This is a genomic window from Lutibacter sp. B1 (assembly GCF_012524075.1).
In the GTDB taxonomy this organism is placed as follows: Bacteria; Bacteroidota; Bacteroidia; order Flavobacteriales; family Flavobacteriaceae; genus Lutibacter.
Window position 1 is genome coordinate 230,687 of sequence record NZ_JAAZUI010000001.1, and the last position, 57,671, is coordinate 288,357.

Sequence of the window (57,671 nt, forward strand, 5' to 3'; positions counted from 1 at the left end):
ATTCCTAAAAGAAAGAAAATGGTAAGATTTAAAAAGTCTTCTTTCCCAAAAGATACATAAATAAGTGCGAATGCTATAATTAAAGTTACTGCAATAGAAATTTTAATTGCCTTTAACATTTGTTTAGGTGAAATTGCTCCGCTTTGAATAGTTCTTTTAGGACCAATTCTATCTTCATTATCGGTACCTTTTACACCATCACCATAATCATTGGCGAAATTAGAAATTACTTGGAAACAAACAGTAGTTAGTAAAGCCAGAATACAAATTTTCCAATTAAAAAGATTTTGAGAAGCCGCAATAAAACTCCCAACAATAATACCCGAAACTGAAAGTGGTAATGTTCTTAAGCGAGCAGCTTCTATGTAGTTTTTTATCATAATTTAAAAAGAATCAGATAAGTATTGCCTAAAAGTTATTACAAATCTTCAGCATTTGCAATAAGTTCGGCAATATCCAACACTTCTATTTCATTTTCTTTATCTTTTGCTTTCACACCATCAGTCATCATTGTATTACAGAATGGACATCCGGTAGCAATTATATTTGGACTTACTTCTAAAGCATCTTCTGTTCTTTCTACATTGATATCCTTTGTGCCTTTTTCCGGTTCTTTAAACATTTGAGCACCTCCGGCTCCACAACATAATCCGTTGGTTTTACAACGCTTCATCTCAACTAATTCAACATCTAATTTTTGAATTAATTCACGAGGAGCTTCATAAACATCATTTGCTCTTCCTAAATAACAAGGGTCATGAAATGTTATCCGTTTTCCTTTAAATTTTCCTCCTTCAATGGTTAATCTTCCTTCATCAAGTAATGATTTTAATAACTCGGTATGGTGCACAACTTCATAAGTTCCACCTAATTCAGGATATTCGTTTTTTAACGTATTGAAACAGTGAGGACAAGCAGTTACAATTTTTTTTACTTCGTAAGCATTCAATATTTCAATATTGGTCATTGCCTGCATTTGGAATAAAAATTCGTTTCCGGCTCTTTTTGCCGGATCTCCTGTACAGCTTTCTTCAGTACCTAAAACAGCAAAATCTACCTTTGCTTTATTTAAAATTTTTACAAATGCTTTGGTAATTTTTTTTGCTCTGTCATCAAAACTTCCGGCACAACCTACCCAAAATAAAACTTCAGGTTGTTTTCCTTGCGCCATCATTTCAGCCATTGTTGGTACATTCATTATAAAAAAGGATTTAAATTTTTATTCGTGTTGACCGTCGTCAAAAACTTCAATTGTAACTTCTTTTTCTACTAAATCAGTAAATTTACCTCTATATCTGGTGGCTTTAACCAAATGATTATCAATCCAATGATAATTACCTCCTCTAGGTTTTCCCATTAGCAAACTATGATATTTAAAGCCATGTTTTTTTAACCAAATTTCGGTATATTCTCTGTGTGCTTCGGTACGCGATGTAAAGAAGCAAATTATATGACCTTCATCATACCATTTGTTTAATGTTCTTAGCGCATCAGGATATACTTTAGCTGTAAGCATACGTTCCGGTTCTTCATTTGGTATATCATCACATACAGTACCATCAATATCTATCAAGTAGTTTTTTATCCCTTCAGGTAAAATAGGACTTATATGCAAGCCATCTTCTACTTTATCGTGCAATAATTTATCTACATCTTCTTTTTTCATCTTTGTGTTTTTGATTGTTAGTTTGTCTATATTATTTTATCTATTCGTCTTTCCAATTTAATCTATCCATTTGGTTGTATTGCCAAGGAGCTCCATTATTTTCAATATTTGTCATCATCATATTCAATTCAGGTGATGCAGCAGATTGTTCCATAACCAAATATCTACGCATATCCAGAATAATTGAAAGTGGGTCAATATTTACCGGACACTCTTCTACACAAGCATTACAACTTGTACAAGCCCAAATTTCTTCCGGTGTTATATAATCGTTTAATAATTGTTTATTATCATCAACAAATTTACCATTTTTATTAATGTTTTCTCCAATTTCTTCTAATCTATCACGAGTTTTCATCATAATAGCTCTTGGAGATAATTCTTTACCTGTTAAATTTGCCGGACATGAGGAAGTACAACGTCCGCACTCTGTGCAAGTATAGGCATTCATTAATTGTACCCAATTCAAATCTGTTACATCGCTTGCACCAAATTTTTCGGGAGTTTCATTATCATCTTCAACAGGTGCAGCAAAAGGATCGGCACTTGGATCCATCATTAATTTTACTTCGTTAGTAACTGATTCTAAATTATTAAACTTTCCTTTTGCATTTAAATTAGCATAATAGGTATTTGGAAATGCCAAAAGTATATGTAAATGTTTAGAATAGTATAAATAGTTTAAAAACACTAAAATACCTGCAATATGCAACCACCAAGCAACTCGCTCAATAACATGTAAACTCTCTGCGCTAAAACCATCAAAAATTGGTACTAAAAACTGACTTATCGGGTTTCCGAAATTCATGCTTTGAAAATGTACGTCTGTTGCATTCATAATTAAAAACAACGACATTAAAACCATTTCAAAATATAAGATATTTAGTGCGTCATTTTTTGGGAATCCTTTCATTTCTTTATTCCAAAAACGTGGAATTCTAACAACCATTCTACGCAACCAAAATACTATTACAGCTACTAAAACCAGTAATGCCAATATTTCAAATAAACCTATTAAAAAATTGTAAATTCCGCCTAAAAAAGACAAAACTCTATGTGTTCCAAAAAGGCCATCAATAATTATTTCAACAACTTCAATATTAATAATTATAAAACCTACATAAACTAAAATATGCAAAATACCTGCTACCGGACGTTTAACCATTTTAGATTGCCCTAAAGCAACCATTGCCATATTTTTCCAACGCTCATTAGAGTTATCGGTTCTATCTATATGTTTACCAAGTTTTATATTTCTGGTAAGTTTTTTTATGTTTTTAACAAAAAAACCTATCCCTAAAAATATCAGTACAGCAAATACTATATTGTCAATATAATTCATACTTTCGGTTTAATATGATTCTAAAATATTCAAAATTAATATTTATAAACTTCTTACTATTTTTATAGGAAATTTAATAATATCCTTAAATATTTATCAAATATTTTACAAAATAAATTAGTTAACAAATTTAATTTAATAATATTATTTCTAATATTGTTTTTATATTAATTATTTAGAAATAAAATTTATATTATTTTCCGTGTTCTTCGGCATTATAACCTTTGTCTTTTTTTCCAAATAGTGAAAAATGGACGAAACGTTTTGGATGTAATTTCATTTCTCGTAACAATTCTTCTAACTCTTTTGATGCATTAGTTAAGTTGTTATACATTTCTTCATCTGTTACCAATTTCCCTAAAGTTCCGTCTCCAGACTCTACATTCTTTAAAATTTTATTCAAACTATTTACAGTTATCTCTAAATTTTTTACGGTTGTTCCAATATTTGCATTAGCTAACGAATCGGAAAGTATTGCTAAATTTGTAGCCATTATATTAGCTTTATCTAACGTGTTTCCTAACTTTTCTTCATTATTTTTTATAAGTTCATCTACATTTCCTGAAACTGATTTAAAATTAGAAATAGTTGTGTGCAACTCTGCAATACTAGATTTTAAATTTTCTCGCGTTTTAACATCAATCACATCATTTAAACCAACCAATAAAGAATCGGCGCTAACAATTACGTTTTCTACTTTTGCCTGTAACGGATTTAATTTTTCGGTTACTGATGAAAAGATGTCAGATTCTATTTCTCCCTTTAAAAAATCTCCCGGTTTAGCTATTTCTCCTTCATAAGAAGGTATTATTGCCAAAGATTTTCCACCCATTAAACTTGCACTATATATTTTTGCAATGCTGTTTTTTGAAAATTCAAAATCATTTTCTACGCTAAATTCAACTAATAATCTACCTCTTTTTTCAGGATCTTTATTAAAATTAATATTAATAACTTTTCCTACTTCAACTCCATTTATAGTAACAACACTTGCTGTGTTTAATCCTTGAACATTTCCATATTCAGTAAAATATGTTTTTAAAGATCCTTCGAATAAATTAAGTCCTTTAAGGTAGTTATATCCCCAAATGGTTAAGGCAATTACAGTTACTGCAACAATACCGGTTTTTAATTCTCTTGTTAGTTTCAAAATACTGTTATTAGTTGTAGCAATATTACTAATTATTTTTGGGAGTAATAAATTATAGACTTATGATTTTTTTAAAACCTGATTTACAGGAATTTTTTTACCGTTTTTAAACGCCACAATAAATGCAGAAGTATATCCTTTTGACTTTGCTAATTGATGAAGGTCTTTTATTTGAGAATAGTTAGATGTTTTACCTAAATAATACTTATAACTATTCCCTACCTTTATGCGTTCAACATTTTTAAGTCCTTTAAAGTTATATGGTTTTGTGTCTAATTTACGTGAACCTGAAGCTATTTGCACTTTAAATTCTATATCTCCGTAATCTTCTGCAGAAGTAGCAACTGACGTAGCTTGTGTTTTATTTTCATTTACCGAAATTGAAGTGCTCTCTACGCTATTCAACGTAAGTTGTTCTTTATATTTTACAATCCCTTTATAAATTGATTCAGCAAATTTTTGCTGACCTTGTGAGGATCCTAAGAAAAGCCCTTCATATTTATTGGTTATAAATCCGGTTTCAATTAAAACACTTGGCATATATGTTTGATGTAAAACCACAAAACCTGCTTGTTTTACACCTCTGTCTTTTCTTTTTAAATTTGAAGTAAATCCATTTTGAATAATACTGGCTAACTGAATACTTTGATCTAAATATTCTTCTTGCATTAATGTTAACCCGATTACAGATTCAGGAGAATTTGGATCAAAACCCTTATAATTGGTTTTATAATCATCTTCTAATAAAATTACCGCATTTTCAGCTTTCGCTACTTCAAAATTTTGCCGGTTTGCATGTGTTCCCAACACCCAAGTTTCAGCACCATAAGCTTGAGTATGATGGGCATTACAATGAACAGAAACAAATAAATCGGCATCCGCTTTATTTGCAATTCTACCTCTCTCCCATAAATCTATAAAAACATCTGTTTTTCTGGTGTAAACAACTTTTATATTTTTATTCTTTTCTAATAACTTACCTACTTGTAATACTATTTTTAAAGCTATATCTTTTTCTTTTACTTTTTTATAGCCTACTTTACCCGGATCTTTACCTCCATGACCGGCATCTAGCACAACAACAAAATCTTTTTCCTGCGCATATAATACATGATATGAGCTAAAAAGAAACATTATAAAAAATACGAAACCAAAACTGATTTTCGTTGTAATTGTAATTTTAGAAAAGAGTTGTGAGTTCATCAATTATTTTAATTATTTTTGGCATCTGTTATTGTATGTTACAATTATTAAGCCATACATACAAAAACAATCAATTATAATGGTTGATTAATTAATAAGCTAAAGTAAAAAAACTTACGCTATCAAACCAATTTATAAGTTATTTTTATAAAAAAATACATTATTAAAACAATTAATAAAAAAATACATTATATCCTTTTTTTGGTAGTAGCTTTTAGCTGTATCAATTCAACTATTTATTCCCAAGAAATTAAAGAAAAATCTTCTGAAAATTTTCCTGGTAAATTTAAAGACACTATTAAAATTCCTGTAAAAGATTCAGTAACTACTTCTATTACAGACTCTTTATTAGTTAAACCTGTTGACTCTATTAAAAAACCCAAAGAAATTCTTGAAAGTATTATTGAACATACTGCCGACAGTTTAATTAGACAAGACATTAAGAACAATAAAATTATTTTATATAAAAACGCTCATATCCATTATAAAGATATTGATCTAAAAGCGGGTTATATTGAAATTGACAACAATACAAATACTGTAATAGCAAAAGGAATAAAAGATAGTATTGAAGGCTACACTGAACTTCCGGTTTTTAAACAAGGTTCTCAAGAATCTACCCAAGACTCTATTGCTTTTAATTTTAAATCTGAAAAAGCAAAAATTTGGAATTTAAATACTGAACAACAAGGGTTAATTATTAAAGGTGAAGTAAGTAAAAAATATAGTGATTCAGTAATTTTTTTAAAAAATATTAAAATTACAAGTTCACAAAAAAAGAATCCGGATTATTATATTGGAATTAAAAAAGCTAAATTTATTAAAGATAAAAAATTAGTTGCAGGAACAAGTCAGTTAGTTATTGCCGATGTACCAACACCACTTGCATTACCTTTTGCCTATATTCCTTTAACCAAAGGTAGAACTTCCGGATTTTTAATGCCAACATGGGGTGATACAAATGAACAAGGCTATTTTTTACAAAATGGAGGTTATTATTTTGTTTTAAACGATAATTTTGATTTAGCATTATTGGGAGATATTTATACCAATGGAAGTTGGGGGCTCAGGGCCGAATCCGGTTATAAAAAAAGGTATAGATATAGCGGTAGGTTTAACTTTAGGTACGAGAACTTAATAAACAGTATAAAAGGTTTATCAGATTATTCAAAAATCAAAAACTATAACATAAGATGGAGTCATAGCCAGGACGGTAAAGCAAGTCCTAACTCCAGGTTTTCAGCTTCTGTAAATTTAGGAAGTAGTAAATACTACAAAGAATCTTATAATGAATATAACACAAATTCATTTTTAAACAATACTTTAAGTTCATCTATATCATATTCAAAAAGATTTGTTGGCACTCCGTTTAACATGTCGTTATCGGTTACTCATTCACAAAATACAAATACTGAAAAAATAACGATGACACTTCCATCTTTACAATTAAATATGGATAGAATTTACCCCTTTACAGGTAAAAGTGGAGCTAAAAATAATGCGCTTCAAAAAACCGGCTTAACCTACTCTATGAGAGGTGAAAATAGGATAAATACTGATGATGATAATTTTTTCAAAAAAGAAATGTTTGATAATGCCAAAGCCGGTATACAACATAATATGTCATTAAATACCAACATGAAGGCTTTAAAATATTTTACAATTTCTCCAAGTTTAAATTATAAAGAAGTTTGGTATTTTGACCGATTAAGCAAAGAGTTTGATGATATCCAAAATGCTGTTGTTACTGATACTATAAACAGTTTCAGTTCTTTCAGAGAATACAATACATCTGTGTCATTATCAACCACTCTTTATGGTATGTTCAGATTTAAAAAAGGAAAACTTCAAGCTATTCGTCATACAATAAGGCCATCTATTTCACATAGTTACAAGCCCGATTTTAGTAATTACAATAAAGAATATCAACAAAGTGAAGATCCAAATGATATTGTAGAATATTCTCCTTTTGCAAATGGAATTTTTGGGCAACCAAGCACTTCATTATCAAATAGCTTAAACTTTTCCATAAACAATAATATTGAAGCTAAAGTTAGGCCTAAAGATTCTTTAGATACCGAAACAGAACCCAAGAAAATAGTTTTACTTAACAATTTAAACTTTTCTACCAGTTATAATATGGCTGCAGACTCTTTAAAATGGAGTCCGGTTAGTGTAACGGCCGGTACTAAAATTTTTGATAATAAATTAGGAATTAACGCAAGAGCTTCGTTAGACCCTTACGCCTTAGATGTTAATGGCAGAAGAATTAATACTTTCAATATTAATAACGGCGGAAGTTTATTTAGGTTAACCAACGCCGGAGTAACTATGAATTATTCTTTTTCAAGTAAAAACAAAAAAGGACAATCTACACAGCAAAAAAACGATCAGGATAACAATTCTGATGGTATTTTTGGAGAAAATCTATCTGCATCAAATCAAGTTGACGGAACTCCCAATGAGTCTGAAGAGAAAGTAAAAAACACCAAACTGTACCACGCTACATTTCCATGGACACTTAAAGTAGCCTATTCCTTAAATTACACAAATTCAAATAGGCAAAATGAGATTAGTTCCAACTCTTTAATGTTTTCAGGAGATATTGAATTAACTCCTAAGTGGGCCGTTGGTTTTTCTTCTGGTTACGATATAAAAAATGAAGGATTTACCTACACACAATTAAGATTTTCTCGTGATTTAGACAGTTGGAAATTAAATTTTAATTGGGTACCTTTTGGAACTAGACAAACCTACTACTTTTTTATTGGTGTAAAAGCATCAATGCTTAGTGATATAAAATACGATAAACGACAAGTACCTGATAAAAGAATATTTTAAATTTTTAAAATGAAAAAAATTATAAATACAATTAATGCTCCGGCACCAATAGGACCATATAATCAAGCTGTTTTAGCAGGAAACACACTATACACATCTGGTCAAATAGCTATACATCCAACTACGGGAAAACTTATAAATTCTTCTATTGAAGAAGAAACTAAACAAGTGATGGAAAATTTAAAAGCTGTTTTAGCTAAAGCTGAAATGACTTTTGAAAATGTTGTAAAAACGTCTATTTTTATTGCAAACATGAACGATTTTGCTAAAATAAACGAAGTTTATGGTAGTTTTTTTAATGTTGATACTGCTCCTGCAAGAGAAACCGTTGAAGTTTCAAATTTACCGAAATTTGTAAATGTAGAAATTTCAATGATTGCTGTAAAATAAACGGTTTATATTGATCTTATCAAAAGTTCAGCAGTTGCCGGATTGGTTGCTAAAGGCACATCATGTACATCACATAAACGCATTAACATTGCAATATCCGGTTCGTGAGGATGTTGCCCCAGCGGGTCTCTGAAAAATAATATCATATTGGTTTTACCTTCTGCAACCCGAGCTGCAATTTGAGCATCTCCACCATACGGGCCTGAAAGATATTTAGTAACTTTAAAACCTGCCTTTTCAGCATGTTTCCCTGTGGTTCCGGTGGCAATTAATTCTATATTTTTAGACAAAATTAATGCTTTGAAATCCATTAAAAACTGAATCATTTCAGCCTTTTTACCATCATGTGCTATAATTGCTATTTCCATAATTTAAATATATAAAAAATTAGTACATAAATGGGCGCAAAATTATTTAAGAGTTGAAGCATATTCTATTAAATCGATTACTTTATTAGCATACCCAAATTCATTATCATACCACAAAATAAGTTTGTAAAAATTTTCATTCAACGCCAATCCGGCATTTGCATCAAAAACTGAAGTTCTGGTTTCTGAAACAAAATCTTGAGAAACAACTTCATCTTCGGTATATCCTAAAATACCTTTCAATTCATTTTCTGAAGCTTTTTTTACAAGTTGTTTTATGTCACCATATGAAGTTGATCTTTTTAAACGAACGGTTAAATCTACCAAAGAAACATCAGCAGTTGGAACTCTAACAGCCATTGCCATTATTTTTCCATCCAAATCAGGTACTATTTTTGTAACTGCTTTACCGGCTTCGGTTGTTGTAGGTATCATATTATTTAAAGCCGATCTTCCTCTTCTCCATTTAGCTAACGGTCCGTCAACAGTATTTTGATTTGGTGTAGCTGCATGAACCGTATTTACCATAGCCTCAACAACTTCATAATTTTTATGAAGAATGTTTAGAATTGGAGCTAAACAATTTGTTGTACAAGAAGCATTTGAAAAAACAGTATCATTTTTAGATAAATCTGTATGATTTACACCCATTACAAACATAGGAGCATCATTTGACGGAGCCGAGATAACCACTTTTTTAGCACCTCCTTTTATGTGTAAAGCTGCCTTATATTTATCAGTAAACAAACCTGTTGATTCTATAACATAATCTACATTCACATCATTCCATTTAATGTTTTCAGGACTTGTTTCGGATGTAACTCTAATTTTTTTATTGTTTACAATAAGGTTTCCTTCTTTTACTTCTACACTTCCATTAAAACGTCCATGAACCGAGTCGTATTTTAACAAATATGCTAAATTCTCTACATCAAGAATATCATTTATAGCAACAATCTCAATAGTATTTCTATTAATTGCAACTCTAAAAGCTAAACGTCCGATTCTACCGAATCCGTTTATACCTATTTTTATCATCTATTTTTATTGGTATTCTTAAAAATTATAGTATTTATAACTTTATAAAGTTGAAGAAAAAATTAATTAAAACTATCAATTAAATTGACATAATATCACTAACTCTTAACAATTCTTTATTGATTTCGTGATGCCCTTTTACTGCATGTTCCAAATCTGTAGTTACAATATTATTATTAACCAAACCAACCATTAAATTGGTTTTACCATCTAAAAGTAACTCAACAGATCTAACGCCTAATCTACTTGCTAAAACTCTATCAAAACAACTAGGCGAACCTCCACGTTGCATGTGACCCAATACTGAAACTCTTACTTCGTACTGTGGTAAATTTGCTTCAACGTAATTGGCTAATTCAAATACATTTTTTCCAATTTTATCACCTTCGGCAACAACAACAATACTTGACGATTTTCCGGATCTTTTACTGCGTTTTAACGACTCTAACAATCTGTCTAATCCAAGATCTTCTTCAGGTATTAAAATTTCTTCAGCACCTGCACCAACACCTGCATTTAAAGCTATAAAACCTGCATCGCGCCCCATAACTTCAACAAAAAATAATCGGTTATGCGAACTTGCAGTATCTCTTATTTTATCAATAACTTCAACAACCGTATTTAAAGCTGTATCATATCCAATGGTATAATTAGTGCCAAAAATATCATTATCAATAGTTCCGGGAACACCTATACAAGGAAAATTATACTCTTCATTAAAAACCATTCCTCCTGTAAAAGTTCCGTCTCCACCAATTAATACCAGCGCATCAATTTGTGCATTTATAAGATTTTCATGTGCTTTTTTACGACCTTCTTTTGTCATAAATTCTTTAGAGCGAGCAGATTTTAATATAGTACCTCCAAGGTTAATTATATTACTCACACTTCGGGCTTTCAATTCAACAAAATCTCCCTCAATAAGTCCTTGATAGCCTCTATAAACACCTACACATTCAACATTATAATAACTACATGCCCTTACAACTGCTCTAATTGCAGCATTCATTCCAGGCGCATCACCACCTGAAGTCATAACTCCTATTTTCTTTATTTTTTTCCCCATAAATTGCTGCGTAAAAATAGATTTTATTTTTAAACTAAAAAATACTATTAATTTAAATTAATGTATTCATTCAAAGAACCTAAAACAGTCTTTAAAATTCTTCGAATGAATCTATTTATATACTACACCCATAAATTTTTTGGGTAAATTCCTTTATCTTTTAATTTTTGAATTTCAGAAGTTACATACTCTTTATCTTCTTTATAAGTAACACCAAACCAACTTGCATCAGATTTTAAAACTTCCATAGTAGCTATATTGTTTACTATAACATGATTAACAGCTAACGGAATAAAAAATTCTGCTTTTGGTTCTTTATAATTTTCTTCTAAAAATTGCTCAAATAAAGATTCGGAAATTTCAAAGTATTTAGGTGTAAAACCAAAGAAATTCATTGAAACGATTGTTTCTTCTGAAATTGGTACCATTTCACCGTTATCATCTTTAAATTTTAAAGCTCCATCAAATTTTTCAACATGTGTTCTTTCAGTAATTCCAGTTAAAAATCCTTTTTCATCAACTTTACATTCACCTCTTGAAACAGAACCGTAAGATGAAACTGTATTTTTTAATACATATCCCATCATATTAAAATTATTAGAATTTTTATCGATTTTAGTTAATGCTTCAGCAATAACTTCGAAAGCTTCTCTTCCGTAAAAATCATCGGCATTTATAACTGCAAAATTTTCTTTAACAACATTTTTAGCCATTAACAGCGCATGCCCTGTTCCCCAAGGTTTTTGTCGGTCATTATCTTTAAATCGCTCAGGTATATCATCTAATTCTTGAAAAACATATTCGATCTCAATTTTTCCTTCCAATTTTTTATTGAAAAAAGCTTTAAAATCATCTTCAATACTTTTTCTAATAATAAATACTACTTTTCCAAATCCGGCTCTTATTGCATCGTAAATTGAAAAATCTAAAATTGTATCTCCTTGTTCTGAAAATGTGTCTAATTGTTTAAGTCCTCCATAACGGCTACCTATTCCTGCAGCTAAGACTACTAATGTTGGCTTACTCATTTGTATTACTTTTTTTGTTTTTAAATTTATATAATTTATCTATTTTCTCAATTGTATCAATTGGCATAGTATTCTTAAGCGAATCTAATGGTTTTTTCTTTTTCAACCCTAATTTTTCTAATAATTCTCCTCCGGTATTAAAGTCGATTTGGTATGATAAACCCACACCTTGCGTGTATCCTTCTTCTTCTTCGGTATATTGAATTTCATTTTGACGATTAAAAATTGATGACCGTAGTGTGCCTTCTTCATTCAATAAAAACTCTACATTTACTTCACCAATTACATTAGACTGCTCTTTTGATCCAATTGGCATACCAAATTTACCGTTTATTAAAATCCGATCATTAACTTCATAATCTACATCAATAGCTAATTGATCGTCAACACTTCTAGTATCAACTCTATTTTTTTCACCCACAGTATATACAGGTCTTAATTTAAAGCGACTATCTCCTTGATTAAAAATATTATCAAACGCATTTGAAAGTAATTCAGTCCAAGTTCCTGAAACCAATCCATTACTATTCACACTAAAATCACTTTCATTGTAAAAACTTCCAGTAGCCAGTAGTGCCATAAAATGGATAGTTTTACTATTTGTATCATTATTATTTAATTTAAATTCTAACTCTGAAGCTACTGTTGAGCTGGAATTTGGTATTTCAATATCAAACTCACGTTTGGAGTTAAATAATTCGCCTGAAAAACGGGTTATTAAATCTATCGGAATTTTACGGCTTGTTGTAATATTTTCTAATAAAGACTTTGGATTTGCATTTACTCTATAAATTGCTTCAATATTAATATCAGCAGTTAATGGGTTTCCACTCCAAGATATACTTCCGCCTCTTTTTACTGTAAATGGTTTACTAATAATTCCTCCATACTTAAAATTATAAATACCATTATCTACAATAAAATCTCCATACATATCAAACTTATCTTTTGTATCTAATTCAATTAACAAGTTTCCTGTTCCACTTCCTCTTAAATAACTTCCGGTAGCTTTATCTAAAACCATTTCTACAACAGCATCTTTTGTTACTTCAATATTGAAGTTTAAAGACAATCCTTTTAACTTATCTGATAAAAATGCTCTTCTGATTTCTTCATTTTCTTCTTCTTTATTTTTATTTATAAAACGTATTAATTGCGACGATTCTACTGTTTTAACATCGCTAATTGGAATTACAAAATAAGTTCCTTTTTTAGTACTTCCAACAACATCAATAACCAGCTTATCTGTTGGTCCTTTTATAAAGGCATTACCTTCTAAAAATGCAGTACCATAATATGCCGAATTTTCTTCTTCTTCAGTATTTAAAACCAATAAATTTTTAGTACTTATATCTAAATCGAGTTCCCAATCTTTAAAAAAAGTATGTTGTATATTACCTGTTAGTTTTCCTTTTGTATTTTTCTCTTTATCTTTTAAAGTAACATCTTCAATAGTGAATTTTTGATCTTTTAAACTAATAACACTAGTACCGTCAAAATCATAATCAACATTTAAATAAGGAATATATAAACCTGCCTGATCTAAGAACAAATCTCCTTCCATAGTCGGATTGTTTAACAAACCTGTTACATGAACATTTCCATAGGCAAACCCTCTTATTTTACTCAAAACTTCACCTCCTAAAGGACTAAAAGCATCGAGTTTAAATTCTTCAAAATCAACCATAACATCTAAAGTTGGTTCTTTTGGTGTAAAATCCAAATCTCCAACCGCCGAAAAATTCACATAATTATCTCTTTCTAATGAAATATTTATACCATAATTTTTTAATGAATTTTTACCTTCCATGTCAATTTTTAAATTGCCTTGGTATGAATTATTTACATTAAAACTTGTTATTGTTAAATTTGCTGTTGGTTTTAATTGATTTTGAATTTGATTGTAATTTAACGTTCCGTTTAATAAACCTTTTAATTTTAAACTATCAATTTCCGGAGTAATACTCGATAGTTTTACATCTTTAAAATTAAACTTTAAGTCTTTAGAAACGGTATCGTTTATTTTTCCAAAGAACTCAATTTTTTGATTTTTTGATTCTATTTTAAAAGGACTGAATTCATAAGAATTCGTTTTACTGTCAACAACTAATTTATTTTCTAAGTTATTGGTTGGATTGATAGTCCATGTATTGTTTTTAAATGTAAAATTTGATTTTTGAACTCCAAAAACCGATTTATTTTCTTTATTAAATGTATGGTAAAAGGATAAATTATAATCTTCAGTTTCATTTATACCGCCTTTAAACTCGGTTCTAAAAAATAACGTATCATTTAATGTAATATTTACTAACTGTAATTTAGATACATCATAATACTCTGTATTTATTTTATTTACAGTAAGTTGTGTATTAAATAATGGGTTTTTATTGTCAATTTGAACATTTAAATCATCAATAATATTTTTATATGCAATTACTTGAGGTGATTTAATATTCAGTCTAAACAAACCATCGTTAGAACTAATATTTCCTCTAATAGTTGTATTTGCAGATAAGGTTACTTCAGGATAAAAAATCTCTACAATTTTATTATAAATTTTAAATCGAAAATCTAATGTTTGACCAGATGTTACCGGAAATGGTTTATAATTGGAATACAAACTTCCTATTGAGTTTTGAGTTAATTTACCCAACTCGTTAAATTTAAATTTTCCTTTTACACGTCCTTCAATTATTTCTGAGGAATTGATAGTTATGGTTCTTATACTATCTTGAAAAGAAGAGGTTATATTAAAATCTTTAAAGAAATAATTACCTTTTTGATTTGTGTATAACGAGTTTTTAAAATCGGCTGTTCCAATTAAATCATCAAAAGAGTTTCCTTTAACATTGATATAAATATCTCCTTTTAAATTAGAAATACTATCTCTTTTAAATATGTTAATTGCATTTAAGTCGCAATAATCAATTCTGGTTTTAAAATCAAACTTATAAATATCAGAAGACAAATCGGCCAAACCATTAAAATTCAGCTTAATATTATCATCATTAACTTCCATTTCACCATTAAAATTCTTGTTTTTTACAACTCCGTTAACGGTAATATTGTTATATAAATAGTCTTTATATTCAACCTTAGATATTTTTCCTTTTATTGAAGTGTTTATTTCTTCTAAAGTAAAACCTTTTCCATTTACATCGGCTTCAATAGAAAATTGACCAACTAACGGATTATTTAAAACTTCACCTAATTCAAAATCTATTACTTCAATATAGCCTTTATACGAAGCTGCATCAATATTGTCAATGTTGGTTAATTCCAAATCAGATATAGCCGAACCAATATCAGTATGCATTGTTAAATTAGCATTTATCCGGTTTTGGTCTATATAAGTTTGCCCCATTAAGGTAAATCTTCCAAATTTTTCAAATATGGTAGGTAACGTATTTCCTAAAATATTTGGAAGCAACGATTGTAATTGGTAATAATCGGAAGTAAGATTTGTTAAATCGCCATCAAGTGAGAATCCGTCTTCTTTATTAAAAATATTTTTAAAATTGAAATCTCCTATAATTACTGAATGTTTATCGCTGGTTAATTCTAAACTTTGAGCTTCAAAATTATTTAAATTACCGGTAATATTTGTTGTAAAATGAAGCACATCATTTGTACCTAATTCATTATAAAATTTAGTTAAATCTGTTAATGAAACATCTGCTTTGTGTATATCAGCTTCAATAGCCACTTTATTATTAAAATCTGACAAATCTTCTTTATTATATGAAAATTTAATATCGGCTAAAATTAACGAAGTATCTGTTTTTAACTCGGTATTTAAAAAATTCATATTGGTATTTGAATATAAAAACTGAGTAGACAAACTTTTTACCTCCACATTGTGATTTTCAATAAAACCAAGTTTATCAATATTTGCCGATACATTAGGTCCTTCAATTTTAAATTCGTTTGCATTACCTGTAATATTCTTAAAAAATAAAGGAGTATCGTTTTCGCGATTTTCATCAATAATTTCAACATAACCATTTTTTAATTTTAATTTAGTTGATGTTAACAAAAAACCTGAAGGTTCTGTAGATTTGGTACCATCATCAAACTTATCTATAAAAACTGATAAGGCATCATTGGTTTCTCCCTTATACGTTTTCATATTTAACACAAAATTGTCTAACAAAATTTGTCCAAACTCCAATTTGTTATTCACTAAATTTTTATAACTGAAAACCGATGTTTTTAAGTTATTGACATAAATCAAAGTATCTGCATGGTGATTATTAATTAAAATATCTTTAAGTTGAACGTTTCCTAAAATTGATAAATCTACTTTTTTTACATTTATATCTACATCAAATTCTTTTCTTAAATAGTTGGTAGCTGATCTTCCAAGGCTGGTTTGTACCGCCGGAATTGACAATAAAATACTTACCACTGCTAATAAAATCAGTAGTACAAGTAAAATTCTGACAACTATTTTTTTAATTCGTTCGATAAGCGCTAAATTTGCATTTTTTATGGCAATTTTCGTGCCTTTATTTATTAATTAATGATTAAAAATAAACCCATATATATACTAGGTATTGAATCATCTTGTGACGATACAAGTGCTGCTGTTATTTGCAACGGAAAAATACTTTCAAATGTTGTTGCTAATCAAGAAATTCATGCCAAATATGGTGGCGTTGTTCCCGAATTAGCTTCACGTGCTCATCAACAAAATATTGTTCCTGTAATTCATCAGGCAATTCATCAGGCAAATATCGACAAAAAAGACTTAAATGCCATAGCTTTTACACGTGGACCCGGATTAATGGGATCATTATTAGTTGGAACCTCATTTGCCAAGTCACTTTCATTGGCTTTAGACATACCTTTAATAGCTGTAAACCATATGCAGGGACACGTTTTAGCTCATTTTATTGATGATGAAACCCAACAAAAACCTCCTTTCCCTTTTTTATGTTTAACAATTAGTGGCGGTCATACTCAAATTGTAAAAATTACTGATTATTTTACTATGGAAGTAATTGGTGAAACCTTAGATGATGCTGTTGGTGAAGCATTCGATAAATCGGCAAAAATTTTAGGGTTACCTTATCCCGGAGGTCCTTTAATAGACAAACATGCCAAATTAGGAAACCCTAAAGCTTTTAAATTCTCAAAACCAAAAGTTGATGGTTTTAACTATAGCTTTAGCGGTTTAAAAACAGCTATTTTATATTTTATTCAGAAAAAAGTAAAAGAAGATCCTAATTTTATTAATGAAAATCTGAATGATATTTGTGCTTCAATTCAACATACTATAGTTGAAATATTATTTAACAAATTAAAAAAAGCCGCTAAAGAAACAGGTATCAAACATATTGCTATTGCCGGAGGAGTTAGTGCCAATTCTGAAATTAGAAAAGAATTGAAGTCTTTTGAAAAAAAATTTGGCTGGACTACCTATATACCAAAATTTGAATTTACTACTGATAATGCTGCAATGATCGCTATTGTAGGCTATTTAAAATATTTAGAAAACGATTTTACTACAAAGAACAATACTGCTACTGCTAGACTAAAAGTTAATGAAAACTAACTCTTTTTTTAATACCAAAAATGAAAGAAAACACTTTTAAAAATGTTCTACTACTACTAATCATTACAACAACAACAATTACACAATCACAAAACAATAATGTAAATGAGGAAATAAATCTGTTTGAAAACGTAACTATGTCTGGCGATTGGTTTTTGGCTAATAGCAATACTAAAAATGGAGATGAAGATTGGGGAAATAAATTTATTGTAAAACGAAGTTATTTTACTTTGAAAAAAGATATTAATGATATTTTTTCGGTTCGTTATACACAAGATATTGCAATTGATAAAGAAGGTGAAGATTCCGGAAATGTTGAAACCCGAATGAAATATTTGTACTTAAAAATTGAACCTAAATGGAAGGGTAAAATTACGGGTGCTTATTTTGAAGTAGGTATGGTTCACAGGCCATGGATTTCGTATGAACAAGAGGTAAATCCATACCGCGTACAAGGCAATATGGCAGTTGAAAGAAATAACCTATATAATTCTGCCGGGTTTGGTATTTTATTTGGCGGTAATATTGGACCTGAAATGGACAAAGATTATTTAGAAAATGTAAATGGAACCATGAAAGGTAAATATGCAAGTTTTGCCATAGGGATCTATAACGGTGGTGGTTATGCCGCTTTTGAAGAAAATACCAATAAGGTTTTTGAAGGTATTTTAAATTTTAGACCATTTGCCAACACTATTCCTCAAATCCAAATTAACCATGCATTTAATATTGGAAAAGGAAATACAGAATTTTCTCCAACCTTTAATCAATTCTTATTTCATGGAGGATATGTTGGTAAATACTTTGATTTAACAGGGCAATACCATTTTGGCCAAGGAGATTTTGAAGGTAATTATGTACAACCTTCAAATCCATCAAAATCATTAAAAAATGATGGTTTCAGTATTTTTAGTGAATATATATTTAAAAATTCACCTTTTGCTGTATTTGCACGGTATGATAATTTTGAAGTTAAAGAAGATAAATCTAATGATACTGAACGTGAAATTATGGGTGTAAAGTATGTTTTATATAATGGTATCAGCTTGGTTTTATCAGGTGAAAGGGTTTCTTATGAAACTAAAAAAGAAGATTTAACAGTAGATTTAAATATGCAAATTTCATTTTAACCTAAACACAAAAATTCTTATCATATAAAAAAACCTTCAATTAAATTGAAGGTTTTTTATCTTATTTATTTTAATTTTAAAATTCAGAATTCACATCCCAAGCTTCTAAACTTTCTTTAACTGCTTTTATAAACATACCACCTAAAGCACCATTTACTACTCTATGATCGTACGAATGTGAAATAAACATTTTATGACGTATTCCTATAAAATCACCTTCAGGAGTTTCAATAACAGCAGGTACTTTTCTAACAGCACCTAACGCTAAAATTGCTACTTGAGGCTGATTTATAATAGGTGTTCCAAAAACACTGCCAAAACTTCCAACATTAGTAACTGTATAGGTTCCTCCTTGAATTTCATCTGGTTTTAATTGTCCTTTTCTTGCTCTATTTGCCAAATCATTAACAGCTCTTGTTATGCCTACTAAATTTAACCTGTCTGCATTTTTAATTACAGGCACAATTAAATTACCATCGTTTAATGCAGCTGCCATTCCTAAATTAATAGCCTTTTTCTTAATAATTTTATCTCCATCTACAGAAATATTTATCATAGGAAAAGCTTTAATAGCCTTTGCAACAGCTTGCATAAAAATTGGAGTGTATGTAATTTTTTCGCCTTCTCTATCAAAAAACTTGTCTTTAACTTTATTTCTCCAATTAACAATATTTGTTACATCAACTTCAATAAAAGATTGCACATGTGCTGAAGTTTGAACAGATTCTACCATATGATGAGCAATTAATTTACCCATACGGCTCATTTCAAGTATTTCATCTTCACCATTAACAGAAATTGGTGTAACTGCTTGTACAATATGCTTTTTTACTTCAATACTTTTTTCTGACAGTTTTTGAGGTTTTTCAACATATTTTACCTTATCAGCTAGTTTTCGATCACTCTCAATATATGCTAAAATGTCATTCTTAGTAACTCGGTTATCTTTACCTGTACCTACTATAGCTTCAAGTTCTTCCATACTTACACCTTCCGTAACAGCAATATTCCTTACTAAAGGTGAAAAGAACTTTCCTGATTCTGAAAATTTATCAATTGTTGAAGTCTCAATAGCATGTTCAACTTCTTTCTCAACTTCAATAGCTTCTTTTGGTATTTCAACAAATAGACTATCGTCTTCATTTTTAGTCGAGCTCTCTTCCAATGTATCAATTATTGCAATAATATCACCCACATTAACAACATCATTAACATCAAATAAAATCTCTGTTAGTGTACCTTCAACTTCACTTGGCACTTCAGAATCAACTTTATCTGTTGCTATTTCTACAATAGCTTCATCCAGCTCTACACTATCTCCAATATTTTTTAACCAAGATGTAATTGTTGCCTCTGCAACACTTTCTCCCATTTTAGGAAGTTTTACTTCAAATCTTGCCATTCTATATTATTTTTTTAAGATTCGCAAATTTACAAAAATATGCCCTATAATTTACTGTTCTTAATTATTATTTACTCTATCAAATCGTAATCATTTAACATTTTAATAATCATATTATTCTAAACCAATAACAAATTATATTTTATTAAACAACTTTATGTTTTTATTAATTATTCTTTAAAATCATTAAAACAGCTCCTGTTTTCAATTATACCAATAAATTTTAAAATCATATTCTTTGTAACAAAAATCACACTTCAATGTAACAAAGTTAGCGTAATAAATCTTTAAAATAAATTTTAATGATTCTAAATAAGACCTATTCTTTTGATTTTCAGTATTTTAAAATTAATAAAATTATGATTAAAATCATATTTTTAATATTTAGTTGTTCTTAAATTTATCTAAGATTCAAAACAAACAAACAAATATCTAATATTATGAAAAATTTAAAATTTATAGGCTTCTTGATAATCATTGCGTCAAGTTTAATGTTTATACAATGTACAAGTGATCCTGAACCTGGTCCACAAGGAATAGCCGGGGTTGATGGTGTAGATGGAGTTGATGGTGTAGATGGAGTTGACGGAACTGCTAGTTGCGTTGCGTGTCACTCTGAGAGCCACAGAACTCCAATTGATGCATCATACTTAAAATCTGGGCATGCAAATCAAACTATTATGTACACTGGTCAGGATTTAGCAACTTACGCTAATGGTGTTTCTGGTTCTTGTACAAAATGTCATACAAGTGAAGGTTACATTAACTACGTTTCAGGAAAACCTGCTGTTGCACTTACTAATCCAACAGGTATTAGTTGTACTACTTGTCATAGTAAACACAGCACTTTTGATTTTGAAAATGATGGTCATGACTATGCTTTAAGAAACTTTAGTCCTGTAGTATTAGATGAATCTGATATTTCTTATACAATTGATTATGGTAATGCAAGTAACAACTGTGTAACATGTCACCAACCAAGAGGAAAAGCTCCAATTGATGCTGATAATGATGGGCTTTATTTACAAGATAACTCAAGATTTTACCCTCATTATGGTGGTCAATCTACAATGCTAGAAGGAATTCAAGGTGCAATTATTGCCAATGGATCAACCGATATGCCAGTAGTTGGATCTTCAGCACACAGAACAGGTGCATCATGTACATCATGCCATATGAGTTCTTCAACAGACGGAGAAACTGGTATGCACACTTTTAAAGCAAATTACGATTCATGTAAAACTTGCCATACTACAGTTCCAACTGAAGTTACGGGCTTAGCTGCTAATATGGAAACCTTACATAATAAATTATTTGATCTTGGCTTAATAGCGGAAGATGGTTCTACACTGGTTCAAACTGAATTGATTCCTTTTAAAACCGCACAGGCATTATGGAATTATAAAACTGTTGAAGAAGATGGAAGTAATGGTGTACATAACCCAAAATATGCAACTGCATTAATTAAAAATGCAATTGAAGCATTAGAAGAAAACTAATATTAGATTAAAATTACCTTCAGGGTGTATCATTTAACATCCTGAAGGTATAAAACTATTGGTGCTTCAAAATAAGTAATGATGTTAACTTAAAATTTCAACTACTGAAATTATTACAAAAGTTAATCAATAATAAAAAAACAAACAAATGAAAAAACTATTTCAAATAGTTCTAGTTAGCAGCTTAAGTTTATTGTGTTTTTCATGCTATTACGATGATTATTCGGAAGAAATAATTATTGACATTCCTGATGACCAACCAATTTCTTTTAGTAGCGAAATACAGCCTATTTTTTCAAAATGTACCGGATGCCATGGCACAAATATTAGTCCAGATTTAAGAGAAGGCAATTCATACAACCAACTTGTACCAAACTATGTAACTGCAGGTGATGCAGAAGGTAGCGATTTATATAATTATTTACCGGGTAATGGACATCATGATATAGGTTTTACTTTAAGTGGAAATGAGATTGCATTAATTAAAGCTTGGATAGACCAAGGCGCACTAGATAACTAAATTTTAAGACACTGAACATGAAAAAATATATATCACTACTTTTTATTTTTTTGATACTTCCATTTATAGTGACGGCTCAAGAAGATGACGATACAAAAAAAGAAAAGGTTAAAGAAAAACTTGAAAGGGCTGCTTTTGAAAGTTCATCAATTATAGACAATCCAACCAATGTTCTATTCAGTAAAAATACTTTAGAAGTACAAATGCAACATAGATTTGGGTTAATTAACGGCGGTGAAAATGATATGGCGGGTTTTTGGGCTCCTTCAAATATTAGAATTGGTCTTTCTTATGCAATTCACGAAAGATTAACAATAGGATTTGGAACTACAAAATTTAATCGTTTACAAGATTTTAACTGGAAAGTAGCACTTTTAAGACAAACAAGATCCGGTAGTATGCCTATAAGTGTATCTTATTATGGTAATTTTACTATTGATGCACGTAAAAAAGAAAATTTCAGTCAAAAACAAGATAGATATTCTTATTTCAATCAATTAATTATTGCAAGAAGATTTAGTCCAAATGTATCTTTCCAAATTGCTCCTAGTGTTTCTCACTATAACTTAGTTGAAGATACTATGCAAAATGATATGGTATCAATTTCATTTGGAGGTCGTGTAAAAATAAGTCCGCAAACTTCAATTTTAATGGATTATAGCCAACCGCTAACTCAATTTGATAAAGAGCAACCAAAACCAGGAGTTAGTTTTGGAGTTGAATTTGCAACCTCTGCACACGCTTTTCAAATTATGATTACAAACTATAATGGTCTTGTACCACAAAAGAATTATATGTACAATGAGTACGATTTCTTTAAAGGAGATTTCTTGATTGGATTTAATATAACAAGAATTTATAATTTCTAAAATACAAAAAACTTTGAAACAGGTTAGCAAGGAAAAAATAATCAGCCCCCTATTTTAAAACTAGAGATTAACCTGTTTCAATTTTATTAAGTATTAATTTTTTTAGCAAGTTTTATTATGGAAAATAATGAAAATAAAAAAGGAGGAACTGACAGACGTAAATTTCTAAAACTAGGGCTTTTATCCAGTGTAACTGCCGTAGCAGGAACGTCTTTAGTATCAAACCTTGCAACTGATGAAGAAAGTAAAACATCCGGAGAAAAAATCAGATTATTGACACCTGATGGAAAAATGGTTGAAGTTGATGCTGATAATATAAATAAATATCCTGAAGCACTTATTACACCTGAAGAATCTAGAAAAGGAATTCCAAACCGTAAATTTGTTATGGTTATTGATCTAGCCAAGTGTAAAAACGCAAGAAAGTGCGTTGAAAGCTGTCAAAAAGCTCATAAATTAGATCATCATGAAGAGTTTATGAAAGTTCAGCTCATTCAAAATAACGAAGAAGGATCTCCTTATTGGTTTCCTAAACCTTGCTTCCATTGTGATGAACCGCCTTGTGTTACAGTATGCCCAACCGGAGCAACATTTAAACGTGATGACGGTATTGTTTTAATTGATAATGACCGTTGTATTGGATGTAAATTCTGTATTACAAGTTGTCCATACTCTGCTCGTCAATTTAATTGGGGGCATAAAGATAAGTTTGATGATAAATCACAGCCTTATTCACCTGAAACCAGTGTACCGGCTGCTGAAGGTACTGTTATGAAATGTGATTTTTGCCCTGATTTATTACGTCAAGGAGAATTACCACATTGTGCTAAATCTTGCCCAATGGGAGTTATTTATTTTGGTGATAAAAATGAGGATATAGTTACTAACGGCGAAGAAACCGTTCGCTTCTCTCAATTAATAAACGACCGTGGTGGTTACAGACACTTAGAGCATTTAGGAACTAAACCTAATGTTTATTATTTGCCTGCAACAAACAGACAGTTCCCGTTAGAACGTGGTTTTGGTGATGACGAAGAAATTAACGAACGTTATAAAAACGTTCCTTATGTTCAAGAACTAAAAAAACAAGGTAAAATTTAACTTAAATAACTCTTAATTATGAATTTAAATAACAGAAAAAGAGAATTAGTTAAAGAATTTTCTCCAATGCTAGAAAAAACCAGTTTAGTATCTAAAATATGGATTGGCTTTTTAATAGCAATAATATTAGTAGGCTTGTATGCTTTTATTCTTCAAGTAATTAAAGGGCATGAAGTTACAGGAATGAGAGATAATGTAGTTTGGGGAGTTTATATTATAAATTTTATATTTTTTGTATGTATAAGTTATTCCGGAGCTTTTATTTCGGGTATCTTACACTTCTTAAAAACACCTTTAAAAAATTCAGTCTCAAGAATTATTGAAATTATAACAGTGCTATCAATTGTAATAGGACCTGTTTTTATTTTATTATGTATTGGAAGATTGGATAGATTGCATTATTTATTTCTTTATCCACGAATTCAATCACCAATTACTTGGGATATAATTGCAATTATTACCGATCTTTTTGGGTGCTTCATTTATTTATACTTAACATTTATTCCGGATTTGGCAATTTTAAGAGACAACGATAACTTAAAAGTTCCAAATTGGAGAAAAAAACTGTATAAGTTTTTAGCAATGAATTATCAGGATACACCAACACAAAGAGAAAGGCTTCATAAAATAACCAAAACAATGTCTACAATGGTTATAGCATTAGCAATTGTAGCATACACAGTTTTAGCATGGATTTTTAGTTTAACCCTACAACCCGGCTGGAATAGTACCATTTTTGCTCCTTATTTTATTATTGCAGGCTTATATTCGGGTGTAGGTGTTATTATAATTGCAATGTACTTAATTAGAAAGTATTTTAAATTAGAAAAATATTTAGTTCAATCTCATTTTACTTGGGCAGGTTTAGTTTTATTAGTAATTGCATTACTATACGCTTACTTTACATTTAGTGAATATTTTTCAAAATGGTTTAGTCATAAAATACACGATACAGATTTATTAAACACATTATTTACTCGTTATTTTTGGCAATTTATTTTTGCTAATTATATTGGTGTAATTGTGCCATTGGTAATTTTATTTGTAAAAAAATTCAGAACAATTAAAGCCATTACATTTGCCAGTGTTGTTGCAGTATTAGGTTTATGGTTAAACCGCTATTTAATTGTGGTTCCAACTTTAGAAACTCCATATTTACCTATTCAAGATACAAGACCAGAATATATTTATTACTCGGCTACGTGGGTTGAGTGGGCTTTGAGTTTAACCGGTGTTGCAGCATTTTTCCTATTCTTTTTACTCATAATTAAATTTGTTCCTATCATACCGATATCTGGAATTATTGATAATGAAAGAGATGAATTAGAAAAAGATGAAAATCTGAACAAAAATTTAACTGAATAACAACAAATTAATTTGAAATTATGAAAAGTAACTTATATAAATACACTTTTATTACTTCAATAATTATAGCATTTTTATTCAGTAATAATAGTACAGCACAAGAAAATGATATTAGCAACTATAAAATGATGTTTAAATTTAATTCTTTTAAACAATCTGATAATTCTCGTTTATTAGAAGTAAGTTTTATAGCTAAGAATAAAAAAGACAGAAAAGATAAAGTTCCAGTTTATGATGCTGAAATTAAATTTTTTAATATTTTAAATGATGAAGAAGTACTTTTGGGTACCGCAAAAACTTCAAAAGAAGGTATTGCAAAAGTAATAGTCCCTGAAAGTCAAAAATATTTGACTGATGCAGATGGAAATATAAATTTAACAGCTCGATTTGAAGCAACTGAAGCATTAGATGAGGAAGAAGATGAAATTATTATTAAAAATCTTAATTTAGTATTAAATTTAGCAGAAATTGACAGCGTTAAAACTGTTAGTGTAAAAGCTTTTACTATTGATAGTTTAGGCGTTGAAGTTCCTTTAGAAGAAGCCGATATAAATTTTTATATAGAAAGTATGCTTTCTAAAATGAAAATTGAAGAAGGATCAATTAGTGATGGCGAATATGAATTTGAGTTAAACAAAGAAATTCCAGGTGATGCAAATGGTAATATTACCGTTATTGCTATGATTGAAGATAATGATGATTTTGGAAATATAACTCAAAAGAAAACTGTAAATTGGGGTACTTTTAATAAAATTACAGTAGAAGAAAGTAATACTTTATGGTCTGAAGCTGCTCCAATTTGGATGTATGTTGTATTAACCATTTTATTAGTTGGAGTATGGGCTAATTTTTTATATACAATTATAAATTTAATTAAAATTAAAAAAGAAGGACAAGATGAAGATGAAGAATTAGAAGAAGTTGAACTTGAACTAAAAATAGATAAATAAAAATATTACGAACTACCATAAAAATAAACTTATGGTATCATATTTGATAAATAAATTAATAACAAACAAATAAACTTATAAAAATGAAAACACTTAAATTTTTAATGTTCATCGGGGTAATTAGCATTGGTCTTTTAGCTTTTGATAAAATTCAACAAGATGAATGGCCTGTACCTGCTAAATACCAAAAAATGAAAAACCCTACTGAAGCTGATAAAGAAAATTTAGCTTTAGGAAAATCGTTATACGCTAAACATTGTAAATCTTGTCATGGTAAAGAAGGTTTAGGAGATGGCCCAAAAGCTGAAGAAGTAGACGGAAATTTAGGAGATTTTTCTTCTAAAGAATTCCAATCTCAATCAGATGGAGCTTTATTCTACAAAAGCTACTTTGGTAAAGATGATATGCCTAACTATGAAAAGAAAATGACTGAAGAAGATATGTGGCTTGTAATTCATCACCTTAGAACATTAGCAGAATAATTATAAAATATAATTAGTAAAAAAAAGCCGAATTTAAAAATTCGGCTTTTTTTTTATATTGTCATTGAAAATATTCGAGTTTCGGGTTTATTTTCTATCAACCGTAAATCAAATGCCATACAAATATTTCGTACAAACATGCGCCCTTCTTCTTTTATAGTTACTTTATTTTCGGTAATTTCAATTAAACCATCATCAATTATCTCTTGTAATCTTTCTATAATTTCATTTTTAATTTGATTATTTAAACCAACATTCCATTCGGTTTCCAAATTACACATTAAGTTTAATATATGCTTTCTAATAATTAGATCAGTTTCAGTTAGTAAATGACCTCTAAAAATTGGTAAAATTCCTTTATTAACTTTTTCAGTATAATCATCAACATCTTTTTCATTTTGAGCAAATGCATACCATGAGTCACTAATAGAAGACATTCCCAAACCAATCATTAATTCGGTTTTACCGGCAGTATACCCCATAAAATTACGATGTAACTTTTTGTTTTTCATCGCCTTATGAAGTGAATCTGAAGGTAACGCAAAATGATCCATTCCTATCTCAACATAACCACTATCAAAAAACAATTGCTTTCCTAATTCGTATAAATGGCGTTTTTCAGTATCTTTTGGTAAATCATTATCATCAAAACCTCGTTGCCCAACTCCTTTTATCCAAGGCACATGCGCATAACTGTAATATGCAATTCTATCAGGTTTTAAAGCAATGGTATTTTTTATGGTATTTCTAATACTTTCTTCCGTTTGAAAAGGTAAACCAAAAATTAAATCGTGACTAATAGATTCGTATCCTATTTTTCTTGATAAATCGTGCACTCTTTTCACTTGTTCAAAGCTTTGAACTCTATGAATTGCTTTTTGAACAATAGGATCATAATCTTGAATACCAAAACTATTTCTACGTGAACCTAAATCATACAATGTTTGTAATTGTTCTTCTGAAGTGTGATTTGGATGACCTTCATAACTAAAATCAAAAACCTTAAACTTATCAGCTCTTTTAAAAATACCGTTAATTAATTTTTTTAAATTTTCAGAAGAAAAAAAAGTTGGCGTACCTCCACCCAAATGAATCTCTCTTATTTTTGGTCGAGAATCAAACATATCACAATACAAATCCCATTCTTTTAAAACTGTATCTATATATGGTTGTTCAACTTCATGCCGCTTCGTAATTTTTTTATGACATGCACAAAACGTACACAAACTCTCACAAAATGGTAAATGAATATATAAACTTATCCCTTCAATATCATTGCTTTCATCAAAGGACTTTACTACAGTTCTTTTCCAATCATTAAGGTCAATACCCTTTTTATCCCAAAAAGGCACAGTTGGATAACTTGTATATCTAGGACCGGGTATATTATATTTTTGAATTAGATTTTTCATTTTTTCAGTTATAAGTTTACAGTTATAAGTTTACAGCTTATTTATAAGGTTAACTTAATTTTATTAATTAAAGAAGCTAACATTTTCTTTATTTCCTGAATTTCATCAAGTAAGGAATCTGCCGCCTCCTTAGAAATAAAACCTAACTTCATTGAAACTAAAATTAAGTAATCCAATTCATGTGCTGAACCAGATGATATATATAAAAATCTTAATAACTCCTTTTGAGTTTCTCTACCACACCCTTCAGCAATATTAGTGGGAATTGACAATGAAGCTCTTTTTATTTGAGAAATTAGATTGAATTGTTCTTCTTTTGGAAAACTACTCAATTCTTTATAAATTTTTAAAACCAAACTGTGAGATTTTTGCCATACACTATAGTTTTTATAATTTACCATAATTTAAAACTTCTAACTGCTAACTTTAAACTGTATACTCCTTTACAGCATCAATAAATGCTTTCGCATTATCTAACGGTACATTTGGTAAAATTCCGTGACCTAAATTAACCACATATTTATCTTTTCCAAAATCGTTAATCATTTGAGTAACCATTTTTTTGATAACTGATGGTGGTGATAATAAACGAGTAGGGTCAAAATTACCTTGTAAAGTTACTTTATTACCCGTAAGTTTTCGTGCCATTTGAGGCGTAATAGTCCAATCTACACCTAAAGCTGATGCATTTGAATTGGCCATTTCTTCTAAGGCAAACCAGCATCCTTTACCAAAAGCAATTACAGGAGCATCATCTTTTAAAGCTTCAATAATTTGATTGATATATTTCCAAGAAAATTCCTGATAATCAACTGGAGAAAGCATTCCTCCCCAAGAATCAAAAATTTGAACAGCATTAACACCTGCTTTCACTTTTTCTTTTAAATAAGCAATAGTTGTATCGGTTATTTTTTGCAACAAAGTATGTGCTGCTATAGGTTGCGTAAAACAAAATTCTTTAGCTTTATCAAAGTTTTTTGAACCTTGCCCTTGTACACAGTAACATAAAATTGTCCAAGGCGAACCTGCAAAACCAATTAACGGAACTTCATCATTCAACATTTGTTTGGTTACTTTAATAGCTTCCATTACATAACCTAATTCAACTGTTACATCCGGAACAACAACTGCATCAACATCCTTTTGAGAGCGTATTGGATTTGGCAACCAAGGTCCTACTCCATGCTTCATTTCAACTTCAATATTCATTGCTTGCGGTATAACCAAAATATCTGAAAATAATATGGCTGCATCCATTCCATATCTACGGATAGGTTGTACAGTAATTTCTGAAGCTAATTCCGGAGTTCTACAACGCGTAAAAAAATCATATTTTTCACGAATTGCCATAAATTCGGGTAAATATCGTCCTGCTTGACGCATCATCCAAACCGGAGGACGTTCAACTACTTCTCCTTTTAAAGCTCTTAAAAATAAATCGTTCTTTATCATTATTATTTAGTTAGTGATTTGCCAGTTATTGGTTTTTAGTTGAACTAAAAATTTATAACTAAACACTTAAAATTAATTATGTTTATCAGCTACTGCTTTCATCGCAATATTAATTGCTCCTCTTACTTTATACATATCTCTTTTACTCATAGCTGTTGCTAAAAACCAAGCTTCAAACTGTGATGGAGGTAAAAACACACCATTTTCAATCATTTTCCAAAAAAACGTTTTAAACTTTTTGGTATCACTGGTTTGAGCAGTTTTAAAATTAACTACTTTTTCTTTTGTAAAAAATGGATTAATCATAGAACCAAATCTGTTTACCTGTATATCAACACCATTTTTTGCCGCTGCTTTTTTTAAAGTTCTTGATAAAAAAGTAGCTGTTTTTTCAAAATCTTCATACGGATTGCGTTCTTGTAACTCTTTTAACGTTGCAATACCACAAGCCATAGCTATTGGATTTCCCGATAAAGTTCCTGCTTGATATACCGGGCCTAAAGGCGCAACCATTTCCATAATTTCATTTCTAGCACCGTAAGCACCAACCGGAAAACCTCCTCCAATTACTTTTCCTAAACAAGTAATATCTGCTTGAATTCCCAATAATTCTTGAGCACCCCCAAATTTGGATCTAAAACCTGTCATTACCTCATCAACAATTAATAAGATATTATTAGTTTCAGTAATCTCTCTTAATTGTTTAATAAACTCGTTTGTTGGTTTTACAACTCCCATATTACCTGCAACCGGCTCAATAATAACCGCAGCAATATCATCGTGTAATTTTAACTGAAGTTTTACACTGTTTATATTATTGTATTCTGCAATCAAAGTATTTTGAACAGCTTCTTCCGGTACACCTTTACTTCCCGGTAAACTTAAAGTTGCTAAACCGGAACCGGCAGCTACCAATAAAGCATCAGAATGCCCATGATAACAACCTGAGAATTTTATGATTTTATTTTTTCCGGTAAATGCTCTTGCCAAACGTATTGCACTTAACACAGCTTCTGTCCCAGAGTTTACAAAACGAACCTTATCCATTCCCGGAAAAGCATCGCAAACAATTTTTGCTAATCGAATTTCATTATAGGTAGACGCACCAAAAGTATATCCTCTTTTTAAGGCTCTTTCAATAGCTTTTTCAACTTTTTTATTTCTATGACCTAAAATCATCGGTCCGTAAGACAACACAAAATCTACATATTCATTACCATCAACATCGTAAATTTTACTCCCTTTTGCTTTATGAATAAAAATTGGAATTCCTCCAACAGATTTAAATGCTCTAACAGGAGAATTTACTGCTCCAACTAAATTTTTTTTACCTTTTGTATATAATTCTATTGACTTTTCTAATTTCATTTTCTTTTACATTTGGGTGATTGAGCGTAGTCGAAATCAATTTCTATAAAGATAATCACTTTGACTCTATTCAGTGACCAGCTTAAACAACGCTTATTTTTTTAATAACAATTTAGCAACTTCTTTAGCAAAATAGGTGATAATAATATCAGCTCCTGCCCTTTTCATAGAAAGTAAACTTTCCATCATTGCACGCTCACCATCAATCCAACCATTTGCAGCAGCAGCTTTAATCATGGCATACTCACCACTAACATTGTAACAAGCTATTGGCCTGTCAAAGTTATTTTTTAAATCTCTTATAATATCCAAATAAGATAACGCTGGTTTTACCATTAAAATATCTGCACCTTCCTGATCGTCAAAAGTTGCTTCACGCAAACCTTCATCTCTGTTTGAAGGATCCATTTGATAGGTGCTTCTATCACCAAATGCAGGAGCAGAACCTGCAGCATCTCTAAAAGGACCATAAAATGCCGATGCATATTTTACAGCATACGACATAATTGGAATATTTGGAAAACCTGTATTATCTAATGCTTCACGTATTGTTTCAATCATCCCATCCATCATTCCTGAAGGTGCAACCATATCTACACCGGCTTTTGCGTGTGAAACTACTTGTTTAGCTATATTTAGTAATGTGGCATCATTATCAACATCATTATCATGTATTATCCCGCAATGTCCATGACTGGTATATTCACAAAAACAAACATCTGTTATCACATATAAACTTGGGTAATTTTTCTTAATAAATCGAACTGCTTGTTGCATAATTCCATTATCATTCCATGTTTCTGAGCCCTCTTCATCTTTATGTGTAGGTATTCCAAAAAGCAATACAGCCGGGATATTCAATGCAACAACCTCATCTAATTCTTTTGAAATTCTATCTAATGAGAAACGCGTAATACCAGGCATTGAAACTATTTCAGTTTCAATATTTTCTCCTTCTTCAATAAATAAAGGGTAAATTAAATCATCTACTGTTAGTTTATTTTCTCTAACTAAACGACGAATATTTTCAGTTTTACGGAGGCGTCTTGTTCTATTCATGTTCAAAATATTGATTTACAGATTTTATTACACTTTCAACTGTTTGGAGTTTTGAAACCTTTACATTTTTAAAGTATTTTTTTGCTTCTGTAGCAGTTGTTTCTCCAATACAAAATACAACGATATCACTACCAGCTTTATTTTCTTTTAAAAAACTTTCTATACCAGTTGGGCTATAAAAAAGTATACCGTTATATTTTTCTTGTATTTTTTTTGGTGTTAATGTTGTTTTATAACACTCAACTTCATTAACCTTTATATAATTTTTTGATAAAATATCAGGAAGTTCATCTCTTCTTTTATCACCACAAAAAAAAGTAATTTCTTTTTCTTTTAAGTTTTTTACCAGGTATTTTGCTAATTTTTCAGCAGAATTTTCAATATGTGCAACTTTTCCAATTCTTTTTTCTATTAGTTTTTTTGTTCTTCGGCCAACACAATAAATAGTTTTAAAATCCAATTCTAAAGCCGAAAAATTATGTAACAATGCTTCTACTGAATTTTGACTCGTAAAAATTACATTTTGTAGCGTGTTTTTAACAACCTTTGGTTTTAAACGATTGCTTCTCACCGTAATAAAATCACTCATAGAAATACCTATTTTTGAAGACAATTCGCTTGTTTGATCTTGTGAAAGCGTTTTGGTTGAGTACACAAGTATATCTTTTTCAATTTTAATTTCTTGCCTCATTAACTTTTCACCACCTCTATCTAAAATAAATTTAGCTGCAAATTCTCCTAAATCACTTGCATTATTTACAGGAACTGATTTTGAAAATTCTATTTTATTAGTTCCATCAGGACTAAATAATACGCCTTTAAATTTTATTTCTTCATCTTTTATTGTAGCTAAGGCTCCTATTGGTGCAGTACAACCTCCTTCTAGAACTCTTAAAAATTCTCTTTCAATTGCAATACATTTTGCTGTTTCTTCGTGATTTATTTCTTTACAAATTTCAAGTAACTCTTCCCTTTTTTCTAATGCAGCTACCATTACAGCACCTTGTGCCGGAGCAGGAATCATCCAATCTAACTTAATAAAATCCTCTTTTTGAGGCAATAAACCAAGTCTTTTTAACCCAGCTGATGCAAAAATAGCTCCATCCCAATTGTTATCTTCTAACTTTTGTAAACGTGTATTTACATTACCTCTTAATCCTGAAATTGTATGATTTGGATAACGATACAACCATTGAGCTTTTCTGCGCAAACTGCCGGTTGCTATTACTGCCGTTTCTTTAGTGAAAAAATTTTCGTCTTTCTTTAAAATCAACACATCATTAAAATCGCCTCTTTTTAAAACTGCAGCTTGTACAATTCCGTTTGGTAATTTTGTAGGCACATCTTTAAACGAATGTACAGCTATATCAATTTTATCACTTAAAAGTGCTATATCTAAATTCTTTGTAAATACACCGGTTACGCCTAACTCATACAAAGGTTTATCAAGTACAACATCACCTATTGAGTCAATCTTCACTATTTCTGTAGTATATCCTAATTGTTCTAATTTATGTGAAACAGTATTGGCTTGCCATAGTGCTAATTGGCTTGATCTTGTTCCAATTCTAATCGTTTTCATTTAAACTAAGTTCTTTAATGTTAAACATTTTACTAATAACATTTATGCTTTGATCTACAGATGTTTCTTCATCTTTAAGATGCTTCACAAATTGTGTGGTTATTTTGTGAATCAATCTTGTAGTTATAATCTCAGCATGTTCAACATTAAAGTCTTTTATTTTTTTTGATTGAAAATTAATTTCATCATTTTGAATTGCCAGAAGTGACTCTTTTAGCGCATTCACTGCAGGTACATATTTTCTATGTGAAATCCAATCGTTAAATTCATCCTTATATTTTTGGATAATTTTCTCTGCTGCAGGTATTTCACTCTTGCGCATTTCAATTGTTTTATCTGTAATTTTAGAAAGTTCATCTAAATTTACCAAGGTAATATCTTTCAATTCTTTAATTGAAGCATCAACATTTTCTGGCATTGATAAATCTAATATCAACAATTTTTTACCTTTAGTTAAATGTTCTTTGTGAATTGTAGGTACACTTGACCCGGTTGAAACTATTAATATATCAACATTAGAAATTACTTCCGTTAATTTATCATATTCTACAACTGTAACCTCCGGATGCATTTGTTTAAAATCCAATGCCTTTTGAAAAGTTCTGTTTATAAAAGTAACATTCTTATTTTGTGTATATTCTAAAATATTTTTACAGGTATTTTTACCTATTTCACCCATTCCAAAAATTAGAATTTTTTTACCGGCATACTCAGGTACATGATCAACTATATATTGAATTGCGGCATAAGCTACCGATGTTGTTCCTGAACTTAACTTAGTAGTATTTTTAACTTCTTTACTAGCTTGTAAAACCAAATTCATTAAACGTTCCAGATAAGCATTTGTAGTACCTAACTTTTTTGCTAACTTAAAAGCCTCTTTCAATTGCCCAACAATTTCATAGTCTCCTAAAATTTGACTATCTAAACCTGTACTTATATTAAACAAATGCCTTACAGCATCTTTATTAGAATACACATTGGAAACCTTACTGAAATCTTCAACATTACCATTAGAGTATTTTATTAACAAACTAATTAACTCAAACGGATGGTTAGCAAAACCTGTTATCTCAGTTCTATTACAAGTAGATAAAACAAAAACACCTTTTAAACCTCTAGCTTTAGCTTCGTTTAATAATAATTTTTGATTTTCTTTAGTTATACTAAAAGCTCCTCTAACTTTTACATCTGCTTTTTTATAACTTAGCCCTACATTATAAAATTTTGTAGGTGTATCTTTTTGATCCATATAATTAATATTACCAATAAGTATCGACAAAAGTACAAAGATATTTTAGCACAAAATATCGACAAAAGTACTAATATTAGCGATATAAGTTATTTTAGCTAATTTAGAAGTGTTCTAAATTAACAAAAACAAAGGTAAAATTATTAATTATTAGCAAAATTAAGGGTTTAAATATATGACAAATATCATTTATAGAGATTTAAAAAATAGTTCTAAGTATTATTTTTTATTGTACATTTGCAGTTGTTAGTTGAGTTAAATTTAAAAAAATACTCTATGAAAACCAATTTAGAGAATTATAAAAACATCGATAAAAGTACTAACTTAATTTTTGATGAAAAAGATACTTTTAAAGTATTTCATTTCAACAACTTATCATCTCAGAACGAATTATTTAAGCATAGTTTAAAAGACAATTATATACAAATATATTTTTGTGCCGAAAATCAATGTTGTGTTGCTTTTAACTTTGAACATTGCGCTTTAAATTTAGCTTCAGGAAATTCAGGCATGGTTTATTTTAAGGATGAAAAAATGAATATTCTTTTTAATTTACCACCAAAAGCTGAACTTATTGCTATTTTAATCTCAATTGAATATTTCCATTCATTATTCTCTATTGAAGGTAATTTCCTATTTAATTTCAATAGTTTTAAAGTTGGCAAACCAATTATTGAACCTAAAGAAATTAACACATCTATTAAAATAATTTTAAACCAATTGGTATCTAAACAAATTAACGAATCGCTTAGACCAATTTACATTAAGGGAAAAGTATACGAATTATTAAGTCATTACTTTAGTACACCACCTGAAGATGAAGGTGAGCATTGCCCTTATATTGCTAATGAAGAAACCGTTAGTAAAATTAAACACGCCAAAGAAATAATAATTGAAGAAATGAACAATCCTCCTTCTTTAGCCGATTTATCTAAAGAAGTTGGTCTCAATATAAAAAAATTAAAAACTGACTTTAAAGAGTTTTATGGTGTTCCTGTTTTTACTTTTCTATTAAACTACAAAATGGAACAAGCAAAAAAATTATTACAGGAACAACAACTAAATGTAAATGAAATTGCAGTACATCTTGGATACAGTACTTCAAGCCATTTTATAGCAGCATTTAAAAGAAAATTTGGTATTACACCCAAACAATTTGCAAAAACATAATTAATGAAAGGAGCATTACTAGTAAATTTAGGTTCGCCAGACAGTACGTCGGTTAAAGACGTAAAAACATATTTAGATGAATTTTTAATGGATAAAAGAGTTATTGACACTCCTTATTTATTAAGAGCTTTTATTGTAAAAGGAATTATTTTAAATACACGTCCAAAAAAATCTGCCGAAGCTTATAAAAAAATATGGTGGGATGAAGGTTCTCCACTAATAGTTTTATCTAACAGATTACTTAAAAAAGTTCAAAAAAACTCTAGCGTACCGGTTGAAGTAGCTATGAGATACAGGAAACCTTCAATTAAAACTGGTATCGAAAAATTAGCACAACAAGGTGTTACCGAAATTTTATTAATTCCGTTGTACCCACAATTTGCAATGGCAACCACCGAAACTATAACTGTTTTGGCTGAAAAAATTGTTAAAAAACATTTTCCGGAAGTAACCTTAACAAATGTTCCGGCTTTTTACAATAAACAAGATTATATTGAAGTTTTAAGTGATAGCATAAAAAAAGAAATAGAGAAAACAGCACCTGAACATATTTTATTTTCATACCACGGTGTTCCTGAGCGTCACATAAAAAAATCGGATATTACAAAATCTCATTGTAAAATAGATGGAAGTTGTTGTAAAACACCTTCTCCGGCACACGAGTTTTGTTACCGACATCAATGCTATGCAACAACAGAAAACGTTGCAAAACAACTACATTTAAAAGAAGGAAGCTACAGTACTTCTTTCCAATCGCGTTTGGGAAAAGATCCTTGGTTACAACCATATACCGACCAAACAATAGACAATTTTGCTAAAAGCGGCGTAAAAAATTTAGCAGTTGTTACACCTGCTTTTGTTTCAGATTGTTTAGAAACTTTAGAAGAAATTGGTATGGAAGCCAAACATTCTTTTATTGAAAATGGCGGTGAGCATTTTTCAACAATTCCTTGTTTAAATGACGATGAAAATTGGACAAAAACAGTAGCAAAATGGATCAATAACTGGGCAAAATAACTTCAATGGAATATCTCTATATAAAATCGTTGCACATTATTTTTATTACAACTTGGTTTGCCGGTCTTTTTTACATCATCCGCTTATTCATTTATTTTAAAGAAGCTGAAGAAAAACCTGAAGTTGAAAAACAAATATTGCAAAAACAGTATAAACTAATGATTAAAAGGCTTTGGTACATTATTACTTGGCCTTCAGCAATTTTAGCTTCTATTTTTGCTCTTTGGTTATTAATTTTACAACCATTTTGGCTGGAAGCTACATGGATGCAAATTAAATTAGCCTGTGTAGCAGCTCTTTATGCTTATCACTGGACCTGTCAAATTATGTATAACCAAGTTGAAAAAGGGTATTTAAATTTCTCCTCTTTTGCTTTAAGAATTTGGAATGAAGTTGCTACTATTATTCTTTTTGCTTGTGTATTTTTGGTAGTATTAAAAAACACCTTTGGTTGGATATTTGGAGTAGTTGGTATAGTAGGTATTTCAGTTTTACTAATGCTAGGTATAAAACTTTATAAAAATATTAGAGAAAAAAACAGTTGGGATAAAAATTAATTATTTTATTAAATACTCAACAACTATTCAATTTACTTAAATTGTTAAAAAGAATACTCTAAAATTCTTTTTAACTTTACAAGAATTAAAAGCTTTTATTGAATTTTTAATATTCTGTATATCAACTACTTATAATAGCTAAAGTGATTAAAATCATATAAATTTCAAATTATATTTTATAAATTTATGATATTATAAAACATCATTTTATAAATCATTTTTTTATGAAAAAACTTCTTTTAGGAAATGAAGCAGTTGCACAAGGTGCAATTGATGCCGGTCTTTCCGGTGTTTATGCTTATCCGGGAACTCCATCAACAGAAATAACAGAATATATACAGCGTTCAAAAACTTCAAAAGAATTAAATATTCACTCACAATGGTCAGTGAACGAAAAAACAGCTATGGAAGCCGCCTTAGGCATGTCATACGCAGGTAAAAGAGCAATGGCTGTTATGAAACATGTGGGCTTAAATGTTGCTGCTGATGCATTTATGAACATGTCCGTATCCGGTATCAATGGCGGATTAGTTGTTGTTGTAGCAGATGATCCTTCAATGCATTCATCACAAAACGAACAAGATTCCAGATATTATGGAAAATTTGCAATGGTACCCATATTAGAGCCGTCCAATCAACAAGAAGCGTATGACATTACAAAATACGCTTTTGATTTATCTGAAATACTTGGTTTACCTGTTTTAATAAGAATGGTAACACGTTTATCACACTCAAGAGCAGGTATAATTTTAGGAAAAAGAATTCCGCAAAACAACATTAAGTTACCTAAAATTCCTACTCAATTTCAGTTAATCCCAATGCATGCTCGCGGCAGATATAAACATTTAGTGAGTATTCAATCTGATATACAGGAAAATTCTGAAAACAGTTACTTTAACCAGCTTATTAAAGCTCCAAATACATCTTTAGGAATAATTGCTTCGGGTATTGCCTATAATTATTTAATGGAAAATTTTGAAGATGCAGATTGCCCTTATCCTATTTTAAAAATTTCACAATATCCTATTCCAAAAAAACCTGTTCAATATCTATTTGATACCTGTAAAAAAATATTGGTTTTAGAAGATGGCTATCCGTTTATTGAAGAAGCTATTTCAGACTTTTTAGGGAAAAACAAAAAAATTATTGGACGTTTAAGCGGTGACATACCAAGAGTTGGTGAATTAAATCCTGATAATATAGCCAATGCTTTGGGCTTTGATGTTGTAGTAGATGAAAAATTACCTGAAATAGTTAGCAAAAGACCACCTGAACTATGTGTAGGCTGTGCTCACAGAGATTTGTTTGATGCTATTAATGAATTAAATAAGGAAATGGGAAGTCAGCAAGTTTTTGGTGATATTGGTTGTTATGCCTTAGGAGCTTTACCTCCTTACAAAAGTATCAATACGCTTATTGATATGGGAGCATCAATTACAATGGCAAAAGGTGCTTCTGATGCAGGTATTCATCCTTCAATAGCAATTATTGGAGATTCTACATTTACACATTCCGGTATGACAGGCTTATTAGATGCTGTTATAGAAAAAACACCTATTACCGTTATAATTTCTGACAATTCAACGGTTGCTATGACAGGTGCTCAGGATTCGTCAGCTTCAGGTAGATTAATCGATATTTGCAAAGGCATTGGAGTTGAAGAAAACCATTTAAAAGTTATTACACCTCTTCATAAAAATTTAACAGAAAATATAAACACCATTAGAGATGAAATAAATTATAAAGGAGTATCGGTCATAATTTCTCAGCGCCCTTGCGTACAATTACCAAAAGAGAAAAAGGAAAAGCTTAAAGAGCTTAAAAAAGTTTCACTTAATTAGTAAAAAAAATGAAAACAAATATAATTTTAGCAGGTGTAGGCGGACAAGGAATTTTAACCATTGCAGCAATTTTAGATACTGCGGCATTGGAATCTAACCTAAACATCAAACAATCGGAAGTTCATGGTATGAGTCAGCGTGGCGGTGCTGTGCAATCTCATGTTCGAATTTCTGATAAAGAAATATTTTCAGATTTAATTCCGCAAGGAAAAGCAGATATGATAATTGCTGTTGAGCCTATGGAATTACTACGCTATTTGCCCTATTTAAAAAAAGACGGTTATTTAATTACAGATATCAATCCGTTTATTAATATTCCTGATTACCCTGAATTAGAAGATTTATACAATGAAATAAAATCTCACCCAAACAGTATATTAATTGATGCTAAAAAAATAGCCAAAGATTTAGGTAACTCAAAAGCAACAAATATTGTTTTATTAGGAGCAGCTTCTTCTCTAATTACAATAAATAGCGAAACTTTACAACAGGCTATTAAAACCTTATTTAAAAGAAAAGGTGAACGCATTGTAAACAAAAATTTAGAAGCTTTTATAATTGGTAAAGAGATGGCTACTGAAATTATTTCATGAAAAACACAGGAATGTTACACGAAAAATTAATTAACCCTAAAAGTATTGCTGTTATTGGTGCCTCCAACACTATTCAAACTCCCGGAGGCAAAGTTTTACACAATTTAATAACTCATAATTTTAAAGGAAATTTAATTGCTGTTAATCCGAAAGAAACGGAAGTTCAAGGCATTAAATGTTATCAACATATACAAGATATTCCTGAAGTAGATTTAGCAATTATTGCTATTGCCGCAAAATATACTTTAGAAACGGTAAAAATTTTAGCCCATCAAAAAAATACCAAAGGATTTATTATTTTCTCGGCAGGTTTTAGTGAAAAAGATAAAGAAGGTAACCAATTAGAAAAACAAATAACCAACGAAATTAATGCTGTTGGAGGCACTTTATTAGGTCCTAATAACATAGGCTTAATCAACCAAAATTATGCAGGAGTATTTACAACTCCTATTCCAAAATTAGATTCAAAAGGTGTAGATTTTATTTCGGGTTCCGGAGCAACGGCGGTTTTTATTATGGAAGCTGCAATGGCTATGGGATTAACTTTTTCAAGTGTATATTCAGTAGGAAATTCAGCTCAAATTGGTGTAGAAGAAGTTTTAGAACATTTAGATGAAACTTTTAATCAGGATACCTGTTCAAAAGTAAAATTACTCTATATTGAAAGTATAGCAAATCCTCAAAAATTACTAAAACACGCGCAATCGTTAATTCAAAAAGGTTGTAAAATAGCCGCCATAAAAGCAGGAAGTTCTACAGAAGGTAGCCGAGCCGCGAGTTCTCATACAGGAGCAATGGCAAATTCGGATATGGCAGTTGATGCGCTATTTAAAAAAGCAGGTATTGTACGCTGTTTTGGCAGAAACGAATTGGTAACTGTTGCAACCATTTTTATGCATTCCAAATTGAAAGGAAAAAATATTGCTATCATTACACACGCAGGTGGGCCAGCTGTAATGCTAACCGATATTTTATCTAAAAACGGCTTACAAATTCCTGAAATTAAAGGAGAAAAAAGTGAAGAACTGCTGCAAAAATTGTATTTAGGTTCGTCAATTAGCAATCCAATTGATTTTTTAGCTACCGGAACTGCCGAGCAATTAGAAACAATTATTGATTATTGTGAACATCATTTTGATGATATTGATGCAATGATTGTTATTTTTGGAAGTCCAGGTTTATTTGAAGTATACGATGTTTACAATGTGCTTCATAAAAAAATACGAGAATGCAAAAAGCCTATTTTCAGCATATTACCTTCGGTAGTGAATGTAAAAAATGAGATTGATTCTTTTATTTCAAAAGGAAATACGTGTTTTAATGATGAAGTTTTATTTGGCAATGCTTTAGGAAAAGTTATAAATACACCAAAACCTACCATAAAAACCTCAATAAATACATTTCAAAACAATCAGCTTATCAAATCAATTATTGAAAGTGCAGAAAATGGGTATCTAAATCCGAAACAAACCAAAAAATTACTACAAGAAGCAAAAATTCCTGTTGTTGAAGAGTTTATTTGCACTTCAATAAACGATTGCCTAAATGCTGTTCAAAAAACAAAGTTTCCTGTAGTAATGAAAGTAGTTGGTCCTATTCATAAATCAGATGTTGGAGGCATTATTTTAAACATTAATTCCGAAAAAAAACTAATCAAATCCTTTTATAAATTAATGCAAGTTAAAGGTACAAAAGCACTTTTAATTCAGCCTATGAAAAAAGGGATTGAACTTTTTATCGGCGTAAAAAAAGAAGCTGATTTTGGACATTTGATTTTATGTGGTTTAGGTGGAATTTATATTGAAATACTTAAAGATATTCAGTCTAATTTAGCTCCTATCTCAAAAGAAGAAGCGTTACATATAATTCAGAATTTAAAATCGTTCAAAATACTTCAAGGTATTCGTAATCAAGAAGGTATTAATATTGATTTGTTTGCCGAAATAGTTAAAAAAGTTTCTGATTTAGTTACTGTAGTTCCTGAAATTTGTGAACTGGATTTAAATCCGCTTTTAGGAAATCAACAAGAAATTATAGCGGTTGATGCCAGAATTAGGATAGAAAAAAATTAGTTTTTATAACGAATTTTCAAACGGAATTCTGTTCACAATACTTCTTCCTAAAGTAACTTCATCAGCATATTCCAATTCATCTCCTACAGCAATTCCTCTTGCAATAGTTGATGTTTTTATATGATATTTTTCTATCTGTTTAAAAATATAAAAGTTGGTAGTATCGCCTTCAATAGTAGAACTCAACGCAAAAATAACTTCTTTTACAGTACCGCTTTTAACTTTTTCAATCAAACTGTCAATGGTTAAATTATGCGGACCAATACCTTCAATGGGCGAAATTTTTCCTCCAAGCACGTGGTACAACCCTTTAAATTGAGCTGTGTTTTCAATTGCCATAACATCGCGCACATCTTCAACCACACAAATAATTTCTTCATTTCTAGAAGGATTTGCACAAATTTCACACACATCAACATCTGAGATATTATGACATTTCTTACACAATTTTATATCGTCAACCAAATTATTCAATGCTTCAGACAAGCGATGAGTTTGAGAAGTTGGTTGTTTTAATAAATGCAAAACTAATCTCAAAGCGGTTCTTTTACCAATTCCCGGTAATTGAGATACTTCGTTTACAGCATTTTCTAAAAGTTTTGAAGAAAAATTCATTTGGCAAATGTACAATTAGGAAATGATATTCTCAATAATTTTAGTTTCTTTGTTATTTCATAATAAAACCAATAAATGAAACCCATTTTTATTCTTTCATTAATAGCAGTCTATTTTTGTTTTCTCTTACTTATATCATATTTTACAGGGAAAAACGATAGTAACGATACTTTTTTTAAGGCAAATAAAAGATCACCTTGGTACGTTGTTGCCTTTGGAATGGTTGGAGCTTCACTTTCGGGAGTTACTTTTATTTCGGTGCCGGGTTGGGTGCAAAGTTCACAATTTAGCTATATGCAAATTGTATTTGGTTATTTATTTGGCTACTTGGTAATTGCTTATGTTTTATTACCTATTTACTATCATTTAAAAGTAACTTCTATTTACGAGTATTTAAAAATTAGATTTGGAAATGTTTCTCATAAAACCGGTGCTTTTTTCTTTTTTGTTTCACGTGTATTAGGAGCCTCATTTCGTTTATTTTTGGTAGCTTCAGTATTACAATATTTTGTTTTTGATGCTTGGAATGTGCCTTTTGAAATAACCGTAATAATTTCTATTCTGTTAATTTGGATCTACACTTTTAAAGGCGGTATTAAAACCATTGTTTGGACAGATACACTACAAACTATTTTTATGCTTTTTGCAGTATCTGCAACTATTTATATCATTCTAAATAAATTGGATTGGACAGTTTCTGATATTTTTGCTTCTTCTGAATTTAAAAATTATAGCAGAATACTTTTTACTGATGATTTTAATGATAAAAAACACTTTATAAAATCATTTTTAGGAGGAATGTTCATTACCATTGGTATGACAGGTTTAGACCAAGATATGATGCAAAAAAATCTTACTTGTAAAAATACCAAAGAAGCTCAATGGAATGTAATTTCATTAGGATTTGTTCTAATTATAGTCAATTTTGTGTTTTTAGTATTAGGTGCATTACTTTTTATTTATGCCGATAAATTTGGTATTGCTACTCCTATTGTTGATGGAAGTACTAAAACCGATTTATTGTTTCCTGAAATTGCTTTAAACGGAGGATTAGGAATGACCATTAGCGTATTTTTTATTTTAGGATTGATAGCTGCCGCATACTCTAGTGCTGATAGTGCTTTAACAGCACTAACCACTTCTTTTTGTGTAGATTTTTTAGATATTGAACATAAAGAAGAATCCAAACAAAGATCCATCAGAAAAAAAACACATATTTTTATTTCAATGGCTTTAGTTATTGTTATTGTTATTTTTAAATATGTATTAGAAGATAACGTAATTAGCAGTTTGCTGCAAGTTGCTTCTTATACCTATGGTCCGTTGTTAGGTATGTTTACTTTTGGAATATTTACCAAATTTAAAATTAAAGACTCTTATGTATGGATAGTAGCAATACTCTCAGTAATTATAACCTATTTTATCAATGATTATTCTGTTGAACTATTTAATGGATATGTTTTTGGTTACGAGCTGTTAATTGTGAATGGTTTACTCACTTTTATTGGGTTACTGCTTATAAAAAAATTGGATAAAGAATCAGTTTAAAAGAATTACACCTTAAAAGATTTATTAATTTTGTTGCATGGAGAAAGATTTAAGTAACTACAGGAAAATTTACGAAAAAAAAGAACTTTCTAAAAACGAAGTTCCTGAAAATCCTTTGGAATTATTTCAAAAATGGTTTTATGAAGTTGAAGAATTTGGCGGTGATATTGAAGTAAATGCTATGACTATATCTACTTTCGGTTTAGACGGTTTTCCAAATAACCGAGTTGTTTTACTGAAAAAATATACTTGGGAAGGATTTATTTTTTACACTAATTACAACAGCGATAAAGGAAAAGCAATTGAACAAAACCCGAATGTTTGCGCATCCTTTTTTTGGAACAATTTAGAACGCCAAGTAATTATTAAAGGTACTGCCGAAAAAATTTCAGAAAATTTATCGGATGGTTATTTTGAAACCAGACCCGATGGAAGTAAACTCGGAGCATGGGCGTCCAATCAAAGTAAAGTTGTACCATCAAGAAAATATTTGGATGACAGATTGGTTTATTTCGAAAAACAATTTGAAAATAAAGAAATTACAAGGCCAAAACATTGGGGTGGTTATATAGTTAAACCAATAAGTATAGAGTTTTGGCAAGGAAGGCCAAACAGAATGCATGATAGAATAAGATACACGCTTCAAGAAAATTTTGATTGGAAAATTGATCGTTTAGCTCCTTAATTTTTTATATTTGAACCTCAACTAAAACCAAATGAAAACACTTTACATTGTTAGGCACGCTAAATCTTCTTGGGAATACGAAGGTATTAAAGACATAGACCGCCCCTTAAAAAAAAGAGGAATTAACGATGCTTATTTAATTTCAAACGTATTACAAAAAAAAGTTGCTTGCCCCGATGTTTTTGTGTCGAGTTGTGCAAACAGGGCCTTACATACAGCCATGATTTTCAGCTACACATTTAATTATCCGCTTGCAAACATAAAAATAAACAAATCTCTTTATAGCTTTAGTGATGGCTATTTAATAAAAACTGTAAAAGCCTTAGACGACGGTTTCGACTCTGCCATCATTTTTAGTCACGACCACGGTATTAGTACATTTGTAAATAAGTTTGGCAGTTTGGAGTTAGATCATGTGCCAACTTGCGGTGTTATAGGTATTAAATTTGACACCAGCTACTGGAAGAATATAAAAATGGGCAAAACATTTATAACCGAATTCCCAAAACATTACAAATAAATGAAAATTGAAAAACTGGCTGCAATAGATGTTGGATCAAACGCCATACGGTTGTTAATTTCTAATGTTATTACAGAAAAAAACGGACGAAACCCTATCTTTAAAAAATCTGCTTTAGTTCGAGTTCCAATACGTTTAGGTGCAGATTCCTTCATTAAAAAAGAAATTTCAGAAGAAAATAAAATAAGGATGATTAAAGCTATGGAAGCTTTTAAATTACTTATGGAAGTACATGGAATTCATAAATATAAAGCATGTGCAACATCTGCCATGAGAGAAGCCAAAAATGGCGTTGAGGTAGCTAATGAAATTTTTGAAAAAACAGCTGTAAAAATTGATATAATTGATGGTAAAAAAGAAGCTGCAATCATTTTTTCTACTGATTTAACTGATATTATTGAAGGTAATAAATCGTATATTTATGTTGATGTTGGTGGTGGTAGTACTGAAATTACCATATTTTCGAACGGAAAAATCATCAAATCAAAATCATTTAAAATTGGTACAGTTCGCTTATTAAACAAAACAAATTCGTTTAAAGATGTTTGGGAAAATATTGAAGTATGGCTTAAAGCAAATACACAAAATTTAAAAACTCCTGCACTTATAGGTTCTGGTGGTAACATAAACAAAATATTTAAACTATCTGGCAAACAGTTAGGTAAACCACTTTCTTTAATCTACATGAAAGCACAGTACCAATATTTAAAACAAATGCCTTATGAAGATAGAATCTCAGAATTAGGGTTAAACCCTGATAGGGCTGATGTTATTGTTCCTGCAACTAAAATTTATTTAAACGCTATGAAATGGAGTGGTGCAAAAAAAATATTTGTACCAAAAATTGGACTTGCCGATGGAATTATCAAAAGTTTATACTATGATAACATATAAATTTTAATATTTTTAAAAAACTTATTAGTTTTTGGAGCTAGTGCTGTTACTACTGCGACTTGCCAAAAAATATTTAACCATGATGCTCTACCTACGTACACTTTAAGCTTCTAGAAGACCTTAGTTTAAATCAATTTGTGAGTAACTAAATTTAAAAACAAGCAACAATTATTTTTTTCATAAAATCGTATTTTTTGAATAGTTAATCTAAAATAATGCCAAAATTATTGTTTAATAAATTCTTCAACTAATTTACCTACAACTTTTTCCGATTTTTTTGCAACTAATTGTACTTCTTCGTGAGAAACTGCTTCAACTTTACCTTCAACACCTAAATCAGTTATAACCGAAATACCAAAACATTCCATACCCATATGCTTTCCTATAATAACTTCAGGTACAGTTGACATTCCAACAGCATCTGCTCCTAAAATTTTAACCATTTTATACTCTGCCGGTGTTTCAAAAGTAGGACCTTGTAATGCCAAATAAATTCCTTTATGAACAGAAATATTCAGTTCATTGGCAATATTTTCCATTTTAGCAATCATTTTTTTGCTGTATGCTTCGTGCATGTCAACAAAACGAGGTCCAAAACGCTCATCATTTTTTCCATGTAAAGGATGATCCGGCATCATATTAATATGATCTGAAATTATCATAATTTCACCTACTTTATATGATGGATTAACACCTCCTGAAGCGTTAGAAACTATTAAATTGTTTACTCCCAGATATTTCATTACTCTAACCGGAAAAACAACTTGATCCATTTTCCAACCTTCGTAGTAATGAAAACGCCCACGCATTGCAATTACGTTTTTGCTTCCTATTTTTCCAAAAATCAATTCTCCTGAATGCCCTGTTACTGTAGATATCGGAAAGTTTGGTATTTCGGCATAAGGTATTGCTATTTCTATTTCAATTTTTTCAACTAAATTTCCTAAACCTGTTCCTAAAATTATACCATAATCTGGTTTATCAAACCCTTTGTCTTGTAAATATTTAACTGTCTCTTGAACTTCGTTCCACATACTTTTTTATAATATTATCAAAATCATTTTTATGATTTATGAATGTTGTTTTAATAGTTATATAATGAATATTTTTAATGGCTGCAAAGATACGAACATAATCTTTCTCTGTTGTTAAAATTATCTTTTTGTTTGTTTCTAACGTACTAAACGTATCTTTTATTTCATTTATTTCTTTATTGGAAAAATCATGATGATCGGGATATTGCAAATGTTTTATCTTAATATTTCTTTCTCTTAAAAAGTCGACCAATGGTGTAGGATTTGCAATTCCGGTAATCAATAAAACCTCATAGCCCTCCATTTCAGACAGCGTCAACTTAGAAAAACCTTTCAATTGCTCATCATACTCTATTGTACTGAAAAATACAGTTTGATAAACTGTTGTATTTAATTTTTGAGAAATTTTAAATTGTTCATTTTCTGAAAGCTGGGAAGGGCACTTGGTTACAATTATTACTTGTGCTCTTTCAGCTCCTGAAACTTTTTCGCGTAAATTTCCTGTAGGCAACATTGAGTCGTCAACATATAAATTGTCGTAAGATGTAAGCAAAATATTAAATCCACCTTGAACTTTTCTATGTTGAAAAGCATCATCCAGTAAAATTACTTCCGGACTATGCTCTAATTGCTTTAATTGCTCAATTCCATTAACCCTATCTGCATCAACACAAACAATTACATCTTTAAATTTTTGATAATATTGGAAAGGCTCATCTCCAATAATTTCAGCAGTTGCAATTTCATCGGCAATTATAAATCCTTTACTTTTTCTTTTATAACCTCTGCTTAAAACAGCTAATTTGTATTCATTTTGTAGTAACCGTACTAAATATTCTATTTGAGGTGTTTTACCAGTACCTCCAACACTTAAATTGCCAACTACAATTGTTGGAATATCAAATTTGGTAGATTTTAAAATTTCTTTATCATACAAATTATTACGCACATTTGTAACTGCTCCATACAATACAGATATTGGGTATAATATTTTTCTTAACAAATTCATTAAAAGCGAAAATACAAAACAAATAATAAAATAAATGTATAATTATTTTAACTTTCTAAGGTATCCTTTATCTTTGTTTGTGTAACAGATTACAGAATAAATGAAAATTAAAGACATTACAAATTGTATTGAAGAAATTGCTCCTCTAAATTATGCCGAAGATTTTGACAATGTTGGTTTATTGGTTGGAAATTATAATACCGAAGTTACCGGGGTTTTAGTAACTCTAGACACTTTAGAAACCATTGTTGATGAAGCAATTGACAAAAAATGCAATTTAATTGTGAGCTTTCATCCAATCATTTTTTCCGGATTAAAAAAATTAAACGGCAATAATTATGTTGAACGTGTTGTTTTAAAAGCCATAAAAAATGATATAGCCATTTATGCAATGCACACGGCTTTAGACAATTCATATATAGGTGTAAATGCTAAAATTTGTGAAATTCTTAATCTGCAAAACATAAAAGTACTTATCCCTCAAAAACATACATTAAAAAAACTCACTACTTATGTACCCAAAAATAGTGCTGAAAATGTAAGAAATGCTCTTTTTAATGCAGGAGCCGGCAACATTGGCAATTACGATAACTGTAGCTTTAATACGGAAGGTTACGGAACGTACAAAGGTAATGAGAACTCCAATCCAACAATTGGTAAAAAGGGTATTGTACACTTTGAAGATGAAACACTAGTGAGTGTTATTTTTGAAAAACATAAAGAAAAAACCATACTAAATTCACTTTTTAGTGAGCATCCTTATGAAGAAGTTGCTTATGAAATTATTTCATTAGAAAATCAAAATCAGGAGATTGGTTTAGGAATGATTGGAGAACTTTCCGAAGAAAAAGAAGAGACAACGTTTTTAGAGTTTTTAAAAACTAAAATGAGTGCCAAAGGCATTCGTCATTCAAAATTATTAGGAAAATCTATTAAAAAAGTAGCTGTTTTAGGTGGTTCTGGGAGTTTTGCCATTAACAATGCCATTCAATCGGGAGCTGATATTTATGTAACTTCCGATATAAAATACCACGAATTTTACAAAGCCGAAAATAAACTGATAATAGCTGATATTGGACACTATGAAAGTGAACAATTCACAAAAAATCTTTTAGTTGACATACTTACAAAAAAATTTCCTAATTTTGCAATCATTTTATCAAATAATAACACAAATCCAATTTATTACCTATAAACATGGCTAAAAATAAAGAAGTTACAGTTGAAGAAAAATTAAGAGCCCTTTATGATCTACAATTAATTGATTCAAGAGTTGATGAAATTAAAAGTGTAAGAGGTGAATTACCTTTAGAAATTGAAGATTTAGAAGATGAGATAGTTGGTTTAAATAAAAGACTTTCAAACTTAGGCGAAGATGTAACTAATCTTAAAAATGAAATTGCTGATAAAAAATTAGTAATTGAAGAAGCTAAAGCGTTAGTGAAAAAATACAACGAACAACAAAAAAACGTTCGTAATAACAGAGAGTTCAACTCATTAAGTAAAGAGGTTGAGTATCAAGAACTTGAAATTCAATTAGCTGAAAAAAGAATTAAAGAGTATAAAGCTAAAATTGAGCAAAAGAATGAAGTTATTACATTAACCAAAGAAACTATTGCTAAACAAGAAGAGTTGTTGAAACATAAATCGGCTGAATTAAACGATATTATGGCTGATACAATAAAAGAAGAAGAATTACTTCTAAAAAAATCTGAAGAGTATAGTGAATTAATAGACGACCACTTATTAAAAGCCTACAAAAGAATTAGATCTACTGTTAAAAATGGTTTAGCTGTTGTATCTATTGAAAGAGGTGCATCTGGTGGTTCATTTTTTACAATACCACCTCAAAGACAAGTTGAAATTGCAAGCAGAAAAAAAATTATTACCGACGAACACAGCGGTAGAATACTTGTAGATGGAGCTTTAGCCGAAGAAGAAAAACAAAAAATAGACGCATTATTAGATTAATACGAAAAGCTTTCAAATTTGGAAGCTTTTTTATTTTTTAGTTGCTTTAATTGAATACAATAGTGGAAATAAATTTTCATTATTTTTTAAAGTGAACATACCATCATTTACTTCAACCATTTCCGGTAAAATATTATATGGAGATTTTTCAAATTCATGCAAAAACTCAATATGCATACCTGCGTTTGTTAGTGCAGAAATTACTTCACCTAAACCATGGTTCCAACCATACTCTTTACTTATAATATCTGCATCTCTATTAGTGTACGTTCCTTTGTATTCTTCATAAATTACTTCACTATTTTGATAGGGGTACACAAGTTTTGGTGGTGTTTGTAAATAATCGAACATCCAAACTATTGGATGAAATTCAATCATATAAAAAAAACCTCCTTTTTTAAGTTTACTTGCTATAATCTCAGCCCAAGTTTTTAAATCAGGTAACCAACCAATTACTCCGTAAGAAGTAAATACAATATCAAATTTACCTTTAACTTTTTGTGAAACATCGTATAAATTACTTTCAATAAAGCTGGCATCCAAACCTAATTCCATATTTAGTAATTTGGCTTGTTTTATTCCTTCATCAGATAAATCAATCCCTGTACATTTTGCCCCTAATCTGCTCCAACTCAATGTATCTTGTCCAAAATGACACTGTAAATGCAGTAAGGTTTTAGCATTAACATCTCCTACTTCATCTAATTCAAACTTATTTAAAGAAGTTTTCCCTTTTTTAAATACTTCAACATCATAAAATTCCGATTTTGCATGAATGCTTACTTTTTTATTCCATGTTTCTTTATTTACTTTAAAATACTCATCAAATTTTTTCATTACAATATGTTTAATTTTTTAAAAAGAGTAAATTTAAACCTAACCAAATTACAGGTACCGATTCTACCCAAAAACCGGTATAAAATCTTGATTTTTGAGGAGAAGAAAACCATAAAAATAAACCTGAAATTATTGATATTAAAATAATTACAACCAAATTATACTTATAAAAAGGTATTTTTAAAATTTCTAATCCGCAAAAAGCAATCAGCACAACAGTCCCAATAATTTTTGATTTTTTTATGCCATAAACCTGTGGTAATGTTTTTAAATTATCCGGGTCAGTTTCAATATCTCTTATATCAAAAGGAATTGTAATAGCTAACACAATTAAAATTCTTTGCACAAATTCTATGTAAACACTCCTATCAAATATATAACCGGCTTCATACAAAGGAAAAAAAACTGAAATTCCCGCCCAAGCAATTGCAATACTAAATATTTTTAATGAAGGATAATTTCTAAAAGAAAACTCGGTATTTTTATTTTTAAATATTGGAATTACATAATAAAAAGTAATAAAGGCAAAAGGAAACAGTACTATAATTGAACTTAAATTAAAATCACCAAAAAAAGTAATATAAGCTAGTATTAGTACAGAAATTAACGTTAAAAACAACAACTCTTTTCTATTATTATAAAACCATTTTTTAAACCAATTGAGTTTGTTTGATTTAATTTCATAATAACGTATAAAATTATATGAAATTATTATTGATATACCTACAAATAACGGAACTAAACTTTGTTTAAGTCCAAAATTAATTAATGTAATTTTAGTAATTGAATACCCTGCTAAAGCAACGTGAATATTGCTAAAAACATAAAAATTAACTATCCTTTTTAAAAAGTTCATTAAACAAATGTAGGTAATTGTTAATAATTAAATTTAGTGGTTAACAAAATGTTATAAATAAATAAATCTATGCTATTTTGATTATTGTATTTTGAGTATTTTTGGTCTCGAAATAAACAATTACACAACTATTAAATGGATACAAATTCTTTTGTTTTAAGACACATTGGCCCAAGGGAAAATGATATAAATGAAATGATTGAAACTATTGGAGTTTCTTCAATAGATGAGTTGATCGACAAAACCATTCCTTCAAATATTAGATTAAAGAAAGATTTAAATTTACCGGAACCTTTAAGTGAATTTGAATTCAGTTCTTATATAAATGAACTTTCTTCAAAAAATAAATTATTTAAAACCTATATTGGATTAGGTTACCATCCAACAATACTTCCAGGAGTTATTCAGCGAAATATTTTAGAAAATCCGGGATGGTATACCGCTTACACTCCTTATCAGGCGGAAATTGCTCAAGGAAGGCTTGAGGCACTTTTAAACTACCAAACAATGGTTAGTGACCTTACAGGTATGGAATTGGCAAATGCTTCTTTATTAGATGAAGGTACTGCTGCTGCAGAAGCTATGATTATGCTTTTTAACACTCGATCAAGAGAACAAAAAAAGGAAAATGCTTCTCAATTTTTTATATCGGAAGAAGTATTACCTCAAACAATAGATGTTTTAAAAACCAGAGCTATCCCATTAGAAATAGAATTAGTTATTGGTAATCATGAAAATTTTGAGTTCACCAAAAATATTTTTGGAGCTATTATACAATACCCTGCAAAAAATGGCGAAGTTTATAACTACACTAATTTTATTGAAAAAGCTAAAACTGTTGAAGCTCGTATTGCAGTAGCAGCAGATTTATTAAGCTTAACTCTTTTAACACCTCCCGGTGAATGGGGTGCTGATGTTGTAGTAGGCACAACTCAACGCTTTGGTATCCCTATGGGTTATGGTGGTCCTCATGCAGGTTATTTCGCTACAAAAGAAGAATACAAACGTAATATTCCAGGTAGAATTATAGGTGTAACACAAGATATTGATGGTAATCGTGCCTTACGTATGGCATTACAAACAAGAGAGCAACACATTAAACGTGAAAAAGCTACTTCTAATATTTGTACCGCCCAGGTTTTACTGGCCGTAATGGCTGGCATGTATGGTGTATATCATGGTCCAAAAGGATTAACGTATATAGCAACTAAAATTCATAGCTTAACTTCAACTTTAAACAATGGAATAAAAAAATTAGGCTTAAATCAACTAAACAATATATTTTTTGATACACTAACCTTTGAAGTTTCTAATTCAGAAAAAATAAAAGAAATTGCTGAAAATAAAAAAGTAAATTTCTATTACCCTTCTAAAACTAATGTTTCAATTTCACTTAATGAAACTACAACATTAAACGATGTAAATGAAATACTTAAAATTTTAGCTGAAGCAGAGAATAAGCCTTCAATAAATTTTGATACCGTTGAAAAAACCGATTTACCTATTAACGTTAAACGTACATCGGCATTTCTAACCAATGAGGTTTTTGAAAAATGCCATTCAGAAACTGAAATGATGCGTTATATAAAAAAATTAGAACGCAAAGATCTATCATTAAATCATTCTATGATTTCTTTAGGTTCCTGTACTATGAAGTTAAATGCAGCAACCGAAATGTTACCGTTAAGTTCTCCTTCTTGGGGTAATTTACACCCTTTCGCGCCAATAGAACAAGCAAAAGGGTATCATGAAGTTTTTAACGGACTCGAAAGTGCTTTAAATGAAATTACAGGCTTTGAAGCAACATCTTTACAACCTAATTCCGGAGCGCAAGGAGAGTATACAGGTTTATTGGTTATTAAAGCATACCACGAGTCAAAAGGAGACAATCATCGTAATATTTGTTTAATTCCGGCTTCTGCACATGGCACAAATCCGGCCTCAGCAGTAATGGCAGGAATGAAAGTTGTTGTAACAAAATCTACAGAAGAAGGGAATATTGATGTTAATGATCTACGCGAAAAATCCGAGTTGTATAAAGACAATTTAGCTGCTTTAATGGTTACTTATCCTTCAACTCACGGAGTTTTTGAAAGTAGTATTAAAGAAATTACCGAAATAATTCACAATAATGGAGGTCAAGTTTACATGGATGGCGCAAATATGAATGCACAAGTTGGATTAACAAATCCGGCAACTATTGGTGCTGATGTTTGTCATTTAAACCTTCATAAAACTTTCGCAATACCACATGGTGGAGGCGGTCCTGGTGTTGGTCCAATTTGTGTAGCTAAACATTTAGCTCCTTTTTTACCTTCAAACCCAATAATACCAACCGGAGGAAATATAGCAACTACAGCAGTTTCTTCAGCTCCTTGGGGTTCTGCTTTAGTATTATTAATTTCTTATGGTTATATTAAAATGCTTGGTCTTTCAGGATTAAAAAAATCAACTAAAATTGCAATTCTAAATGCCAATTACATGAAATCTCGTTTAGAGAAACAGTACCGTATTTTATATACAGGTGAAAATGGATTTGCTGCTCACGAAATGATTGTTGATTTTAGAGAATTTAAATCAAAAGGAATAGAAGTTACCGATGTTGCAAAAAGGTTGATGGATTATGGGTATCATGCGCCAACAGTTTCATTTCCGGTAGCAGGAACATTAATGATTGAACCTACAGAAAGTGAAAATAAAGAAGAGTTAGATAAATTTTGTGATGCGTTAATTAGCATAAAAAACGAGATTGAAGCAATGGAAATTGGCGATACTAACGGAATTCTTAAAAATTCGCCACATACTCAAGAAATGTTAACTGCTGACAATTGGAATTTTAAATATTCCAGACAACAAGCAGCTTATCCGCTACCATATATTAAGGAAAATAAATTCTGGCCATCGGTAAGGAGAGTTGACGACGCATACGGAGACCGAAATCTAATTTGTTCATGTAACCCGATAGAAGATTATATGTAAAACAAATTTAAACTGCTTTATACTTACGAAAACATTATAGTAAAAAAAACGAGTTGTTATTTTTATTCTATTAAGCAAAGTAGTATTTTTGCAGTTCATCTTAAACTAATATTACTTATATATGAAAAAAATAACCAAAAAAACCTATATCGATTGGTATAAAGATATGCTTTTTTGGAGAAAATTTGAAGATAAGCTAGCTGCTCTTTATATTCAACAAAAAGTGAGAGGTTTTTTACATTTATACAACGGACAGGAAGCTGTTTTAGCAGGTGCATTACATGCAATGGAGAAAAATGACAAAATGATTACTGCATACAGAAACCATGTTCAACCTATCGGTTTAGGTGTTGATCCAAAAAGGATCATGGCAGAATTATTAGGTAAAGAAACAGGTACTTCACACGGTATGGGAGGTTCTATGCACATATTTTCTCCTGAACATAATTTTTATGGTGGACATGGAATTGTTGGAGGACAAATACCTTTAGGCGCCGGTTTAGCTTTTGCTGATAAGTATTTTGAAAGAGATGGTGTAACAATTACCTATTTTGGTGATGGTGCTGCTCGTCAAGGTTCTTTACACGAAACTTTTAACATGGCTATAAACTGGAAATTACCGGTTGTTTTTGTTTGCGAAAACAATGGTTATGCCATGGGAACATCAGTTGAGCGTACTGCAAACCATGAAGATATTTGGAAAATTGGTTTAGGTTACGAAATGCCTTGTGGACCTGTTGACGGAATGAATCCTGTAAAAGTTGCTGAAGCTATGCATGAAGCTATTGAACGTGCAAGAAGAGGTGACGGACCAACGTTCTTAGAAATGAAAACATATCGTTATAGAGGACATTCAATGAGTGATGCTCAAAAATACCGAACTAAAAAAGAAGTTGAGGAATATCGTAAAATTGATCCGATTACACAGGTATTAGATATTATCAAAGAAAAAAAATACGCTACAGAAGCTGAAATTAAAGCTTGGGATAAAGATGTAAAAGATAAAGTTGAGGAATGCCAAAAATTCGCTGAAGAATCTCCATTCCCAGATAAACAACTTTTATATGATGTAGTATACGAACAAGAAGATTATCCGTTTCTAAAACATAGATAAAATGGCAGAAATTATAACAATGCCACGTTTAAGTGATACAATGACTGAAGGAGTTGTAGCACAGTGGTTGAAAAAAGTAGGTGATAAAATTTCAGAAGGTGATATTCTTGCTGAAATTGAAACTGATAAAGCAACAATGGAATTTGAATCTTTTAATGCCGGTACTCTTTTATATATTGGTTTAAAAGATGGCGAAAGCGCACCTGTAGATTCGCTTTTAGCTATTATTGGTGAAGAAGGTGAAGATATTGATGCTATTATTAAAGATTTTAAAGTTGCTGCTCCAGCGCAAGAGGAAGCTCCTGTAAAAGAAGAAGAGAAGAAAGTTGAAACTTCTACTACAGTTAAGGAAACTCCTGCTGTTGCAACTGCTCAAACTCAAACTCAGGCTCCTGTTACAACAAATACATCAGATAGAGTTGTAGCTTCTCCTTTAGCAAAAAAAATAGCTGAAGAAAAAGGTATTAACTTAGCAAGTATAACAGGTACTGGTGAAAATGGAAGAGTTGTAAAACGTGATGTAGAAAATTATGTGCCAACTGCTGCTTCAACTTCTGTTGCCCCTGCAATTTCTGTCGGTGAAATAAGTTTTGAAGAAACTGCAAATTCTCAAATGCGTAAAACCATTGCTCGCAGATTAGCCGAATCTAAATTTACAGCTCCACATTATTATCTAATGTTAGATATTGATATGGATAATGCTATTGCTTCTCGTAAAGTTATTAATGAATTGCCAGACACAAAAGTATCATTCAATGATATGGTTGTTAAAGCAAGTGCTATGGCATTAAAAAAGCATCCTAAAGTGAATTCTCAATGGTTTGACGATAAAATACGTATCAACCATCATGTTAGTGTTGGTGTTGCTGTTGCTGTAGAAGATGGGTTAGTTGTTCCAGTTATTCCTTTTACTGACCAAAAGAGTATGACTCAAATTGGTGCTGCTGTTAAAGATATGGCTGTAAGAGCTAAATCTAAAAAATTAACTCCTGCTGAAATGGAAGGCAGTACATTTACAGTTTCAAACTTAGGAATGTTTGGTATAACTGAATTCACTTCAATTATAAATCAGCCAAACTCTGCAATTTTATCTGTAGGTGCAATTGTTCAAAAACCAGTGGTTAAAAACGGCGAAATTGTTGTAGGAAATATTATGAAAGTTACTTTGGCTTGCGATCATAGAACTGTTGATGGCGCAACCGGTTCAGCATTTTTACAAACACTAAAAGAATATATTGAAAATCCTGTAACTATGCTTGCGTAGTTA

Annotated in this window: 49 protein-coding genes and 1 pseudogene (1 of these 50 cut by a window edge); 26 read left to right on the forward strand and 24 right to left on the reverse strand. The window is 30.3% G+C overall.

Features of this window, described 5'->3' with window-relative positions; genetic code table 11:
- The 6 genes from HGB55_RS01025 to HGB55_RS01050 all read right to left on the reverse strand — a co-directional run.
- A protein-coding gene (locus HGB55_RS01025; protein ID WP_211047316.1) for a 1,4-dihydroxy-2-naphthoate polyprenyltransferase crosses the window boundary here: on the reverse strand, window positions 1-380 show its start. The gene continues 523 nt to the left of window position 1, outside the view; only the first 380 of its 903 coding nucleotides appear in the window; the start codon lies at window positions 378-380; its stop codon lies off the left edge, out of view.
- Window positions 381-418: 38 nt separating this feature from the next.
- Window positions 419-1,198 carry a (Fe-S)-binding protein gene (locus HGB55_RS01030; protein WP_168813771.1) on the reverse strand — a complete coding sequence of 260 codons (780 nt, stop codon included), beginning with the start codon at window positions 1,196-1,198 and terminating at the stop codon, window positions 419-421.
- Between the two features lie 21 nt (window positions 1,199-1,219).
- Window positions 1,220-1,666 (reverse strand): phosphoheptose isomerase, encoded by a 447-nt coding sequence (locus HGB55_RS01035; protein ID WP_168813773.1) that lies wholly within the window; start codon window positions 1,664-1,666, stop codon window positions 1,220-1,222.
- Between the two features lie 40 nt (window positions 1,667-1,706).
- Window positions 1,707-3,008, reverse strand: coding sequence for a (Fe-S)-binding protein (locus HGB55_RS01040; RefSeq protein WP_168813775.1), 1,302 nt, complete (start codon window positions 3,006-3,008; stop codon window positions 1,707-1,709).
- A gap of 193 nt (window positions 3,009-3,201) precedes the next feature.
- The gene (locus tag HGB55_RS01045) at window positions 3,202-4,158 is read right to left on the reverse strand and encodes an MlaD family protein (protein WP_168813777.1); all 957 of its coding nucleotides are present in this window, start codon (window positions 4,156-4,158) and stop codon (window positions 3,202-3,204) included.
- A 60-nt stretch (window positions 4,159-4,218) separates the two neighbouring features.
- A complete protein-coding gene (locus HGB55_RS01050; protein ID WP_247649166.1) occupies window positions 4,219-5,292 on the reverse strand; it encodes an N-acetylmuramoyl-L-alanine amidase in 1,074 nt (357 codons plus the stop codon).
- 270 nt (window positions 5,293-5,562) lie between these two features.
- Here HGB55_RS01050 and HGB55_RS01055 point away from each other — a divergent pair, with 270 nt between their 5' ends.
- Both HGB55_RS01055 and HGB55_RS01060 read left to right on the forward strand, forming a co-directional pair.
- Window positions 5,563-8,202 carry a putative LPS assembly protein LptD gene (locus HGB55_RS01055; protein WP_211047317.1) on the forward strand — a complete coding sequence of 880 codons (2,640 nt, stop codon included), beginning with the start codon at window positions 5,563-5,565 and terminating at the stop codon, window positions 8,200-8,202.
- A 9-nt stretch (window positions 8,203-8,211) separates the two neighbouring features.
- Entirely contained in the window at window positions 8,212-8,592 is a 381-nt protein-coding gene (locus tag HGB55_RS01060; protein WP_168813781.1) for a Rid family detoxifying hydrolase, read from the forward strand.
- 5 nt (window positions 8,593-8,597) lie between these two features.
- Here HGB55_RS01060 and HGB55_RS01065 read toward each other — a convergent pair whose 3' ends face one another.
- The 5 genes from HGB55_RS01065 to HGB55_RS15640 all read right to left on the reverse strand — a co-directional run bounded on the left by HGB55_RS01065 (window position 8,598) and on the right by HGB55_RS15640 (window position 16,500).
- Window positions 8,598-8,960, reverse strand: a complete 363-nt coding sequence (locus tag HGB55_RS01065; protein WP_168813783.1) for a methylglyoxal synthase — start codon at window positions 8,958-8,960, stop codon at window positions 8,598-8,600.
- Window positions 8,961-9,002: 42 nt separating this feature from the next.
- Complete coding sequence (gap, locus tag HGB55_RS01070; protein WP_168813785.1) at window positions 9,003-9,998, reverse strand: type I glyceraldehyde-3-phosphate dehydrogenase; 996 nt, start codon at window positions 9,996-9,998, stop codon at window positions 9,003-9,005.
- A 79-nt stretch (window positions 9,999-10,077) separates the two neighbouring features.
- The gene (gene pfkA, locus HGB55_RS01075; protein ID WP_168813787.1) at window positions 10,078-11,064 is read right to left on the reverse strand and encodes a 6-phosphofructokinase; all 987 of its coding nucleotides are present in this window, start codon (window positions 11,062-11,064) and stop codon (window positions 10,078-10,080) included.
- A gap of 122 nt (window positions 11,065-11,186) precedes the next feature.
- Window positions 11,187-12,092 (reverse strand): sugar phosphate nucleotidyltransferase, encoded by a 906-nt coding sequence (locus HGB55_RS01080; RefSeq protein WP_168813790.1) that lies wholly within the window; start codon window positions 12,090-12,092, stop codon window positions 11,187-11,189.
- A complete protein-coding gene (locus tag HGB55_RS15640) occupies window positions 12,085-16,500 on the reverse strand; it encodes a translocation/assembly module TamB domain-containing protein (RefSeq protein ID WP_168813791.1) in 4,416 nt (1,471 codons plus the stop codon). The genes HGB55_RS01080 and HGB55_RS15640 overlap by 8 nt, the downstream gene beginning before the upstream one ends.
- 114 nt (window positions 16,501-16,614) lie before the next feature.
- On the opposite strand from HGB55_RS15640, the gene tsaD reads away from it, so the two are divergent.
- Window positions 16,615-17,649, forward strand: a complete 1,035-nt coding sequence (tsaD, locus tag HGB55_RS01090) for a tRNA (adenosine(37)-N6)-threonylcarbamoyltransferase complex transferase subunit TsaD (protein ID WP_168813793.1) — start codon at window positions 16,615-16,617, stop codon at window positions 17,647-17,649.
- A gap of 20 nt (window positions 17,650-17,669) precedes the next feature.
- A complete protein-coding gene (locus HGB55_RS01095; RefSeq protein ID WP_168813795.1) occupies window positions 17,670-18,779 on the forward strand; it encodes a hypothetical protein in 1,110 nt (369 codons plus the stop codon).
- Window positions 18,780-18,855: 76 nt separating this feature from the next.
- Here HGB55_RS01095 and HGB55_RS01100 read toward each other — a convergent pair whose 3' ends face one another.
- Entirely contained in the window at window positions 18,856-20,181 is a 1,326-nt protein-coding gene (locus HGB55_RS01100; RefSeq protein ID WP_168813797.1) for a dihydrolipoamide acetyltransferase family protein, read from the reverse strand.
- 440 nt (window positions 20,182-20,621) lie between these two features.
- Here HGB55_RS01100 and HGB55_RS01105 point away from each other — a divergent pair, with 440 nt between their 5' ends.
- The 7 genes from HGB55_RS01105 (at window position 20,622) to HGB55_RS01135 (ending at window position 26,967) form a co-directional block, all read left to right on the forward strand.
- Window positions 20,622-21,680: a hypothetical protein gene (locus HGB55_RS01105; protein ID WP_168813799.1), complete on the forward strand. Its 1,059-nt coding sequence runs from the start codon at window positions 20,622-20,624 to the stop codon at window positions 21,678-21,680.
- A gap of 148 nt (window positions 21,681-21,828) precedes the next feature.
- The gene (locus tag HGB55_RS01110; protein WP_168813801.1) at window positions 21,829-22,200 is read left to right on the forward strand and encodes a hypothetical protein; all 372 of its coding nucleotides are present in this window, start codon (window positions 21,829-21,831) and stop codon (window positions 22,198-22,200) included.
- Between the two features lie 17 nt (window positions 22,201-22,217).
- Entirely contained in the window at window positions 22,218-23,069 is an 852-nt protein-coding gene (locus tag HGB55_RS01115; protein WP_168813803.1) for a DUF5777 family beta-barrel protein, read from the forward strand.
- Window positions 23,070-23,186: 117 nt separating this feature from the next.
- Window positions 23,187-24,170, forward strand: coding sequence for a 4Fe-4S dicluster domain-containing protein (locus HGB55_RS15630; protein ID WP_168813805.1), 984 nt, complete (start codon window positions 23,187-23,189; stop codon window positions 24,168-24,170).
- An 18-nt stretch (window positions 24,171-24,188) separates the two neighbouring features.
- The gene (gene nrfD, locus HGB55_RS01125; RefSeq protein WP_168813807.1) at window positions 24,189-25,535 is read left to right on the forward strand and encodes an NrfD/PsrC family molybdoenzyme membrane anchor subunit; all 1,347 of its coding nucleotides are present in this window, start codon (window positions 24,189-24,191) and stop codon (window positions 25,533-25,535) included.
- Between the two features lie 20 nt (window positions 25,536-25,555).
- On the forward strand, window positions 25,556-26,485 hold the full coding sequence (locus HGB55_RS01130; protein ID WP_168813809.1) for a hypothetical protein: 930 nt from the start codon (window positions 25,556-25,558) through the stop codon (window positions 26,483-26,485).
- Between the two features lie 83 nt (window positions 26,486-26,568).
- Window positions 26,569-26,967: a c-type cytochrome gene (locus tag HGB55_RS01135; protein WP_168813811.1), complete on the forward strand. Its 399-nt coding sequence runs from the start codon at window positions 26,569-26,571 to the stop codon at window positions 26,965-26,967.
- A gap of 53 nt (window positions 26,968-27,020) precedes the next feature.
- Here the strand turns inward: HGB55_RS01135 and hemN are convergent, their stop codons facing one another.
- The 7 genes from hemN to hemA all read right to left on the reverse strand — a co-directional run bounded on the left by hemN (window position 27,021) and on the right by hemA (window position 35,092).
- The gene (gene hemN / locus HGB55_RS01140; RefSeq protein ID WP_168813813.1) at window positions 27,021-28,379 is read right to left on the reverse strand and encodes an oxygen-independent coproporphyrinogen III oxidase; all 1,359 of its coding nucleotides are present in this window, start codon (window positions 28,377-28,379) and stop codon (window positions 27,021-27,023) included.
- A gap of 41 nt (window positions 28,380-28,420) precedes the next feature.
- Entirely contained in the window at window positions 28,421-28,780 is a 360-nt protein-coding gene (locus tag HGB55_RS01145; RefSeq protein ID WP_168813815.1) for a four helix bundle protein, read from the reverse strand.
- 25 nt (window positions 28,781-28,805) lie between these two features.
- Window positions 28,806-29,831 carry a uroporphyrinogen decarboxylase gene (hemE, locus tag HGB55_RS01150; protein ID WP_168813817.1) on the reverse strand — a complete coding sequence of 342 codons (1,026 nt, stop codon included), beginning with the start codon at window positions 29,829-29,831 and terminating at the stop codon, window positions 28,806-28,808.
- Window positions 29,832-29,903: 72 nt separating this feature from the next.
- Complete coding sequence (gene hemL, locus HGB55_RS01155; RefSeq protein WP_168813819.1) at window positions 29,904-31,199, reverse strand: glutamate-1-semialdehyde 2,1-aminomutase; 1,296 nt, start codon at window positions 31,197-31,199, stop codon at window positions 29,904-29,906.
- 93 nt (window positions 31,200-31,292) lie between these two features.
- Window positions 31,293-32,258: a porphobilinogen synthase gene (hemB, locus tag HGB55_RS01160; protein WP_168813821.1), complete on the reverse strand. Its 966-nt coding sequence runs from the start codon at window positions 32,256-32,258 to the stop codon at window positions 31,293-31,295.
- The gene (hemC, locus tag HGB55_RS01165; protein WP_168813823.1) at window positions 32,251-33,840 is read right to left on the reverse strand and encodes a hydroxymethylbilane synthase; all 1,590 of its coding nucleotides are present in this window, start codon (window positions 33,838-33,840) and stop codon (window positions 32,251-32,253) included. Before hemC ends, hemB begins: the two co-directional genes overlap by 8 nt.
- The gene (hemA, locus tag HGB55_RS01170) at window positions 33,827-35,092 is read right to left on the reverse strand and encodes a glutamyl-tRNA reductase (protein ID WP_168813989.1); all 1,266 of its coding nucleotides are present in this window, start codon (window positions 35,090-35,092) and stop codon (window positions 33,827-33,829) included. The genes hemC and hemA overlap by 14 nt, the downstream gene beginning before the upstream one ends.
- A gap of 276 nt (window positions 35,093-35,368) precedes the next feature.
- On the opposite strand from hemA, the gene HGB55_RS01175 reads away from it, so the two are divergent.
- The 6 genes from HGB55_RS01175 (at window position 35,369) to HGB55_RS01200 (ending at window position 42,342) form a co-directional block, all read left to right on the forward strand.
- Complete coding sequence (locus HGB55_RS01175) at window positions 35,369-36,262, forward strand: AraC family transcriptional regulator (protein ID WP_168813826.1); 894 nt, start codon at window positions 35,369-35,371, stop codon at window positions 36,260-36,262.
- Between the two features lie 3 nt (window positions 36,263-36,265).
- The gene (hemH, locus tag HGB55_RS01180) at window positions 36,266-37,279 is read left to right on the forward strand and encodes a ferrochelatase (protein ID WP_168813828.1); all 1,014 of its coding nucleotides are present in this window, start codon (window positions 36,266-36,268) and stop codon (window positions 37,277-37,279) included.
- Window positions 37,280-37,284: 5 nt separating this feature from the next.
- A complete protein-coding gene (locus tag HGB55_RS01185; protein ID WP_168813830.1) occupies window positions 37,285-37,836 on the forward strand; it encodes a CopD family protein in 552 nt (183 codons plus the stop codon).
- Between the two features lie 224 nt (window positions 37,837-38,060).
- The gene (locus HGB55_RS01190) at window positions 38,061-39,677 is read left to right on the forward strand and encodes a thiamine pyrophosphate-dependent enzyme (protein ID WP_168813832.1); all 1,617 of its coding nucleotides are present in this window, start codon (window positions 38,061-38,063) and stop codon (window positions 39,675-39,677) included.
- An 8-nt stretch (window positions 39,678-39,685) separates the two neighbouring features.
- Window positions 39,686-40,270 (forward strand): indolepyruvate oxidoreductase subunit beta, encoded by a 585-nt coding sequence (locus HGB55_RS01195; protein WP_168813834.1) that lies wholly within the window; start codon window positions 39,686-39,688, stop codon window positions 40,268-40,270.
- Entirely contained in the window at window positions 40,267-42,342 is a 2,076-nt protein-coding gene (locus HGB55_RS01200) for an acetate--CoA ligase family protein (protein ID WP_211047318.1), read from the forward strand. The genes HGB55_RS01195 and HGB55_RS01200 overlap by 4 nt, the downstream gene beginning before the upstream one ends.
- 3 nt (window positions 42,343-42,345) lie before the next feature.
- Here HGB55_RS01200 and recR read toward each other — a convergent pair whose 3' ends face one another.
- Window positions 42,346-42,957, reverse strand: coding sequence for a recombination mediator RecR (recR, locus tag HGB55_RS01205; RefSeq protein WP_168813836.1), 612 nt, complete (start codon window positions 42,955-42,957; stop codon window positions 42,346-42,348).
- A gap of 75 nt (window positions 42,958-43,032) precedes the next feature.
- Between recR and HGB55_RS01210 the strand changes: the two genes are divergently transcribed.
- From HGB55_RS01210 to HGB55_RS01225, 4 genes are read left to right on the forward strand one after another with little or no spacing between them, the layout of a single operon-like run.
- A complete protein-coding gene (locus tag HGB55_RS01210; RefSeq protein ID WP_168813838.1) occupies window positions 43,033-44,505 on the forward strand; it encodes a sodium:solute symporter in 1,473 nt (490 codons plus the stop codon).
- A 37-nt stretch (window positions 44,506-44,542) separates the two neighbouring features.
- On the forward strand, window positions 44,543-45,190 hold the full coding sequence (pdxH, locus tag HGB55_RS01215; protein ID WP_168813840.1) for a pyridoxamine 5'-phosphate oxidase: 648 nt from the start codon (window positions 44,543-44,545) through the stop codon (window positions 45,188-45,190).
- A 31-nt stretch (window positions 45,191-45,221) separates the two neighbouring features.
- Window positions 45,222-45,710: a histidine phosphatase family protein gene (locus HGB55_RS01220; protein WP_168813842.1), complete on the forward strand. Its 489-nt coding sequence runs from the start codon at window positions 45,222-45,224 to the stop codon at window positions 45,708-45,710.
- Window positions 45,711-46,604, forward strand: a complete 894-nt coding sequence (locus tag HGB55_RS01225) for a Ppx/GppA phosphatase family protein (protein ID WP_168813844.1) — start codon at window positions 45,711-45,713, stop codon at window positions 46,602-46,604. It begins immediately after the preceding gene.
- A 224-nt stretch (window positions 46,605-46,828) separates the two neighbouring features.
- On the opposite strand, the gene HGB55_RS01230 is transcribed toward HGB55_RS01225, so the two are convergent.
- Complete coding sequence (locus tag HGB55_RS01230; RefSeq protein WP_168813846.1) at window positions 46,829-47,638, reverse strand: purine-nucleoside phosphorylase; 810 nt, start codon at window positions 47,636-47,638, stop codon at window positions 46,829-46,831.
- Window positions 47,610-48,647 carry a tetraacyldisaccharide 4'-kinase gene (lpxK, locus tag HGB55_RS01235; RefSeq protein WP_168813849.1) on the reverse strand — a complete coding sequence of 346 codons (1,038 nt, stop codon included), beginning with the start codon at window positions 48,645-48,647 and terminating at the stop codon, window positions 47,610-47,612. Before lpxK ends, HGB55_RS01230 begins: the two co-directional genes overlap by 29 nt.
- 100 nt (window positions 48,648-48,747) lie before the next feature.
- On the opposite strand from lpxK, the gene HGB55_RS01240 reads away from it, so the two are divergent.
- On the forward strand, window positions 48,748-49,842 hold the full coding sequence (locus tag HGB55_RS01240; protein ID WP_168813857.1) for a Nif3-like dinuclear metal center hexameric protein: 1,095 nt from the start codon (window positions 48,748-48,750) through the stop codon (window positions 49,840-49,842).
- Window positions 49,843-49,844: 2 nt separating this feature from the next.
- Entirely contained in the window at window positions 49,845-50,618 is a 774-nt protein-coding gene (locus tag HGB55_RS01245) for a zinc ribbon domain-containing protein (protein WP_168813859.1), read from the forward strand.
- 30 nt (window positions 50,619-50,648) lie between these two features.
- Here the strand turns inward: HGB55_RS01245 and HGB55_RS01250 are convergent, their stop codons facing one another.
- Window positions 50,649-51,455 carry a bifunctional 2-polyprenyl-6-hydroxyphenol methylase/3-demethylubiquinol 3-O-methyltransferase UbiG gene (locus HGB55_RS01250; RefSeq protein ID WP_168813861.1) on the reverse strand — a complete coding sequence of 269 codons (807 nt, stop codon included), beginning with the start codon at window positions 51,453-51,455 and terminating at the stop codon, window positions 50,649-50,651.
- Window positions 51,456-51,465: 10 nt separating this feature from the next.
- Window positions 51,466-52,311: a hypothetical protein gene (locus HGB55_RS01255; protein WP_168813863.1), complete on the reverse strand. Its 846-nt coding sequence runs from the start codon at window positions 52,309-52,311 to the stop codon at window positions 51,466-51,468.
- Window positions 52,312-52,446: 135 nt separating this feature from the next.
- Between HGB55_RS01255 and gcvP the strand changes: the two genes are divergently transcribed.
- The 3 genes and pseudogenes from gcvP to HGB55_RS01270 form a co-directional block, all read left to right on the forward strand.
- Window positions 52,447-55,290, forward strand: coding sequence for an aminomethyl-transferring glycine dehydrogenase (gcvP, locus tag HGB55_RS01260; RefSeq protein WP_168813865.1), 2,844 nt, complete (start codon window positions 52,447-52,449; stop codon window positions 55,288-55,290).
- 121 nt (window positions 55,291-55,411) lie between these two features.
- Window positions 55,412-56,404, forward strand: a complete 993-nt coding sequence (pdhA, locus tag HGB55_RS01265; protein ID WP_168813867.1) for a pyruvate dehydrogenase (acetyl-transferring) E1 component subunit alpha — start codon at window positions 55,412-55,414, stop codon at window positions 56,402-56,404.
- A 7-nt stretch (window positions 56,405-56,411) separates the two neighbouring features.
- Window positions 56,412-57,668 (forward strand): annotated as a pseudogene (locus HGB55_RS01270) (pyruvate dehydrogenase complex dihydrolipoamide acetyltransferase); the annotation flags it as partial.
- Window positions 57,669-57,671 lie beyond the last annotated feature (3 nt).

Bases quoted from the DNA above. Each gene is read 5' to 3' on its own strand.
- HGB55_RS01030 (WP_168813771.1), bottom strand. From the start codon at position 1,198: ATGAATGTACCAACAATGGCTGAAATGATGGCGCAAGGAAAACAACCT.
- HGB55_RS01035 (WP_168813773.1), bottom strand. From the start codon at position 1,666: ATGAAAAAAGAAGATGTAGATAAATTATTGCACGATAAAGTAGAAGAT.
- HGB55_RS01040 (WP_168813775.1), bottom strand. From the start codon at position 3,008: ATGAATTATATTGACAATATAGTATTTGCTGTACTGATATTTTTAGGG.
- HGB55_RS01050 (WP_247649166.1), bottom strand. From the start codon at position 5,292: ATGTTTCTTTTTAGCTCATATCATGTATTATATGCGCAGGAAAAAGAT.
- HGB55_RS01060 (WP_168813781.1), top strand. From the start codon at position 8,212: ATGAAAAAAATTATAAATACAATTAATGCTCCGGCACCAATAGGACCA.
- HGB55_RS01065 (WP_168813783.1), bottom strand. From the start codon at position 8,960: ATGGAAATAGCAATTATAGCACATGATGGTAAAAAGGCTGAAATGATT.
- gap (WP_168813785.1), bottom strand. From the start codon at position 9,998: ATGATAAAAATAGGTATAAACGGATTCGGTAGAATCGGACGTTTAGCT.
- pfkA (WP_168813787.1), bottom strand. From the start codon at position 11,064: ATGGGGAAAAAAATAAAGAAAATAGGAGTTATGACTTCAGGTGGTGAT.
- HGB55_RS01080 (WP_168813790.1), bottom strand. From the start codon at position 12,092: ATGAGTAAGCCAACATTAGTAGTCTTAGCTGCAGGAATAGGTAGCCGT.
- tsaD (WP_168813793.1), top strand. From the start codon at position 16,615: ATGATTAAAAATAAACCCATATATATACTAGGTATTGAATCATCTTGT.
- HGB55_RS01095 (WP_168813795.1), top strand. From the start codon at position 17,670: ATGAAAGAAAACACTTTTAAAAATGTTCTACTACTACTAATCATTACA.
- HGB55_RS01100 (WP_168813797.1), bottom strand. From the start codon at position 20,181: ATGGCAAGATTTGAAGTAAAACTTCCTAAAATGGGAGAAAGTGTTGCA.
- HGB55_RS01105 (WP_168813799.1), top strand. From the start codon at position 20,622: ATGAAAAATTTAAAATTTATAGGCTTCTTGATAATCATTGCGTCAAGT.
- HGB55_RS01110 (WP_168813801.1), top strand. From the start codon at position 21,829: ATGAAAAAACTATTTCAAATAGTTCTAGTTAGCAGCTTAAGTTTATTG.
- HGB55_RS01115 (WP_168813803.1), top strand. From the start codon at position 22,218: ATGAAAAAATATATATCACTACTTTTTATTTTTTTGATACTTCCATTT.
- HGB55_RS15630 (WP_168813805.1), top strand. From the start codon at position 23,187: ATGGAAAATAATGAAAATAAAAAAGGAGGAACTGACAGACGTAAATTT.
- nrfD (WP_168813807.1), top strand. From the start codon at position 24,189: ATGAATTTAAATAACAGAAAAAGAGAATTAGTTAAAGAATTTTCTCCA.
- HGB55_RS01130 (WP_168813809.1), top strand. From the start codon at position 25,556: ATGAAAAGTAACTTATATAAATACACTTTTATTACTTCAATAATTATA.
- HGB55_RS01135 (WP_168813811.1), top strand. From the start codon at position 26,569: ATGAAAACACTTAAATTTTTAATGTTCATCGGGGTAATTAGCATTGGT.
- hemN (WP_168813813.1), bottom strand. From the start codon at position 28,379: ATGAAAAATCTAATTCAAAAATATAATATACCCGGTCCTAGATATACA.
- HGB55_RS01145 (WP_168813815.1), bottom strand. From the start codon at position 28,780: ATGGTAAATTATAAAAACTATAGTGTATGGCAAAAATCTCACAGTTTG.
- hemE (WP_168813817.1), bottom strand. From the start codon at position 29,831: ATGATAAAGAACGATTTATTTTTAAGAGCTTTAAAAGGAGAAGTAGTT.
- hemL (WP_168813819.1), bottom strand. From the start codon at position 31,199: ATGAAATTAGAAAAGTCAATAGAATTATATACAAAAGGTAAAAAAAAT.
- hemB (WP_168813821.1), bottom strand. From the start codon at position 32,258: ATGAATAGAACAAGACGCCTCCGTAAAACTGAAAATATTCGTCGTTTA.
- hemC (WP_168813823.1), bottom strand. From the start codon at position 33,840: ATGAAAACGATTAGAATTGGAACAAGATCAAGCCAATTAGCACTATGG.
- hemA (WP_168813989.1), bottom strand. From the start codon at position 35,092: ATGGATCAAAAAGATACACCTACAAAATTTTATAATGTAGGGCTAAGT.
- HGB55_RS01175 (WP_168813826.1), top strand. From the start codon at position 35,369: ATGAAAACCAATTTAGAGAATTATAAAAACATCGATAAAAGTACTAAC.
- hemH (WP_168813828.1), top strand. From the start codon at position 36,266: ATGAAAGGAGCATTACTAGTAAATTTAGGTTCGCCAGACAGTACGTCG.
- HGB55_RS01185 (WP_168813830.1), top strand. From the start codon at position 37,285: ATGGAATATCTCTATATAAAATCGTTGCACATTATTTTTATTACAACT.
- HGB55_RS01190 (WP_168813832.1), top strand. From the start codon at position 38,061: ATGAAAAAACTTCTTTTAGGAAATGAAGCAGTTGCACAAGGTGCAATT.
- HGB55_RS01195 (WP_168813834.1), top strand. From the start codon at position 39,686: ATGAAAACAAATATAATTTTAGCAGGTGTAGGCGGACAAGGAATTTTA.
- HGB55_RS01200 (WP_211047318.1), top strand. From the start codon at position 40,267: ATGAAAAACACAGGAATGTTACACGAAAAATTAATTAACCCTAAAAGT.
- recR (WP_168813836.1), bottom strand. From the start codon at position 42,957: ATGAATTTTTCTTCAAAACTTTTAGAAAATGCTGTAAACGAAGTATCT.
- HGB55_RS01210 (WP_168813838.1), top strand. From the start codon at position 43,033: ATGAAACCCATTTTTATTCTTTCATTAATAGCAGTCTATTTTTGTTTT.
- pdxH (WP_168813840.1), top strand. From the start codon at position 44,543: ATGGAGAAAGATTTAAGTAACTACAGGAAAATTTACGAAAAAAAAGAA.
- HGB55_RS01220 (WP_168813842.1), top strand. From the start codon at position 45,222: ATGAAAACACTTTACATTGTTAGGCACGCTAAATCTTCTTGGGAATAC.
- HGB55_RS01225 (WP_168813844.1), top strand. From the start codon at position 45,711: ATGAAAATTGAAAAACTGGCTGCAATAGATGTTGGATCAAACGCCATA.
- HGB55_RS01230 (WP_168813846.1), bottom strand. From the start codon at position 47,638: ATGTGGAACGAAGTTCAAGAGACAGTTAAATATTTACAAGACAAAGGG.
- lpxK (WP_168813849.1), bottom strand. From the start codon at position 48,647: ATGAATTTGTTAAGAAAAATATTATACCCAATATCTGTATTGTATGGA.
- HGB55_RS01240 (WP_168813857.1), top strand. From the start codon at position 48,748: ATGAAAATTAAAGACATTACAAATTGTATTGAAGAAATTGCTCCTCTA.
- HGB55_RS01245 (WP_168813859.1), top strand. From the start codon at position 49,845: ATGGCTAAAAATAAAGAAGTTACAGTTGAAGAAAAATTAAGAGCCCTT.
- HGB55_RS01250 (WP_168813861.1), bottom strand. From the start codon at position 51,455: ATGAAAAAATTTGATGAGTATTTTAAAGTAAATAAAGAAACATGGAAT.
- HGB55_RS01255 (WP_168813863.1), bottom strand. From the start codon at position 52,311: ATGAACTTTTTAAAAAGGATAGTTAATTTTTATGTTTTTAGCAATATT.
- gcvP (WP_168813865.1), top strand. From the start codon at position 52,447: ATGGATACAAATTCTTTTGTTTTAAGACACATTGGCCCAAGGGAAAAT.
- pdhA (WP_168813867.1), top strand. From the start codon at position 55,412: ATGAAAAAAATAACCAAAAAAACCTATATCGATTGGTATAAAGATATG.